49 protein-coding genes and 1 riboswitch (2 of these 50 only partly in view) are annotated in these 57671 nt (G+C 37.4%); of the genes, 19 read left to right on the top strand and 30 right to left on the bottom strand.

The window, feature by feature from the left end; translation table 11 throughout:
* On the top strand, positions 1-2626 hold the 3' portion of the coding sequence (gene uvrA / locus LUD75_RS08060) for an excinuclease ABC subunit UvrA (protein WP_232705172.1). Its footprint begins 203 nt before the window's first position; the window shows 2626 of its 2829 coding nt (coding positions 204-2829); its start codon lies beyond the left edge, outside the window; it ends in the stop codon at positions 2624-2626.
* Positions 2627-2721: 95 nt separating this feature from the next.
* Here the strand turns inward: uvrA and map are convergent, their stop codons facing one another.
* Positions 2722-3486, bottom strand: coding sequence for a type I methionyl aminopeptidase (gene map, locus LUD75_RS08055; protein ID WP_232705171.1), 765 nt, complete (start codon positions 3484-3486; stop codon positions 2722-2724).
* A 127-nt stretch (positions 3487-3613) separates the two neighbouring features.
* Between map and LUD75_RS08050 the strand changes: the two genes are divergently transcribed.
* From LUD75_RS08050 to LUD75_RS08040, 3 genes are all read left to right on the top strand, one after another.
* On the top strand, positions 3614-3799 hold the full coding sequence (locus tag LUD75_RS08050; protein WP_232705170.1) for a hypothetical protein: 186 nt from the start codon (positions 3614-3616) through the stop codon (positions 3797-3799).
* Between the two features lie 171 nt (positions 3800-3970).
* Entirely contained in the window at positions 3971-4372 is a 402-nt protein-coding gene (locus LUD75_RS08045; RefSeq protein ID WP_232705169.1) for a hypothetical protein, read from the top strand.
* A 338-nt stretch (positions 4373-4710) separates the two neighbouring features.
* Positions 4711-5412 carry a CoA transferase subunit A gene (locus LUD75_RS08040; RefSeq protein WP_232705168.1) on the top strand — a complete coding sequence of 234 codons (702 nt, stop codon included), beginning with the start codon at positions 4711-4713 and terminating at the stop codon, positions 5410-5412.
* Positions 5413-5448: 36 nt separating this feature from the next.
* Here the strand turns inward: LUD75_RS08040 and LUD75_RS08035 are convergent, their stop codons facing one another.
* Both LUD75_RS08035 and LUD75_RS08030 read right to left on the bottom strand, forming a co-directional pair.
* Positions 5449-5961 (bottom strand): hypothetical protein, encoded by a 513-nt coding sequence (locus tag LUD75_RS08035; protein ID WP_232705167.1) that lies wholly within the window; start codon positions 5959-5961, stop codon positions 5449-5451.
* Between the two features lie 84 nt (positions 5962-6045).
* The gene (locus tag LUD75_RS08030) at positions 6046-7833 is read right to left on the bottom strand and encodes an ABC transporter ATP-binding protein (RefSeq protein ID WP_232705166.1); all 1788 of its coding nucleotides are present in this window, start codon (positions 7831-7833) and stop codon (positions 6046-6048) included.
* A gap of 87 nt (positions 7834-7920) precedes the next feature.
* Here LUD75_RS08030 and LUD75_RS08025 point away from each other — a divergent pair, with 87 nt between their 5' ends.
* Positions 7921-8574, top strand: a complete 654-nt coding sequence (locus tag LUD75_RS08025; protein WP_232705165.1) for a CoA transferase subunit B — start codon at positions 7921-7923, stop codon at positions 8572-8574.
* Positions 8575-8712: 138 nt separating this feature from the next.
* Here the strand turns inward: LUD75_RS08025 and LUD75_RS08020 are convergent, their stop codons facing one another.
* The 4 genes from LUD75_RS08020 to LUD75_RS08005 form a co-directional block, all read right to left on the bottom strand.
* Positions 8713-9513, bottom strand: a complete 801-nt coding sequence (locus tag LUD75_RS08020) for a DUF4197 domain-containing protein (protein ID WP_232705164.1) — start codon at positions 9511-9513, stop codon at positions 8713-8715.
* Positions 9514-9691: 178 nt separating this feature from the next.
* Complete coding sequence (locus tag LUD75_RS08015) at positions 9692-11203, bottom strand: carbon-nitrogen hydrolase family protein (protein WP_232705163.1); 1512 nt, start codon at positions 11201-11203, stop codon at positions 9692-9694.
* Positions 11203-11898, bottom strand: coding sequence for an NAD-dependent deacylase (locus tag LUD75_RS08010; protein ID WP_232705162.1), 696 nt, complete (start codon positions 11896-11898; stop codon positions 11203-11205). Before LUD75_RS08010 ends, LUD75_RS08015 begins: the two co-directional genes overlap by 1 nt.
* Positions 11898-12632 carry a DUF72 domain-containing protein gene (locus LUD75_RS08005; RefSeq protein WP_232705161.1) on the bottom strand — a complete coding sequence of 245 codons (735 nt, stop codon included), beginning with the start codon at positions 12630-12632 and terminating at the stop codon, positions 11898-11900. Before LUD75_RS08005 ends, LUD75_RS08010 begins: the two co-directional genes overlap by 1 nt.
* 150 nt (positions 12633-12782) lie before the next feature.
* A riboswitch (SAM riboswitch) is annotated at positions 12783-12884 on the top strand.
* A gap of 100 nt (positions 12885-12984) precedes the next feature.
* On the opposite strand from LUD75_RS08005, the gene LUD75_RS08000 reads away from it, so the two are divergent.
* Positions 12985-15837: a TonB-dependent receptor gene (locus tag LUD75_RS08000; RefSeq protein ID WP_232705160.1), complete on the top strand. Its 2853-nt coding sequence runs from the start codon at positions 12985-12987 to the stop codon at positions 15835-15837.
* Positions 15838-16049: 212 nt separating this feature from the next.
* Here LUD75_RS08000 and LUD75_RS07995 read toward each other — a convergent pair whose 3' ends face one another.
* From LUD75_RS07995 to LUD75_RS07945, 11 genes are all read right to left on the bottom strand, one after another.
* On the bottom strand, positions 16050-18698 hold the full coding sequence (locus tag LUD75_RS07995; protein ID WP_232705159.1) for a copper-translocating P-type ATPase: 2649 nt from the start codon (positions 18696-18698) through the stop codon (positions 16050-16052).
* Between the two features lie 147 nt (positions 18699-18845).
* Positions 18846-19331: a hypothetical protein gene (locus tag LUD75_RS07990; protein WP_232705158.1), complete on the bottom strand. Its 486-nt coding sequence runs from the start codon at positions 19329-19331 to the stop codon at positions 18846-18848.
* A gap of 99 nt (positions 19332-19430) precedes the next feature.
* Positions 19431-20246, bottom strand: a complete 816-nt coding sequence (locus tag LUD75_RS07985; RefSeq protein ID WP_232705157.1) for a GLPGLI family protein — start codon at positions 20244-20246, stop codon at positions 19431-19433.
* A 139-nt stretch (positions 20247-20385) separates the two neighbouring features.
* The gene (locus LUD75_RS07980; RefSeq protein ID WP_232705156.1) at positions 20386-21270 is read right to left on the bottom strand and encodes an alpha/beta hydrolase; all 885 of its coding nucleotides are present in this window, start codon (positions 21268-21270) and stop codon (positions 20386-20388) included.
* 166 nt (positions 21271-21436) lie between these two features.
* Positions 21437-22573 carry an acyltransferase gene (locus tag LUD75_RS07975; protein WP_232705155.1) on the bottom strand — a complete coding sequence of 379 codons (1137 nt, stop codon included), beginning with the start codon at positions 22571-22573 and terminating at the stop codon, positions 21437-21439.
* An 81-nt stretch (positions 22574-22654) separates the two neighbouring features.
* Positions 22655-23545 carry an EamA family transporter gene (locus LUD75_RS07970; protein ID WP_232705154.1) on the bottom strand — a complete coding sequence of 297 codons (891 nt, stop codon included), beginning with the start codon at positions 23543-23545 and terminating at the stop codon, positions 22655-22657.
* A 74-nt stretch (positions 23546-23619) separates the two neighbouring features.
* Positions 23620-24714: a hypothetical protein gene (locus LUD75_RS07965; RefSeq protein WP_232705153.1), complete on the bottom strand. Its 1095-nt coding sequence runs from the start codon at positions 24712-24714 to the stop codon at positions 23620-23622.
* Between the two features lie 80 nt (positions 24715-24794).
* Positions 24795-25706, bottom strand: coding sequence for a hypothetical protein (locus LUD75_RS07960; protein ID WP_232705152.1), 912 nt, complete (start codon positions 25704-25706; stop codon positions 24795-24797).
* Between the two features lie 89 nt (positions 25707-25795).
* Positions 25796-26338 (bottom strand): helix-turn-helix domain-containing protein, encoded by a 543-nt coding sequence (locus LUD75_RS07955; RefSeq protein WP_232705151.1) that lies wholly within the window; start codon positions 26336-26338, stop codon positions 25796-25798.
* 51 nt (positions 26339-26389) lie between these two features.
* A complete protein-coding gene (locus LUD75_RS07950) occupies positions 26390-26920 on the bottom strand; it encodes an AraC family transcriptional regulator (protein ID WP_232705150.1) in 531 nt (176 codons plus the stop codon).
* Between the two features lie 78 nt (positions 26921-26998).
* Positions 26999-28450, bottom strand: a complete 1452-nt coding sequence (locus tag LUD75_RS07945; RefSeq protein ID WP_232705149.1) for a right-handed parallel beta-helix repeat-containing protein — start codon at positions 28448-28450, stop codon at positions 26999-27001.
* 78 nt (positions 28451-28528) lie between these two features.
* Here LUD75_RS07945 and LUD75_RS07940 point away from each other — a divergent pair, with 78 nt between their 5' ends.
* Together LUD75_RS07940 and LUD75_RS07935 are read left to right on the top strand one after the other, a co-directional pair.
* Complete coding sequence (locus tag LUD75_RS07940) at positions 28529-29389, top strand: aldo/keto reductase (RefSeq protein ID WP_232705148.1); 861 nt, start codon at positions 28529-28531, stop codon at positions 29387-29389.
* Between the two features lie 153 nt (positions 29390-29542).
* Complete coding sequence (locus LUD75_RS07935; protein WP_232705147.1) at positions 29543-29902, top strand: RNA-binding protein; 360 nt, start codon at positions 29543-29545, stop codon at positions 29900-29902.
* Between the two features lie 118 nt (positions 29903-30020).
* Here the strand turns inward: LUD75_RS07935 and LUD75_RS07930 are convergent, their stop codons facing one another.
* Genes LUD75_RS07930 through LUD75_RS07920 form a run of 3 tightly spaced genes read right to left on the bottom strand, consistent with a single transcriptional unit; the run spans position 30021 to position 32948 of the window.
* Positions 30021-31820: a DUF4153 domain-containing protein gene (locus LUD75_RS07930; RefSeq protein ID WP_232705146.1), complete on the bottom strand. Its 1800-nt coding sequence runs from the start codon at positions 31818-31820 to the stop codon at positions 30021-30023.
* A gap of 30 nt (positions 31821-31850) precedes the next feature.
* Positions 31851-32336, bottom strand: a complete 486-nt coding sequence (locus tag LUD75_RS07925) for a BlaI/MecI/CopY family transcriptional regulator (RefSeq protein ID WP_232705145.1) — start codon at positions 32334-32336, stop codon at positions 31851-31853.
* 12 nt (positions 32337-32348) lie between these two features.
* Entirely contained in the window at positions 32349-32948 is a 600-nt protein-coding gene (locus tag LUD75_RS07920) for a phosphatase PAP2 family protein (protein WP_232705144.1), read from the bottom strand.
* Between the two features lie 206 nt (positions 32949-33154).
* Between LUD75_RS07920 and pdhA the strand changes: the two genes are divergently transcribed.
* From pdhA to LUD75_RS07905, 3 genes are all read left to right on the top strand, one after another.
* Positions 33155-34159 carry a pyruvate dehydrogenase (acetyl-transferring) E1 component subunit alpha gene (gene pdhA / locus LUD75_RS07915; RefSeq protein WP_034978841.1) on the top strand — a complete coding sequence of 335 codons (1005 nt, stop codon included), beginning with the start codon at positions 33155-33157 and terminating at the stop codon, positions 34157-34159.
* A 16-nt stretch (positions 34160-34175) separates the two neighbouring features.
* Entirely contained in the window at positions 34176-35813 is a 1638-nt protein-coding gene (locus LUD75_RS07910) for a pyruvate dehydrogenase complex dihydrolipoamide acetyltransferase (protein WP_232705143.1), read from the top strand.
* A gap of 735 nt (positions 35814-36548) precedes the next feature.
* Positions 36549-37256 (top strand): DUF2490 domain-containing protein, encoded by a 708-nt coding sequence (locus tag LUD75_RS07905; RefSeq protein WP_232705142.1) that lies wholly within the window; start codon positions 36549-36551, stop codon positions 37254-37256.
* A gap of 117 nt (positions 37257-37373) precedes the next feature.
* On the opposite strand, the gene LUD75_RS07900 is transcribed toward LUD75_RS07905, so the two are convergent.
* From LUD75_RS07900 to LUD75_RS07890, 3 genes are all read right to left on the bottom strand, one after another.
* A complete protein-coding gene (locus LUD75_RS07900; protein ID WP_232705141.1) occupies positions 37374-37820 on the bottom strand; it encodes a phosphohydrolase in 447 nt (148 codons plus the stop codon).
* 72 nt (positions 37821-37892) lie between these two features.
* The gene (locus LUD75_RS07895; RefSeq protein ID WP_232705140.1) at positions 37893-38501 is read right to left on the bottom strand and encodes a hypothetical protein; all 609 of its coding nucleotides are present in this window, start codon (positions 38499-38501) and stop codon (positions 37893-37895) included.
* 103 nt (positions 38502-38604) lie between these two features.
* A complete protein-coding gene (locus LUD75_RS07890) occupies positions 38605-41085 on the bottom strand; it encodes a DNA translocase FtsK (protein ID WP_232705139.1) in 2481 nt (826 codons plus the stop codon).
* A 314-nt stretch (positions 41086-41399) separates the two neighbouring features.
* Here LUD75_RS07890 and ccsA point away from each other — a divergent pair, with 314 nt between their 5' ends.
* Complete coding sequence (gene ccsA, locus LUD75_RS07885; RefSeq protein WP_232705138.1) at positions 41400-44642, top strand: cytochrome c biogenesis protein CcsA; 3243 nt, start codon at positions 41400-41402, stop codon at positions 44640-44642.
* Positions 44643-44703: 61 nt separating this feature from the next.
* On the opposite strand, the gene LUD75_RS07880 is transcribed toward ccsA, so the two are convergent.
* Positions 44704-45588, bottom strand: a complete 885-nt coding sequence (locus LUD75_RS07880) for a tyrosine-protein phosphatase (protein WP_232705137.1) — start codon at positions 45586-45588, stop codon at positions 44704-44706.
* Positions 45589-45661: 73 nt separating this feature from the next.
* The gene (locus LUD75_RS07875) at positions 45662-47311 is read right to left on the bottom strand and encodes a peptide-N-glycosidase F-related protein (RefSeq protein ID WP_232705136.1); all 1650 of its coding nucleotides are present in this window, start codon (positions 47309-47311) and stop codon (positions 45662-45664) included.
* A gap of 162 nt (positions 47312-47473) precedes the next feature.
* On the opposite strand from LUD75_RS07875, the gene LUD75_RS07870 reads away from it, so the two are divergent.
* On the top strand, positions 47474-48367 hold the full coding sequence (locus LUD75_RS07870; RefSeq protein ID WP_232705135.1) for an SPFH domain-containing protein: 894 nt from the start codon (positions 47474-47476) through the stop codon (positions 48365-48367).
* A gap of 56 nt (positions 48368-48423) precedes the next feature.
* Here LUD75_RS07870 and LUD75_RS07865 read toward each other — a convergent pair whose 3' ends face one another.
* A complete protein-coding gene (locus LUD75_RS07865) occupies positions 48424-49770 on the bottom strand; it encodes an ATP-binding protein (RefSeq protein WP_232705134.1) in 1347 nt (448 codons plus the stop codon).
* Positions 49771-49860: 90 nt separating this feature from the next.
* On the opposite strand from LUD75_RS07865, the gene LUD75_RS07860 reads away from it, so the two are divergent.
* The 6 genes from LUD75_RS07860 to LUD75_RS07835 all read left to right on the top strand — a co-directional run bounded on the left by LUD75_RS07860 (position 49861) and on the right by LUD75_RS07835 (position 55193).
* Positions 49861-50760: an ATP-binding cassette domain-containing protein gene (locus LUD75_RS07860; RefSeq protein ID WP_232705133.1), complete on the top strand. Its 900-nt coding sequence runs from the start codon at positions 49861-49863 to the stop codon at positions 50758-50760.
* The gene (locus LUD75_RS07855) at positions 50757-51602 is read left to right on the top strand and encodes an ABC transporter permease subunit (RefSeq protein ID WP_232705132.1); all 846 of its coding nucleotides are present in this window, start codon (positions 50757-50759) and stop codon (positions 51600-51602) included. The genes LUD75_RS07860 and LUD75_RS07855 overlap by 4 nt, the downstream gene beginning before the upstream one ends.
* 297 nt (positions 51603-51899) lie before the next feature.
* The gene (locus LUD75_RS07850) at positions 51900-52595 is read left to right on the top strand and encodes a tetratricopeptide repeat protein (RefSeq protein ID WP_232705131.1); all 696 of its coding nucleotides are present in this window, start codon (positions 51900-51902) and stop codon (positions 52593-52595) included.
* Positions 52596-54332 carry a BatD family protein gene (locus tag LUD75_RS07845; protein ID WP_232705130.1) on the top strand — a complete coding sequence of 579 codons (1737 nt, stop codon included), beginning with the start codon at positions 52596-52598 and terminating at the stop codon, positions 54330-54332.
* Between the two features lie 51 nt (positions 54333-54383).
* A complete protein-coding gene (locus LUD75_RS07840) occupies positions 54384-54986 on the top strand; it encodes a MarC family protein (protein WP_232705129.1) in 603 nt (200 codons plus the stop codon).
* A gap of 12 nt (positions 54987-54998) precedes the next feature.
* On the top strand, positions 54999-55193 hold the full coding sequence (locus tag LUD75_RS07835) for a hypothetical protein (protein WP_232705128.1): 195 nt from the start codon (positions 54999-55001) through the stop codon (positions 55191-55193).
* A gap of 41 nt (positions 55194-55234) precedes the next feature.
* Here LUD75_RS07835 and LUD75_RS07830 read toward each other — a convergent pair whose 3' ends face one another.
* The 3 genes from LUD75_RS07830 to LUD75_RS07820 form a co-directional block, all read right to left on the bottom strand.
* Positions 55235-55402: a hypothetical protein gene (locus LUD75_RS07830; RefSeq protein WP_232705127.1), complete on the bottom strand. Its 168-nt coding sequence runs from the start codon at positions 55400-55402 to the stop codon at positions 55235-55237.
* A gap of 183 nt (positions 55403-55585) precedes the next feature.
* Positions 55586-57343 (bottom strand): long-chain fatty acid--CoA ligase, encoded by a 1758-nt coding sequence (locus tag LUD75_RS07825; protein WP_232705126.1) that lies wholly within the window; start codon positions 57341-57343, stop codon positions 55586-55588.
* 97 nt (positions 57344-57440) lie between these two features.
* Positions 57441-57671, bottom strand: the final stretch of a protein-coding gene (locus LUD75_RS07820) for a long-chain fatty acid--CoA ligase (RefSeq protein ID WP_232705125.1). Its footprint extends 1536 nt past the window's final position; 231 of the gene's 1767 nt are visible here — the last part of the coding sequence; the start codon falls outside the window, past its right edge; its stop codon occupies positions 57441-57443.

Genomic DNA, 57671 nt, shown 5'->3' with positions numbered 1-57671 from the left:
TCTTGGCGGATTAGAACGTCCGGATGTTGACAAGATTGAAGGACTTTCTCCAGTAATCGCCATCGAACAAAAAACGACCAACAAAAATCCACGTTCAACCGTTGGAACCATTACCGAACTTTACGATTATCTGAGACTGTTGTTCGCAAGGGTTTCCGATGCTTATTCAATGAGCTCTGGGAAACGTTTGGTGAGTTACACGGAAGACCAGATTCTTGAGACCATCAAGGAAAACTTCAAAGGGAAAAAAGTCTATCTGATGGCGCCGGTTGTGCGTTCCAGAAAAGGACATTACCACGAATTGTTCATTCATCTTTCCAAAAAAGGTTATTCTCAAGCCAGAATTGATGGCGTTCTTCAAGACATTGAATATGATTTGAAACTCGACCGTTACAAAACCCACGACGTGGAAGTTGTCGTTGACCGATGGATTATCGGAGAATCGGCGACTGAGCTTAGAATGCAGAAGTCTCTGAAAACCGCTTCCGATATGGGCGAAGGTTTGATTGCGATTCAGGAAATGGGAAGTGAAGAAATCCATTTTTTTAGTAAGAATTTGATGGACGATATCACGGGAGATTCAATGGCTTTGCCGGAACCGAATACGTTCTCATTCAACTCGCCGAAAGGAAGTTGCGAAACTTGTAAAGGTCTCGGAACGGTTAAAAAAGTGAACACCGACTATTTTGTCGAAAATGATAAATTGTCAATCAATCAAGGTGCATTATTGCCTTTAGAACAAATCAAATCCAACAAATGGATTCTTTCTCAGATTAAATTAATCCTGGAAGTTTTCGATTTGAGTTTGACAACACCGTTTAAAGATATTCCGAAAGAAGCTTTGGAATACATCTATCACGGTCATAATAAGGATATTACGAAAGAACTGAAACACGCCGGAATCTCGAAAAAAATTAAAATCAACTTCGAAGGTTTGGTTCATATTCTTGAAGAGATTGTGGACGAACGTGAAAATTATGATGCTGTTTTGGTGGAAAGAAATTTCACAACAGAAGAAGTTTGTCCGACTTGTAAAGGTGCGCGTCTTCGTCAGGAAAGTTTGAGTTTCAAGATTGATGGAAAAAATATTGCGGAAATCAACGGCCTTTCTTTATTAGATTTGAAAGAATGGCTGGCCGATGTAAAAGATACTTTCAGCGAAAAAAATAAAATCATCGCGTACGAAATCCTTAGAGAAATCGAAACAAGATTGCAATTTCTTCTGGATGTCGGTTTGGATTATCTGAGTCTCAGCAGAAGCTCGAAAACCCTTTCTGGAGGTGAATCTCAGCGAATCCGCTTGGCGACGCAAATTGGTTCTCAACTCGTGAATGTTCTTTATATTTTGGATGAACCGTCAATTGGTCTTCATCAAAGAGACAACGAAAGATTGATTAATTCCCTGAAACATCTTCGTGACATCGGGAATTCGGTTTTAGTGGTAGAGCACGATAAAGATATGATTCTCGAAGCTGACCACGTTTTGGATATTGGTCCGAGAGCGGGAAAATTCGGTGGTGAAATCCTTTGGCAAGGTCATCCGAAAGACATCAAAAAAGCCAAGACAATCACAGCAGATTATTTGACTGGAAAACGAAAAATCGAAATTCCTGCAGAACGAAGAGCCGGAAACGGAAAATCAATTGTTCTGAAAGGCGCAACTGGAAACAACCTTAAAAATGTAAACCTCGAAATTCCATTAGGAAAATTGGTTGTCGTTTCGGGGATTTCCGGAAGTGGAAAATCGTCTTTGATTAATGGAACGCTTTATCCAATCCTGAACCGTCATTTTTACAGAGCGATTCAGGAACCTTTGCCTTACAAAAGCATCGATGGGATTGATAATATCGACAAAATCGTAGATGTTGACCAAAGCCCGATTGGTAGAACACCACGTTCAAATCCAGCAACTTACACGGGAATGTTTACGGACATTCGTAACCTTTTTGCCGAATTACCAGAGAGTAAAATCCGTGGTTATAAAGCAGGAAGATTCTCTTTCAATGTGAAAGGCGGACGTTGCGAAACTTGCCAAGGTGGCGGTTTAAAAGTCATTGAAATGAATTTCCTGCCCGATGTTTACGTGCATTGCGAAACCTGCCACGGGAAACGTTTCAACCGCGAAACTTTAGAGGTTCGTTACAAAGGAAAATCGATTTCTGATGTTCTGGAAATGACCATCAATGAAGCGGTAGAATTCTTCCAGCCGATTCCGAAAATCTACATCAGAGTGAAAACTTTGCAGGATGTTGGTTTGGGTTACATCACAATCGGTCAGCAATCCACAACTTTGAGTGGAGGAGAAGCGCAACGTGTAAAATTGGCGACGGAACTTTCCAAAAGACAAACCGGAAACACGCTTTATATATTAGATGAGCCAACAACCGGACTTCATTTTGAAGATGTAAAAGTCTTGATGGAAGCCATCAATCAATTAGTTGAATTAGGAAATTCCTTCATCATTATCGAGCATAATATGGATGTTATCAAATTGGCTGACCACATCATCGATGTTGGTCCGGAAGGTGGAAAACACGGCGGACAAATCATTGCGGAAGGAACGCCTGAGCAGATTATCAAATCCAAGAAAAGTTTGACGGCGAAGTTTTTGAAAAAGGAAATGTAACTTGATTAGAAGTTAGAGCTTAGATTTTAGAAGTTAGACTTTATAATAAATAAAAAATGTCATTCCATTTGGAGTGACATTTTTGTTTGATTTTCTTAATTATAAATCCCATTCGCCTCGGTCAAAATCATTGGTTTTCCGTCTGTCACGACAATCGTATGTTCGTGTTGCGCCATAAAACCGCCTTTGTTTCCAACCATTGTCCAGCCATCTTTTTGAGTGTCCGCAATCGTGGAAGTTGTGGAAATGAAGGTCTCAATCGCTACCACAGAATTCTTCTTGAATCTTTGGGTATTGAATCGGTCGCGGTAATTGGCAATCTCGTGTGGTTCCTCGTGCAGGCTTCTGCCAACGCCGTGTCCAGTCAGGTTTTTGATGACTTTGTAACCGCGTTTTTTGGCTTCGGTTTCCATCAGATGACCAATGTCCGAGATTTTCACGCCACCTTTGATATTTGCAATTGCTTTTTGCAGGATTTCTTTGGAAACGTCAATCAGTTTTTGATGGTGGTTGATGTCTTCGCCAATCACAAAAGAACCGCCATTGTCTGACCAATAGCCGTCCAATTCCGCAGAAACATCAATGTTAATCAAATCGCCTTCTTTTAGAATCGTTTCCTCGGACGGAATCCCGTGGCAGAATTCATTATTCACGCTGATGCAAGTGTAACCAGGAAATCCGTATGTCAGATACGGAGCAGATTTGGCGCCCATTTCTTCAAGGATTTTTCCGCCAAAATCATCCAATTCCTTTGTCGAGATTCCTGCTTTGGCAAAGTTTCGCATTTCCTTCAAAGCATAAGCTACAGCCTCGCTGGCTTTCTGCATTCCGATTAATTCTGACTCGTTGGTGATGGACATAATGATTTTTTTTAATTCAGTAAAAATCAAATTTATTGATATAGATTTAGAAAAACAAATTTCAGCACAGACTTACGCCATTCTACAATTTGGTATCAATTTTGTCAATCATCAAAAAAAATGAATTATGAAATCAATTAAGATTTATCTGGCAACCGGTATATTTTTACTAAGTCTGTCATCTTGTGTGGCGCCACCAAGGCCACCAAGACCATCACATCCTAGAGGCGCAAAGCCAATGCCACCAGGACAAGCTAAAAAGGTTTTCGGAACCAAGTCGGCGAGACCTTTTGCACCAGGACAACGTAAATAAGTTTTCAAAAAATAAAAGTTGAAATTCCAGGAGATTCACTTCTCTTGGAATTTTTTTTTAAATCCCAATGTTAATTTTTCACTTTCAATGTTAATTTAATATGAACGGAATATTAAAATGTTGTAACTTTGTCATTAGATAAGATAAATATTAACTCAAAATCAATTGATTATGGAAATGAAAATGATTAGCAAAATGGTTGCATTATCAATATTTGTATTGGCAGGTTTGTTCAGTGTGGCTCAGGCTCAGGAATCTGAGAAAAATATACAGGAAGTAGTGCTTCGCTCCGGCGATGCTTTTGGGGAACTTAGGAATCTAGTGAGAGATAATTTCGACTTTACAAAATCGGAATATAAGGAAGGCGTTATCAATTCAGACGTCAGATTCAGTCTCGCTGAGAACGGAAAAATCACAAATATCCGCGCCAACGGCGACTGCAAAAATGTAAGCAAAGAATTGGAAAACGTTTTGGCCAATCTGCTTTACAAAGTAGACGTCAACAAGCTGAACCAAAATATGATGGCTACGACTTATGTGATGCCTGTGAGCGTCACGATAGATAATAGATAAATGTTTAAATTGTTATTAAAGAAAGTCATATGCAACCCTGTATATGGCTTTTTTTTGTGAATTATTTGGGCGCCTTTATCCGTCCTCCACTCCCTCCCGATTTTTCATCGGGATCCGTTCAAGCCGGGTCGCGCTTCGCCAAGTTGAAACATTTACGAAGTATTGAAAATTCTCCTCCATTGGAGGGGTGGTAAAAATTCAAAGAATTTTTGACGGGGTGGTTAATTGTAAGAAGATGAATTGCAACTCTTTAATCTTTTCTCTATTTTCTATCCTCTACTAAAGCGGATTTTTTTATATTTATGAACTAAGAAACTGAAAGACAAAAACTCAATTTTATGATTGATAAAAGAGTGAAAAACGCCCAAGAAGCGGTAAAAGATATAGAAAGCGGAATGACGATAATGCTCGGCGGATTCGGACTTTGCGGAATTCCTGAGAATTGCATTACAGAATTGGTCAACAAAAACGTGACGGATTTGACCTGCATTTCCAACAATGCCGGCGTTGATGACTTCGGATTGGGATTGCTTTTGCAGAAAAAACAAATCAAAAAAATGATTTCGTCCTACGTTGGCGAAAACGCAGAATTCGAGCGCCAAATGCTTTCCGGAGAATTGGAAGTTGAACTCACACCACAAGGAACGCTTGCCGAAAAATGCAGGTCAGCACAAGCTGGGATTCCCGCATTCTACACGCCTGCAGGTTTCGGGACAGAAGTGGCGGAAGGCAAAGAAGTCAAAGATTTTGATGGAAAACCGCACATTTTGGAACACGCCTACAAAGCAGAATTCTCCATCGTAAAAGCCTGGAAAGGCGACCACGCAGGAAACTTGATTTTCAAAGGTTCAGCCCGTAATTTTAATTTCCCAATGGCAGGCGCCGGAAAAATCACCATTGCAGAAGTGGAAGAGTTGGTAGAACCAGGACAACTGAACCCGAACGAAATCCACATTCCCGGAATTATGGTTCAAAGGATTTTCCAGGGCGAGAATTATGAGAAAAGGATAGAGCAGAGGACTGTGAGGAAGAGAGGTTAACCACGAAAATTGCAATTTAATAATTGCGATATTAAATTACTTTTTAATTTTGTTGGTTTTTGACTTTAAGATATTTATACTATCTCTCAGAACTTTATTTTTTTCATTAAACTCTTGTTTTTCAATATCAAATTTTGAGTTTCCATTGTCAAATCCCAATTTGTAAGCACCACTAATTAATATTACTAATGTTGTCCAAAAAAAAGGATTTCTAATAAGACTTAAAATTTGATTTTCATTTTTTGATTTGTTTGGTTTTAATGATTCGCAAGACTTTATAGCACCTTTGAATTTTAAAAGTTCTCTATCAAATTGAGTTAAATAGTATCCACTAAATTTTGATTTATCTGCGGATTGTATCATTTTATAAGGTCCACTATTTTCGTCAAAATTTGTGTAAATGTAATTTTCAACTTTTGAAATCCAAGCTAAAAATTCTGTTGTAGCATCACTGTAAAATTCTCCGTGTGCATATTTTTTATTATTTTCACTGGAATATTGATTTCCTTCGATTATTAAATCTGTAACCTCTAAGTTTTTTTTCTCCATCTGCAGTGTTATTTTGGATATAACAACTAATAAATATACTCAATTTCAAATTAAAATTATTCAAAAATTTCATAAAATTGAATTTCAACTTTTCCTCTCCCCAATCTGCTGTCTCCACATCGCATAGTACAAACCTTTTTCGGCAATCAGATTGTCGTGTGAACCCATTTCAATGACTTGTCCGCGTTCCAAAACGTAGATTCTGTCGGCGTGCATTATGGTGCTCAATCGGTGGGCGATGAGAACGGTGATTTGTTCCTTTTGTTCAGAAATATCTTTGATGGTGGTTGTGATTTCCTCTTCCGTGATGCTGTCCAATGCAGAAGTGGCTTCATCAAAAATCAAAAGATGTGGTTTTCTCAACAAGGCTCTTGCAATGGCAATTCTCTGTTTTTCACCACCACTTAATTTCAATCCACCTTCGCCGATGACGGTTTCGATTCCTTTTTCGGCGCGTTCCAATAAGCCTGTACAACTTGATTTTTTCAAAGCCATTTGGATATCAGATTCTGTGGCGTCGGGATTTACGAAGAGAAGATTTTCCCGAATGGTTCCAGCGAAAAGTTGCGTGTCTTGGGTCACAAAACCGATTTGATTTCTCAATTCATCAAAATCGAACTCTTTTCCGTTGATTTCATTATAAAAAATATTCCCTTCCTGAGCGCGGTAAAGTCCCACCAGAAGTTTCACCAACGTACTTTTCCCAGAACCACTTGGTCCGACAAACGCAATCGTTTCGCCATTTTTCACATCAAATGAAATATTGTTCAAAGCCTTGTATTGCGCCGATTGATGCTTGAAAGAGACGTGCTTGAATTCCAGTTCCTCAATCGCACCAATTTGTTTTGGTGTCAAAGGTTTTTCTTCGACAGGTTTTTTCATCAGGTTATCGAAGTTTTTCAGGGAGGCTTCGGCTTCACGATAAGAAATGATGATGTTTCCAATTTCCTGCATCGGCCCGAAAATAAAGAATCCGTAGAACATTAATGACAGATATTGTCCGGGCGTCACAATGTTTCTGAAAATCAAATATAAAAGTGTCAAGGTAATCAATTGCTGAAGAAAATTCACCATTGTTCCCTGAATGAAACTTAATGAACGGATGCTTTTTACTTTCTTTAATTCAAGTCCGAGGATTTTATAAGTGTTGTTATTCAGACGTTTAACTTCTTGTTTTGTTAAGCCTAAACTTTTTACAATTTCGATATTTCTCAAACTTTCCGTTGTGCTTCCAGCCAAACTCGTGGTTTCAGTGACAATTGTTTTTTGAATATTTTTAATTCTTTTGCTTAAAAGATTTGTGATAAAAGCAATGAGAAATATTCCAACGACATAAACCGGCATTATCGACCAATGCAAACGAATCGCATAAACGGAAACGAAAATAATACTGACTAAAATTCCAAAGAAAATATTGATGAAATTGGTAATAAACTTCACTGAATCTTCTCTTACCTTAGTCAAAATCGATAAAGTCTCGCCGCTTCTTTGGTCTTCAAATTCCTGATAAGGCAACGCCATCGAGTGTTGCAGACCGTCCGTGAAAATATTCGCCCCAAATTTCTGCGTAATCACACTCACGACGTAATCCTGAAAAGCCTTGGCAATACGGCTTATCATCGCTGTTCCAATCAATAATCCAAGGAAATAAAATGCACCGTGGAAAATATCATTTCCATATAGAAATTGATTGAGGTTTCTGGGCATTAATTTTTCTTTATCGAAAAAGTTGGGATGTGTGACCAGTTGGTCAAGAATATTTCCTGTGATAGCGGGCGCAAACAAAGAAAAAACCTGATTGATAGTTGCTAAAATTAGGGAAGTGATCAACAACCATTTGTGAGGTTTGAGATAATGTAATAATGTCTTCATAATAATTGGTGCAAAATTACTGATATAAATCTGAAGCATTTCTCTGTAAACCTAATTTTATATATATTGCAGTAATAAGTTTTTACTATGTTGACCAAAGAACAAATCGCACAGCGCATCTCCAAAGAAGTGAAAGACGGCTACTACGTAAACCTCGGAATCGGGATTCCGACATTGGTAGCAAACTACGTCCCAGACAATCTTTCCGTAGAATTTCAAAGTGAAAATGGCGTTCTAGGAATGGGACCTTTTCCGTTCGAAGGCGAAGAAGATGCAGACCTTATCAATGCGGGAAAACAAACCATCACGATTCTGCCAGGCGGTTCTTTTTTTGATTCGGCTTTCAGTTTTGGGATGATTAGAAGTCAAAAAGTTGACCTTACAATTCTGGGCGCGATGGAAGTTTCCGAAAACGGCGATATTGCCAACTGGAAAATCCCAGGCAAAATGGTGAAAGGAATGGGTGGCGCAATGGATCTGGTGGCCTCGGCAGAAAATATCATCGTCGCAATGATGCACGTGAACAAAGCTGGAGAATCCAAGATTTTAAAGCATTGCACGTTGCCATTGACAGGTGTGAATTGTGTCAAAAAGGTAGTCACAGAATTAGCTGTTTTGGAAGTGACCGACAAAGGTTTCAAACTTCTGGAAAGAGCGCCAGGAATTTCTGTGGAAGATATTATCAAAGCAACAGAAGCTAATTTGATTATCGAAGGCGAGATTCCGGAAATGCAGTTCTGAAAATTAAAGGATAAAAAATTAAAATATTAAAAAAGTCGCAGAGTTTCCACTTTGCGACTTTAATTTTGTCTAAAGTCTAAAGTCTAAAGTCTAAAGTCTAAAGTCTAAAGTCTAAAGTCTAAATTCTAAATTCTAATTTTATTTTTTAACCGCTCCAAAAACTTTTTCCAAAAGCGATGTTGTTCTCAACGCTGCATTGTTTCTGATTCCGGTTTCTTTCTCAGCTACCATTTTGAAAACGCCGTTGATGGCTTCATTCGTGACATAAGCGTTAAGATCTGTGGTTACAGATTGTCCTGTGAAGGTGTTGTATTTTGAGATCATATTTTTCCAGACGGTGTCAGCGCCCACTTTGCTAAGTGATGCCTGTACTTTTGGCTGAAAAGCTGTAAATAATTGTGTCTGAGTTTTGTTCTGAAGATAAGTTGTCGCTGCATTATTGCTTCCCAAAAGAATGTTTTTCGCATCTGTAATTGTCATTGATGTTATCGCATTTGCAAAGATCGGAGTGGCTTGTGTCACGGCATCTTCTGCCGCTCTGTTCAAGAGTTTAACACCTTGATCAGCCAAACTTCCCAAACCGAAAGTTCTCAACGTAGTATCAATTTTTCTAAGTTGTTCCGGCATTAATATTTTTACGGTTTCATTTTTAAAGAAACCATCGGTTACGCCAAGTTTTTGAACGCCTTCTTTTACGCCCAGATTCAAAGCTTCTTTCAGTCCTGAAGAGATTTGAGAGGAAGTCAAATTGCCTAGATTGATATTTGAATTTGGAGTCGTCGTGGTTGTTGTCGTTGTAGAATTAGTGGAAGTTTTTGTCTTCACAGTACTAAGATCTACGCCGGTTTTATCTTTTACCACTTTGAATATATCGTTGATTTGTGCCTGAGCAGAGATTGAAAATAATAAGCCGGCAGCTAAGAAAATCGTTTTTTTCATTATTTATAATTTTATACAAATTTAGATGATTAATTTGATGCATTGTTAAATGTGGCTCTCAAACTAATTTTTACAAATGTTGTTTTTTTGTAGAATCCCGCAGCCCGACTTGAGTGGATCCCGATGTAAAATCGGGAGGGAACGGAAGGCGGAAATAGCTGCCCAAATTATTAAAATATCAATTCTGATTTCTCAATATGACATCGTACAAATCCTGTCTTCTGTCGGTCAAAGTTTTCACGGCACCGTTGTAATGAAGCTCTTTTAATAAGTTCAAATCAACATCTACAATGATGGTCATTTCCGTATTAGGCGTCGCTTCACCTTTGATGGCATTGGACGGAAACGCAAAATCCGAAGGCGTGAAAACCGTCGCTTGACCGTATTGAATGTCCATATTGTTCACGCCTGGCAAATTCCCAACGCAGCCTGCAATCGCAACATAACACTCATTTTCGATGGCTCTTGCCGCCGCGCAATGGCGAACGCGAGTGTAAGCATTCTGTGTATCTGTTAGGTAAGGCACAAAAAGAATTTTCATTCCCTGATCTGCCAGTAATCTTGGTAGTTCCGGAAACTCCACATCATAGCAGATGATGACACCAATTTTTCCGCAGTCTGTGTCAAAAACTTTGATCTCGTTGCCGCCAGTCATTCCGTAATATTTCTTTTCGTTCGGTGTGATGTGGATTTTTCTGTACTCGTCAATTTTTCCGTCTCTGTGAAGCAGATAACTCACGTTGTAAAGTTTTCCGTCTTCGAAAATCGGCATACTTCCGGAGATGATATTCACGTTGTAACTGATCGCCATTTCGGATATTTTTTCTTTGATTTCTTCCGTAAGTTCAGATAGTTTTTCCATTGATTCTCTTTCATTCAGATGATTGAAAGGGGCGAGTAGAGGTGTGTTGAAGAGTTCCGGAAACAGACAGAAATCTGATTGATAACCTGCAACAGCATCTACGAAAAACTCAACTTGCTTGTAAAACTCTTCAATATCTTTCAAAGGTCGCATCTGCCATTGGATCAGCCCAAGACGAATCACGCTGTCCTGCATTGTATTTTTCTTCGCTGTGTAGTAGATGTTGTTCCATTGCAGAAGTACCGCATACTCTTCGGATTCTGTGTCGCCTTTCAAATAACCTTTCAGGATTTTAACCGGAGAGAAATTATTGCCGATCTGGAAACTTAAAACCGGATCAAAAATTTCTTTGTTTCTGACTTTTGTGATGTATTCTCGCGGTGTCAATTCCGAGCTGTACAGATGATAATTGGGAATTCTTCCACCAACGATGATTGATTTTAAATTCAGGATTTCACAGAGTTCTTTTCTGGCATCATACAATCTTCGGCCAAGTCTCAATGCTCTGAAATCAGGATCTACAAACACTTCGATGCCATAGAGTACATTGCCGATGTTACTGTGCGTATTGAAAGATTCATTGCCGGTAATCTCGTTGTAAGTATGCTGATCGCTGTAGAGTTCGTAATTCACAACGATGGATAATGCAGCGGCGGCCAGTTTTCCATCCACGATAATGCAGATTTGTCCCTCTGCAAAAATGGAAGTCAGCTTTTGAATGTTCCTTTTGCTCCACACGTTGTCATCAATTTCCGGATAGGCTTTTTGCATGGCTTCTGCCAGTTCATCATAATCATCAACGGTTAATTTTCTAATTTCTACCTGCATTACTGATACTTTTCTATTAATATTTGTTTTAGTTTTTTCATTCCTTCCGTTGCCGAGGCTTTGAAATAATTCTCATTTCGGGTGAATGAATTTGGATTTTCGAGGTTTGGATCGATCACAAAAACTTCGCAATGACCTGGAACATATCTTACGACAGAAGCCGCAGGATAAACCTGCATTGACGTTCCAATGACCAAAAATAAATCGGCTTGTGAAGCAATCTCAATCGCATTGTCCATCTCTGGAACCATTTCGCCAAACCAGACAATGTGAGGGCGAAGTTGCGAGCCATCCGTATGAAGATCGCCTAAATGAATATCTTCTTCCCAATCCAAAATGTCATTTTCATTATCGACCGCTCTAGCTTTCTTGAGTTCGCCGTGAAGATGAATGATGTTGGTGGATCCGCCTCGCTCGTGAAGGTCGTCCACATTCTGCGTGATGATGTGGACATCAAAGAAATCCTCCAGTTCTGCAAGCAATTTGTGAGCCGCATTGGGTTCTACATCCTTCAGTTGTTTCCTTCTGGCATTATAAAAATCTAAAACTAACTTCGGATTTTTTGCAAAACCTTCGGGCGAAGCTACATCCTCAACACGGTGGTTTTCCCAAAGTCCGTTGGAATCACGAAATGTTTTGATGCCGCTTTCCGCTGAAATGCCTGCGCCTGAGAGCACCACTAATTTCTTTTTCATCATTTTAAAATTTTCTTTAAATATAATGAATTTTCCACCGCAGCTGTTCCCCAAGTATTGTTGAACATAATGTAGTATTCCTTTTTTGTTTTCTTAATCTTTCCAGCAAGATCATTTAAAAATTCTTCTGAGTAAGGCGATTTGTAAAGAGTCGGTTTCCCGTGGAGGCGATAATATCCTACGTTTGGATTTGTGACAATGATGTCCTCAGGAAGATTGCTCGGAAAACTAGTTCCGCTGAATATCCATTTTTTATTTTTGAATATTTTTAAAACATCGTCACTCCACCAGGAATTATGACGAAATTCTACAACAATTAAAAAATCATCAGGAAGATTTTCATTAAGCCAAATCAAATTCTCTGACGTTTTGTGAAACGACGGCGGGAACTGAAATAAAAAGCCAGCCAACTTCTTTCCAAGATTTGTTTTGATGTAATTACAGAATGCTAATATCTCTTCTTTTTTATTTTCAAAAGGTTTTTGATGAGAAATAGTTTTTGGAATTTTAATAAAAAATTTAAAATCATCCGGCGTTTCATCTACCCATTTCTGAAGTGTTTTCACAGTGGGTTTTCTGTAAAATGTGCTGTTAATTTCCACAATATCAAAAGTCTGAGAATAGAGTTTCAGGAAATCTTTGTTCTGTGAATAAGCCGGATAAAGTGAGCCTTTCCAGTATGCATTGTAAAATCCGGAACAGCCGATATGGAAATTTGTCTCTGTAGTTTTCATATTTACTATTGATTAATTTTTATGCCAATCCGCATTATATCAGTGGATTAAAATCAATATGATATTTATCATACCAAATTAGTATGAAATAAATTTGGATGGATTAAACCGAAGACCCTACTTTTGCGCTGTGATTACGAATTGCTGTCATACTTATTAAGAAAGACCGAGGGAACTGACCTATTGACGTCTTAACAACCTGCCGAAAGGAAAGGTGTTGCATTCAGCCTTTGAAAAAAGGAAAGATAAGTTTAAAAGTTTTTATTATTGGACCAAACGTATCCTTATATAACTTCTTCCGGACTTGTCTGGGAGAAGTTTTTTTATTTATAAAACGTAAAATTTAGAATATATGAACAAAGTAACTATTATTAATTCAGGGAAAGGGATTGCGCTCACAGCAGCGGTGATTTTCTTTTCCGGGATTACATTTGCACAGGCTCAGGAAATAAAACCTGTGAAGGATTCTGCATCAGACAAACAAATTGAAGAAGTGGTCCTTGTGGGATCCAGAAGTGGCGGAAGATCAAAAGCAGACAGTCCGGTGCCGGTAGATGTTTTCAATCTGAAGGACATTCAGCAGACTTTGCCGCAAACCAACATCAATCAAATCCTTAATACCATTGCACCTTCTTTTACATCTACGATTCAGACCAATGCAGATGGGTCGGATCATTCAGATCCTGCTCAGCTGAGAGGTTTGGGGCCAGATCAGACTTTGGTTTTGGTTAATGGAAAACGAAGACACACTTCTGCATTAGTTAATGTGAATGGTGCGCCGGGAAGAGGAACTGTTGGAACTGACCTTAATGCAATTCCGGCATTTGCACTTTCCAGAATCGAGGTTTTGAGAGACGGTGCATCAGCTCAATATGGTTCTGACGCTATCGCAGGTGTGATGAATCTTCAATTGAAAAGAGATACAGGAAGATTAACAGGACAATTGAACTACGGAGGCTATTTGACTAATGCAGCTAAGGATCACACAGGAAACTACGACGGTCAGCAGTATCAGTTGGATTTAAATTACGGAAATAAGATTGGAAGCAAAGGTGGTTTTTACAACCTAACCTGGTCTTCCCAATTCCGTGATCCTACCAGAAGAGCGGGAACGGAAAGTGGAAGTATCTACAACGCCTACAATGCGATTGAGAAAAGAGCTGCGGAAAATGGCGTGAATCTTTCTTCTTATTTTAATAATATCGGGAATTTGAAAGGAACACCAGGCGAACAGGAATTTGTAAACCTTATCCATCAATATTCTCAGGGTGTAAGTTATTTTAATTCAATTGCTCAGGCTAATAATACGACATTACAATCTAATATTCAGGGTGCGTCAACGATTACCGCTTTGCAAGCTTTGCTGGGCGCAAATGTGACCGATAATGAACTTGCTTACAGAGGACAGACCAGAAATGACTTCAACATGCAGGTCGGACAGTCCAAACTGAATAACCACCAGCTCTTCCTGAACGCAGAAGTACCATTGGATGATGACTGGAAAGTTTATACTTTCGGCGGCTATTCCATCAGAGATGGCGCTTCCGGCGGTTTTTACAGACGACCAAATCAGGCAAGGACATTTACAGGACTCAACATTGACGGTTATCTTCCGGAGATTCATACCAAAATTCAGGATGTTTCTTTATCTGCGGGGATCAAAGGAAAATGGGATGGCTGGAATGTAGATTTCAGTAATACTTTCGGACAAAACAGTTTTGATTACACGATTGAAAATACAGGCAATACAAGTTTGAGATTTAATTCTCCAAATACGTTCAAAGCAGGTGGATTGCAGTTTTTGCAGAACACAGTTAACCTGGATTTCAGCAAATCGTTTGACCTTTTGGAAGGGGTTAACGTGGCTTTCGGAGCAGAGCAGCGTCACGAGAATTTCAAAATCAATCCGGGAGAAGAAGCGTCTTACACGGCTTATGATATCAATGGAAACCCGCAGACGCCTACAACGCCAAGCTCTTTGAAGCCAACCGATTTCTTTGGAGCTCAATTAGCAGGAAGTTCTCAGGTATTTTCAGGTTTCAGAGCAGAGAATGCAACCAACAGAAACAGAAATGCGTATGCCGGATATGCTGATGTAGAATTCAACTTTACCAACTGGCTTTTGGTAGATGCAGCAGTACGTTATGAGGATTATTCTGATTTTGGATCAACGTTCAATTACAAATTGGCATCCAGAATTAAACTTTCAAGCGATCTTAATTTCCGTTTCGCAGGCTCCACAGGTTTCCGAGCACCATCGATTCATCAGATTTACTATAACACAACTTCAACATTATTCACAACCCTTCCTGCAACTCCGGAAAATCCCAATCCTCAGCCGACTTTGGTAGAGGTAGGAACTTTTAGCAACGATTCTGCGGTTGCGAGAGGTTTGGGAATTAATAAGCTGAAACAGGAAACTTCAAAATCTGTTAGCACTGGTTTTACCTATAAAATCCCATCATTGAATTTGAATATTACAGCAGATGCTTATTTCATCAGAATCGATGACAGAATTGTGTTGACGGATCAATTTGCAAGACCTACAGATGCACAGATAACAACAAACCCGAACTTGCAGGCGGTGAGAGATGAATTGGACAGAAATAATGTGAACGCTGCTCAGTTTTTTGCAAACTCTATTGACACAGAAACAAAAGGTTTGGATGTCGTGATCAGCCATTCTTACAAAAAGGAAAGCTTCAGATTCAACAATGATTTTGCGATCAACTTCAACAAGACTCAGAAAGTTGGCGATATCCACGCTTCTGATTTGTTGAAAAATGCAGGATTGGAAAATACCTATTTCTCGGAGAAATCCAGAATTTATTTAGAAGATTCAGTTCCGAAAGTAAAAGCGAGTTTGTCTCACAGTTTAACGTGGAATGATTTCGTTTTCTATCTGAGAAACACTTATTACGGCAGAGTTCACGGTGCTGACAGCGTTGACCTGAATGGTGATGGTGTAGCTTTGCTAAACGAGCACCAATTGATTTCTGATAAAATCGTGACAGATTTGTCTGTAGGTTACAACATCAGCAAAAATTTCAACTTGACGGTTGGAACCAATAACTTATTTGATATTTATCCGACCAAAAACGTTACGGCTTCTACCAATAATGACCAGTTTATCTATTCCCGTTCGACTTCTCAGTTTGGACAGAATGGAAGATATGTGTTCAGCAGACTGACGGTATCATTTTAATCAGACGATTTTTTTAAGGTTTTATATTTGTTTTGAAACGGCATCGGGATTTTTCCGGTGCCGTTTTTTATTTTTGAAACCACAAAAGTCACAAAAGTTTATAATTAAATTTTATGCAGATGAAAGTTCAAAAAAATTTTCATTAGATTTACTTTTTTGCTCTTTTCAATCATCAGTTTAACAATTTCCTTTTGTGACTTTTGTGGTTCAAATCAAATATCCAGCTTCGCATTATTCAGTCTCAAAGAATTCAGGATTACGGAGACCGAACTGAAACTCATTGCTGCGGCCGCAATCATCGGACTCAATAAAATGCCGAAGAAAGGGTAGAGCAATCCTGCGGCGAGCGGAATTCCCAAAACGTTATAAATAAAGGCGAAGAACAAATTTTCTTTGATGTTTCTCAATAATTTTTCACTGAGGATTTTCGCTTTTGCAACGCCGAGAATATCGCCTTTTACCAGAGTGATTTCTGCACTTTCAATCGCCACATCAGTTCCTGTTCCCATCGCAATTCCGATGTTGGCTTGTGCCAAAGCTGGCGCATCATTGATTCCGTCGCCTGTCATTGCCACGATTTTTCCTCCACTTTGAAGTTTTTTGATCTCGTTCATTTTATCTTCAGGAAGACAATTGGCTTTGAAGTTCTTGATGCCGAGTTCTTCAGCTACAGCTTTTGCGGTGTTTTCATTATCGCCGGTCATCATGATCACTTCGATATTCTGACTTTGAAGAAATTGAATGGCTTGGTTTGATGTTGGTTTGATTTGGTCGGAAAAACTTAAAAATCCCAGCACTTTTCCGCCTTTTGCCAAGTAAGAAATGGTTTTCGCTTCGTTTTGTTTTGCAATGACTTTTTGTTTTAAATCTTCCGGGACATTAATATTAAAATGTTTTAATAAAGATTCATTTCCCAGCAGAATTTCTTCTTGATTAATGATTCCTCTCACGCCTTTCCCTGAGATATTTTCAAAGTTTTCTACTTTATCAAACTTGTCATCCTGAGCGGAGTCGAAGGATTTTTTAAATTGATTCAAAACGGCATTGGACAATGGATGTTCGGAATTTTGATTGAGTGAAGCGGCTAGTTTCAGGATTTCATTTTGATCTGCGTTTTCAAAAGTCTCTATGTTTTCTAAGCTTGGTTTACCTTCAGTCAACGTTCCGGTTTTATCGGTTATGAGCACATTGATTTTGTGCATTTCTTCCAAGGCTTCAGCATTCTTGATTAGGATTCCATTCTGCGCACCCTTCCCAATTCCGACCATCAGACTCATAGGTGTTGCCAATCCGAGAGCGCAAGGGCAAGCGACAATCAAGACAGCAACGGCGTTTACAAAAGCATAAGTTAATTTATTTTCACCTCCGAAAATATACCATAAAACAAATGTTAAAACAGAAATCGCAATCACAGTCGGAACAAATATCCTGGAAACTTTATCGGCAAGTTTCTGAATTGGTGCTTTGGTTCTGCTGGCATCATTCACCATTTTGATGATCTTGGAAAGCAGGGTTTCGTCGCCTATTTTTTCAGTTTTCATCAGGAAAGATCCGTTGCCATTGATGGTTCCGGAAGTAACTTTATCGCCGGATTTTTTCTCTACAGGAATCGGTTCGCCCGTAATCATCGATTCATCGATATTGGAATTTCCTTCCGAAATCGTTCCGTCCACAGGGATTTTTTCGCCGGGTTTTACTCTTAAAATATCATTGACTTTAATTTCGGATAAAGCAACTTTCTTCTCATTTCCATTCTCAACCAGATTGGCGGTATCAGGCGATAGGTTCATCAATGCTTCAATGGCTTTCCCGGTTCTTTGGTGCGCACTGGCTTCCAGCATTTGTCCCATTATCACCAAAGTCAGGATCACACAAACAGACTCAAAATAGAGTGGAACAGAATCGCCGTGAGCTAATTCGTGAGGCAAAATATTTGGATTTATTAATGCAACCAAACTGAAAATTAATGCCGCTGCAACACCCAAAGCGATTAATGAAAACATATTCAGATTCCAGGTTTTGAAAGAAACCCAGCCACGCTTCAGGATAAACCAGCCTGCGTAGAAAATGACAGGAATCGATAATATTAATTCCAAAATCGCCTGAACCTGATGCGAAAATGGCCATTCAATCCACATTCCGCCCATTGATAAAATAAAAACCGGAACCGAGAATGCGACGGAAATCCAAAATTTTCTTTTCAGGATTTTGTACGTTTCGTCTTCGTGATCATTGTTTTTGGAAGGTTTTGGGACGAGATCCATACCGCAGATCGGACAATTGCCGGGTTCGTTTTGGGTAATTTCCGGATGCATCGGGCAAGTATATTCTGTGGCCTTCTTTTCGGGAATCTTTACGAGATCCATTCCGCAGACCGGACAGCCAATGTTGGAATCGTAAACCTTGTCGCCTTCGCAAAACATTGGGCAATAGTATTTTCCTTCTTGATGGGTGTTTGGTGTATGGTTTTTGGTGTTTTGCTGTGTGTGTGAACTTCCAGCTTCCAGCTTCTGACTTATGACCAAATCTTCTGTGATTTCCTCCAAATGCATATGACAAACCGGGCAACCGGAATCTGATTCGTAGGTTTTGTCACTTTCGCAGAACATGGGGCAAAAGTATTCACCGATTTTATCTTTGAAACTTTCCGGAAGATTGGTTTTGGAATAGGTCTTCGGTTTGTTTCGTTGGTCTTCTCTTTCTTCAATCGGAACGAGAAACATATTGCAGACCGTACATCGGCCTTGCTTGAAGTAGAGTTTCTCGCCTTCGCATTCCATCGGGCAATAATAGACGGAACTTGGAGAAATTCTTTGGTTTGGGTGAAGGTTGTCGTGATTATGGTGAGTGTGGTTTTCCATTATTTGAAATTTACAATTACAAATTTCTGAAAAATAGAATGGAATGTGTTGTAAATAAATGGAAAGATGTTATATCCAATTAAAACAAAAACCTCCAGAAATGTCTGAAGGTTCATTCTATACTAATAAGATTGAAAAATCTGTCGTTTATTTTCTCGGTTTCAAAGAAAGATTGTCCAAATAAACGGCTTGATGCACGCCATTCAGCATTACTTTTAGACCCAAATTGCTGTCTTTTTTCAATGAGATGTTGAATACTTTTTTGTCTTTTCCAATTTTCACAGGTTTTGCGATGGTGGCAAAAGTTTTAGGGTTTAAAGCGTTTTGGATGGACAGGATTTCCAAAGTTGTTTCTCCTCCATTATCCGTCACATCAAGGCTTAGCGTGTAGTTTCCCGCTTTGATCTTTGGTGTGATGAGGTACATATTTTCTTTTGGATCATTCATAGAATAGAAGATGATCTTCTTCTCACTGGCGTACAGCATTGCTTTTCCTTTCTGAACAGACCAACAGGAATTGATGTCTTTCCAGGTGTCAAAATTTTCTGTCAGCGTGGAAACTGTTTTGCACTGAGCGTTGGCGATCATCAATCCTCCTAAAGTGAGTATGCCTCCGAATATTAGTTTTCTCATTTTTCGATTAAATTTAATGAGGTAAAAATAGTTAAAAAAGACGGTGTCGCAAAGTTATTTTTAATGAATCTAAATAACTTTATGGTCTTAACTAGATATTTATTTCAAAAGATTTAATTCGATCAGATTATTGTCTTTTGCAAGTCTTTCCATCCACTGCTGATTCAGTTCCTTTATAATTTCGGCTGAAGTTCTGAATTTGCCTTCTGAGTCTCGTTGGTCAGGAATAATGCTTGCTAAACCTGCAGTAGGGTTTTGACGGAAATCTTTAAATTTTTTAAGGAATTGAGTGTTATTAAGTTCAAATTCTTTGTAGCTACCCAAATTCGGATAGACGAATTGTTCCTGACCAGACTTGATTCCTTTCATCTCAAAAACGTGATTTTTATTACTGTCTTCCAGTTTTAGAATTAAGCCCGGTAAACCTTTGAATTTGTAAGGGCCGTCGGGAATTGGGATTTCTTTCGTAAACCAGGCTGTCCATTTTCTGCCTCCAAATTCTGTCGTCGCTTTTTGGACATCGTAATTCAGGATTTTGGCAAACTCATTGGTCAGCTTCCAATCGAACTGGACATCTTGTTTCACTTTGTATTTGTCCCACACCACGAATGTGTTATAAACGATCTGATTAGAATTAGGGTATTTTATAATTCTGTCATTCACCGTTTCCTTGTCCGGAGCCGGTGCAAATAAACCTTTATTCACAGCAACCAGCATTGTAGAATCTATGGAATATCTTTCAAAACTATAAAATTCGGATCTGTCTTTCTGGATATTCAGAACCATCATTTCGGTGCGGATATCCGCTTTGTTAGTGGAGTCGGGAATGAACTTGTATTCGTAGAGAAATTGTTTGTTTTGCCCGAAAGTAAAATTGAATAAAAAAAGTAAAATTAAAATGTAAATGTTTTTCATTGTCAAAAGTTTTTGTTGAAGTAAATATAGCTAGATCCGCAGCCATTTTTCCTCACAAAAATTCACAAACTTTGTTAAATAAAACTTATAAATAATCTATTTACTCTTGTTGATTTTATTCTTTGACTTCTCATCAATTTCATTCTTCCAAAACTTTTTTCAACTCTTCCACAACAAATTTCATCGTCGGAAAAGCTCTCTCACTTCCCGCACACCAATCGGCCCCAAGATGACCCACATTTGGCTGAACATATAAAACTGAACTCACGCCAGCATCCAAAAGTTTCTTATGATAACGTTCGCCTTCATCACTGATTCTGTCGTGCTCTGCGACTGCTATGATGGTTTTAGGAACTTTCGTAAAGTCTTTTGCCAGAAGAGGCGATATGCGGAGATCATTGGTGTTGTCTGTTTTATGCAGATACCAATCAATGAAAAAACCGTAAGCAGAATAAGAATCTGAGCCATTCGAAAGATCCAAAGCAGGATCTACAAGTACCTGCGCCGTTACAGGGATTGGTTTTTCCACCGAGGCATTCATCAAACAAAGCGAAGCAACCAATTGTCCGCCTGCGCTGTCGCCGATCAATATGAGTTTCCCATCGCTGTTGAGTTTTTCGCTGTTGGACGAAATCCATTTCATAACTGAGTAGCTGTCATCAAAAGCAGCAGGAAATTTGTATTCCGGCGCTCTTCTGTAATGGACTGCCACAACAATTGCTTCGGTATGATTGGCGAGATAACGGCAGATGTTGTCGTGGGTTTCCAGATCGCCGGCTACCCAAACTGCGCCGTGAACGAGATAAATGATGGGCAACTTCTTTCTAGGATTGGGATTATAAATCCTGATGGGAATAGAATCTACAAACTTATTTTCGACGAATGTTACAGATTCCGGTTTCACATTCAAATCTGTGATGCTTTTTGCTATTGAGACACGAACTTCATCCGGCGTCGGCATTTGGTTTTGTGCTATCAACAATGCGGATATGGAGAATAGGAGAGAAGTCAGTATTTGTTTCATCTTTAGGAATTATGTGATTCAAATTTAACTTTAATTCCGCAAGATTATTAAACTAATTTCTCTTCCTGAATTTTAAAAATCGTTTTGTTAGTAAAATCATTTAAAGCCAGCAATATCACAGTTTTGTGAAGTGTCGAGAAATCTTGATGCGACAGATGTTTTTAAATTATCTCTGGCGGAACTTTTCTCTCATTTTGGTCATCGGGATCTCAAAATATTTGTAAATAAGAATTGACATTAAAATGACAAGCGCCCAGTAAAATCCATATCTAACAACCATGATAATTTTATAATTGTCTGACAGATATTCCCACGGAATTGCATTAATCATAAATTTTTGGATCAGTGTGTAGTTAATCAGATACATTGAATAAGATATCAAACTGATGTAAGTTATTACTCTAAACAATAATCCACCTTTAACAGCTTTAAACTCGTTGAGAAACGGCAACAACATTGCTGTGGCGGCAGAAACAAGGGTAAAACTGAGAACGCAGGCGTAGAAACTGCTAATTGGTATATATTGTGAAAGGTAGAATCTTTCGAATAAAATAAGAGCAACGCCAATCACCAGGAGCAATTTCTTATGCCTGATCCAACTTTTGTAATGGTAAAAGTGACAATACGCAGCTAAAACGCCAAACATAAGACTGTCCAATCTTGTGATGACCTGTTTTCGGAAAAATATATCCCAGCCCGAAATATTCAAATCTGATAGCGAGAAATATCTGTAACTTCTGAAAAGAGTTACGGACACAATTATCAGAAGACAACTTACTAATATTGCTGTTCTTTGGGATCCTTTAAATGTGAAAGACAGCGTCATTATCAATAAAGGCAGTATGAGATAAAACCATTCCTCTACACTCAAACTCCAGGCTTCGGGAAAGAAATGAGCAGGATGTGGTGTATAAATATTTTGCGAGAAATAGAAATATTTCAAGGAATCTCTAAAACTGAAATTTGGATCGTAAAGAGTGTGTAATAGTACAAGGACTGTAAGTATCAGGAAATAATTTGGTATGGTTCTGAACCATCTTCTGATCCAGAAATTTTTGATGACTTTGCTATTGATGCCTTTATTATTGATCAGCTTAATAAGAATTCCTCCAATTAAAAAACCACTCAGTACAAAAAAGATAGACACTCCATCAAACGCAAAATATTCCGTTATTTTTTTAATTTTATCAGAGAGAAGCGTTGCGGCGTGCGAAATTACGACTGACATAATAGCGAAAAATCTCATAATGTCCAGACCGTAGATTCTGTTAACATCAATCTCGATTCTGAATAGTTTTTTCATCGTTTGATAGTTTTTTAATGTGGCAAATTTAAAAATATTAAAATTTGTTTGTTAAAAAAATATCCTGTAACCAAAGTTTTTTCAAGTTTTCCTGAACGAAATAATCTCTTTGCCATTAAAAACAATCACAGCTAAAAATATCAAAGCGTAAGCGAAAATCTGCAATGCGCCCAAAGGTTCGTGGTAAACTATGCCGGACAAAGCAAACGCAATAATAGGATTGATGTTCAGAATCATCCCAACCTTTGAGGAACTGATGCCAGAAAGTGCAAAAAGATTCAGTAATAATGGGACTATCGTGTACATCACGGCAATAATCTCAATGTAAACGTAAAACTTAAAATCGGTAATGAAACTTCCGGAATAGGCCGGGAAAAATGGCAGCAAAATCAAAGCTGACAGAAGAATGTGAAAATTAAGAATCAAAAACTTATCAAACTGCTTGTTCTTATTCTGACTCACAAGATAAGCGGCGTACGTAAACCCAATGAGACTGCTGTAAAACATATCAATCATATTGGCATACGACAGCAAAATACATCCTGCAAGACTTAGGAAAACCGACAGCCACTGGAGTTTCGAAAGTTTATCTTTCAGCAAGAAATAAGCGAGGATTGTCGTGATAATCGGACAGACCAAATATGCTACCGAAGTCGCCCGCACGCTCACGTGGTTCATTACATAAATAAATGAAAACCAGTTTGCCGTAAGTAAAATGCTGCTGCCAATATTCAAAACTATCAGATCTCTTTTGCTTTTTTTGGATATGGATTTGAAATAGCTGAGGTTTTCCGTCAGTGTTTTTCTTTTAAAAAGAAGAGAAACCACCGTCATTATTATTGCACAACTGAACACGCGATAAAAAAGAATATCCGACGATGCAAAAGAATGAAGTGGTTTTAAAACGAGACTGAAGGTGCCCCAAAGTGTGAATGCAGTGATGGCAGCGAGATAATATTTAAGATTGTTCAAATGGTTGTTTCTTTTGGAATCATTTGCAAAAGTAGAGAACTTTTGTTGAATCTTGCCTGCTTAAAAAGTGCTTTTTAACTTATTTTACTTAATTCATTTGCATCTTGTATTGCTCCAATTGCTTCAAAAATTTCGTCTTGATTTTGTTTGTTTTTCCATCCTTTCGCAGACAATAGATTTCTTATTTCTTCCTCTGTTTTATTCTTGACAGCATTATAAAAAGCAAAATCTATTACTTCTGCTGGAATTCTTTCAATTTTATATCTTGTAACAATGGATGCTAATCTCACATAAGAGATAAGATAAGTCAGACCAATCTGAATTATCCAACTTATAATTAAACCAATCCAAGCAGTGTCTAAGTCTTTAATTTTTAGTCCGGCTTGAAGTCTCATAATAATGAAATTAAAAAAGCCAATTCTTTCATAATTATTTTCTCGTAAAATCAGTTCATATTGAAGATACTGATTTAAGATATATGTTGATAAAATTGTCCCAGCTAGAACATAGAGCAATTTATTAAAATCAACAAAATTTGAAAGTTTGATTAGATATTTATAGGAAAAAGTTATTGCTATTGCAATTAAAACTTCGAAAAGTCCAATAATATATTTTCCGTTTACCGAAACTGTTGCGAGTAAATAGCCTAATATTATTGCAATTACAGCGGAGCCAATTATTACAATTGAAAATTTAGGGATTTTTGACTTCTTTTCTTTGGGTAAATTTTTTGGAATTTCATAATTATCCCAATTTTGTTGTTTTTCTATTTCTTTCTCGAGTTCTTTAAGTGCGTTTCTATCGTAACTTTTTTCAATTTCTTTAAAAACAAAAATAAATAATTTTACTCTTTTAGAATTTCTCCCGTTATCCCACATTTCATTCCCTAAAGATTCACTTTTAACAGTGATTTTCCCATACTCAAAGTTAACACTGATGCCTTCCGTAAATTGAGAAAATCCTAATGAACTTTCCTTTCTTTTAGCTTGAATTGTATTTGCATTTATGTAACCAATTTCCCAGTCAAGTTTTTCAAAAACGTCGTTAGCTATTGAGATAAAAGCTTTTTCGCTAACTTGCGTTCTAAAGTCCTCTTTATATTTTGGTGTAAAGCTGAAGCTGTGTTTCTTTTTTATTGATTTTTCAAATGATCTGAATTCTTTTTCCATTTAATTTTTGAATGATTATTTGTTTTATAATATCCAAAATTAAGCATTGACTAAGAATTCTAAACAATTTCAAATCATTTTTAATCAATTCCGATTTTAAAATCTTTACAATCGATGAAAATACTGTTCTTCAAAAAGATCTTGTTTCCAAGCATTCCCGTCATTCCCGAGAATTTCATCAGTGAAAACTGTGCATTGGAAAAACCTTCTACATAGGTGATTTCCTCCACAGGAATTTCCTGGTTTTTGAATCTGATATTTTGATGGCAGTTCGCGGTGTAAGTGGTCAAAATATTGTTCCAGCTTCTGGATTTTTCGATTTTCACTTTGGAACTTTTTGATTTCAGATTTTGCCATTCTTCTTTGTAAGTCAGAAATTCGTAAGCGCTGGTTCCGGAATCGTACAGGAATTTCCGTTCTTCACCTTTCAAAACTCCGGGAATAATGATTTTTCTCTTTTTGAATTTAAAATCGACGAGGTTGTTTTTGAAATTTTTAGGAACGTTTTTTAGATTTAGAGTAACATAACTTTCCTTAAAATTAATCACGGTTTTTCTGTCTTCCAGAATATCTGCGCCAATTGTTCCAATGATTTTTAGAGAATCTGACTGGCCGTCTTTTTCAATATTAAATATTTTAAAATTCGAAGAAGAGATTTGAGTTTTTCCAACGAAGAATGAAGTTTTTGCACGGTCATTATTCGTCTTGATTTCGTTAATATTTTTGATGGAATTTGAATAAAAAACGGTGTAAGGCGAACCTGTATCAAATTGCAGATAATAAGTTTCCGGATTTCCCGAAAAATGAATTGGGAGAAGCAAAACATTTTTCTCTTTGCCAAGCCAGTTAATGGGAATATTGCCGCTTTCGTTTTTAACTGTTAAATAATTCTTTTCAGGCGTAAACTTCCGGTCAAAATAAATGTAGCCGCCAGCCAACATCAGGATCAAAACGGTGAGAATTCCGAAGGCGATTTTTTTAAAAAGTTTCATTGTCAAATTTTTTCTGCAAGATTCGGATTTTGACATCTTATTCTTATCAAATTTGATATGACAATTTTACGTCAGTTTTATGACTTGTATTATAAGAAGTTGGTTTTCAGTTTGATGCTGAGTTCGTTGTTTTGGTTCAGGCTGATGCCATTTTTGATAATAATAAATAGTTTTAATGAAAGAAAGAGGATCAACGGCACTATGAAAAGCGGAAATTTGATTGAAACAGCTTTTTGAAGAAATGGCGAAATGATCATTAAAACGGAAAGAATCACGGTTAAAATAATATGAACACTGACGATGCTTTTCCCCAATTCTTTGTTCGTAGAATCTTTGGTTTTATAAGTTAAAATTAACGGAAAAATGATGCTGCCAAAGGGAATAATCAATCCGGACAGTGCGGAAAGGTTGATCAGTTTTGCTCTGTCAATGGTAGGGTTTTGTTCGTCAGCTGCAAGCAGTTTTTCAGGTTCAATTTCCAGCGCATTCGTAATGGCTTTCAGCGTAAAACCTTTCGGAATATTTCCAGCCTCAATTCTTTGGATCGTGCGCAGAGAAAGCCCGGACTTTTCCGCCAGTTCGGATTGTGTCAGGTTTTTCTGTTCGCGAAGTATTTTGAGGTTCGGTTGCATCTTAATTCTAAATTTTACCAGTAATTACACCTTATCCAAAGCAATCCGCTTTTACTTAGAATTCAAAAACTGAGTAGGAGAGAAGCCTGTGATTTTCTTAAACTGATTTGATAAATGCTGCACGCTTTTGTAACCAAGTTTAAGTGAAATTTCGGTGAGATTAAACTCTTTGTAAAGCAGCAATTCTTTTACTTTCTCAATTTTCTGAAGGATGAAATACTGTTCCAAAGTTACATTCTCGTTCAGTGAAAATAGTTTGGAAATTGCGCTGTAATCTTTATGTAATCCCGAAATTATAAACTCAGACAGAATAAAATTTTCTGCAATGTCTTCCTCAGAAATCTTTTGGATGATGAGGTTTTTGATTTTCTCAATTTGCTTTTTGGAGGAATCTTCAAGAATTTCAAATCCTGTCGATTTTAATTTGGAATTGAGTGATGCCAAATTATTTCCGGAAACCTGTCCTTTAGTTTCAACTTCACCAAGATCGATGTTTGAAATTTCAATTTTGAGTTCATCAAAAATAGCCTGAACGGCAGAAATGCAGCGGTTGCAAACCATATTTTTGACAGAGATTTTCATATTCAAATTTAGTCAAAATCTGCATACGAAAAAAGCACCACAGATTTGTGATGCTTTTAGAAAATTTAATCTAATTAATTATTTGATAATCAATTTGGTATTTAATTTCTTACCTTCTGATTGTTGGGTGATGATGTAAACGCCAGATTGAAGATTGGTAGTGATTTCATTCTTTCCTTTAATAACGATTGCAGAATGAACCACTTTCCCGCTAAGATCCTGAATCACAATATTTCCTGCATTTTCAGTTTCAAGATAGAAATGGTTTTTGCTCGGGTTTGGATAAATGCTGATTTTGGATTTCGAAAAATCAGAAACAGCCAGGCTTTGGGCACATTTATAAGGCTTGTAGGTCACCGTATTTGCAGTCTGACTTCCGATCACAGCGGCTACCATTGCGTCATCGGAAAGTTCGCCTTCTCTCCAGCAGTTTCCGATTGCACTTACAGCATTTGGTGTGTTGTTGAAAAACGCGACTGTGTTTCCTGCGTTTACGTTGTTTTTGAAAATATTATTCCCTTCATCCGTTGCAGTTCCCAAATCAAGCACAGCATTGCTCAAAATTGTAATTCCCCAAAGATTTCCGCGGATTTGATTGTTTCTTACTGTTACTTTAGAAGTTGCTGTAAGAGAAATTCCGCTTCCGCCAAGGTTGGGCAGATTTTCGCTGTTGTTATTTTCGATGATATTATTTCGGATAATTCCTGTACTTCCTGCACCCTGATGTGTGATTCCATAACGGTTGTCTCTGATTGTGTTGCCCTCTATACGGAATCTGTTAGTACCGCCAAGCAAACCGGAAACCGAAACGCCTCCAGCTTTGATATTCAGCCTGTTGCCGATAATGGTATTGTTTATGACTCTCGTAGAATCTACACCGCCTGGTCCCATATTGATTTGTGGGTAATTGCCGTTCGCATCTGTCGTATTGCCGTAGAAATAATTATTAATGATATCAATGGAAACAGAACCGGATGCGCCGGAATTGATTCCCGCTCTGGAATTCTCAAGAAACTGAGAGTTTTTCACCACGTGTCCTTTTCCCTGAAACAATGCTAATGCCGCACTGCTCGCAACATTCGTGGTTCCTGAATTGTTATTTTTATAAAGAATACAGTTGTCCATCAAAAACGGATTTGCAGTTAGTACGCGCACTCCTCCGCCATATTCGATTCGGGTGTTTTTCATTTCCGCTACAGACCCTTCTTCAAAACGGATGCCTCGGTACGGACTTCCGATGGTGCTTGCAGTGATTGTAAAGTTGGATGCAGTCGTTTTATATTCGCCGTAAACAAAAATCGCAACACCGGAATTCACTTTCAAAGTGGTGTTTTCGTCGATCAGAAGTTTGTCTGTAGCAGCAAGCGTGAGGTCTGCAGTCAGTGTGTAATCTGTTCCGCTCTTGACCAAAACCGTTGGTGCAGCGGCAGATAAACTGGTTAAGGTGTAACTGGTGCCATTGTTAGGTGTTGTAAACTGAGCCTGCAAAAATGCGCAGCTCATTACAAACAAAAGAGTGATTTTTTTCATAAGTCGATTATTTTTCGAATATCAAATTTATTAATGAATTTTCTGTTTAACATAATATATTTGTAAAAAATTGCTAATATGTATTCAGAATTAATAGCGGGAACAATGCGTTGGGGCATTTGGGGTGCCAATCATTCCGAAAGAAAAGTTCAGGAATTGATAGAAGTTTGTCTGGAAGAAGAAATTACGACTTTTGACCACGCAGATATTTACGGCGGCCATACCACAGAAGAACTGTTTGGAAATGCATGGAAAGAAATGAATTTGGACAGGGAAAAAATCCAATTGATTTCCAAATGCGGCATCGTGATGAATTCTGAGAAAAAACCATCAGCGCTCAAATATTACAACTACAGCTCAGATTATATTTTTAATTGTGTTAATGAAAGTCTTAGTAATTTAAAAACGGATTATCTGGATCTTCTACTTTTGCATCGTCCTTCACCATTATTGAATCCGGAAGAAATTGCCAAAGTTTTTGAAACTTTAAAATCCCAAGGAAAAGTAAAGGAATTCGGGGTCAGTAATTTTTCAGTTTCGCAGTTTGAATTACTGAATCAACATTTTCCATTAGCCACAAATCAAATTGAAGTTTCTGTCAATCAAACCTGTTCATTTTATGACGGGACTTTGGATCAACTGATGATGAAAAATATGAGACCAATGGCGTGGTCTGTAATGGGAAATTATTTCTCGGAAAAAACGGATCAAAATATTGTGATCTCTAATGTTTTAAAAGAACTCTGCGGAAAATATAATGCAGATGAAAATCAAATCTTATTAGCCTTTATCCTGAAACATCCATCAAGAATAATTCCCGTTATCGGAACTTCAAAAATTGAAACGTTGAGACGATTAAAATCAGCTTTAATGATTGATTTAGAAGCAATAGACTGGTTCAAAATCCTAGAAGCAAGCTGCGGAAAAGAGGTAGATTAATTAATTTTAAATTCTTTTCAAAAAAAATCTGAAAGTTTCTAATTATTCGAAAATAATTGTAAATTGCACCAAATTATATTTGAAATCAATAATGCATTTTTGTTGTTTTTCCTGATATAATATAAAACAACAGTTAACTTAATTTTTTTTAAAATGAACATTTTTGTTTCAAACATCAATTACGCAACTAAGGATTTTCAGTTGCAAGAATTATTCGAAGAATTTGGAGAAGTAACTTCTGCAAAGATCATTACTGACCGTGACACTGGGAGATCAAAAGGATTTGGTTTCGTAGAAATGGGAGACGAAGAAGGAAAACAAGCATTAGATGCTTTAAATCAGAAAGAATTTAACGGTAAAATACTAAATGTTACCGAGGCTAGACCAAGAGAAGAGAAACCAAGAAGATCTTTCGATAACAACCGTGGTGGTGGTTACGGAGGTGGTAACAACCGTGGAGGTGGTTACGGTGGTGGAGAAAACCGTGGAGGCGGTGGAGGCGGCCGTTGGTAATATCCCTTAACAAAACAAGAAAGCGATCTATTTTTAGATCGCTTTTTTTATGCTCTATAATTTAAAATAGTGCGGAATATTATTTCAATTTATATTTAAAAATGATATTTTCAGGATTCTATTTTTTCCTGATTAACAGATAAGCATTTTCAAAATCTATGGTTGGCGAAGGATTTTTTTTGTGCTTTTCAATGATCAGATTTCCCAATGTCATTTTGAGATGATATTTTTCCAGATCGGCTTCCATTGCCATTTCAGGTAAATTTACTTTTCCGGTTTTCCCTTTGTATTTGGTTTTTAAATCTTTGATCAATGCTGAAAAATCAGCTTCTTCATCAGAATTTAAAATCACTTTGAATTGCGGTTCTTCATCTGTGATCCTGTCGAAGATTTCAAAGGTGTCGTTGCCAATGGTTTTGTCGCTGTGATTGTATCTGTTGAAGTAGAAAACATAATCGTAATCGGTGACATTGATGATTTGTTGATTGGAAATCAGTTCTAATCTTTCGTAGTCGGAAGTGGATCTGTCGGTTTTTTTAATATTCGAAAATTGATCTTTAACAGTAAGATAAAGCGAATATGGATTTTTTGAATGACTAATTTCCCAGGCTAGATTTTCATGCTTTTTAACGTCAATTAATTTTAATAAAGATTCAGTTTCTTTTCGTTTGCCCAAAAATTCAAATTTGTTCGCAATTTCCGTAGCAGTGCTGTCAACAATCCGTCTTTTGAAATCGATTTTTTGATTGTTGTCAAGTAATTTATTTTTAGTTAAAAGTTCCATCAATTGATTTTCCTGACTTCTCTTCGCTACAGAAAATGTATTCAGAAAAGGAATAATCAGCGCAAACAATCCAAATGCAAATAAACTCGTCGGAATGAATTTGATGCTCGCATTTTTATTAATGATAAAATAGAAAACAACCGTCGCCAACCAAATTGAAAGTAAGACTACAAAGTATCTCGGTTCGGTGTAACCATATTCCAAAATCCTCGTGAAAATAGCGGTGAAAAGTAATATTAATAGTGGAATTAATGTAAAATAAAAAATCTTCGAGAACATTTTCACCCAAGATTTCGCCGAGTTTTCTTTCAAAGGATGAACAAGCAAAATTGCTAAAATCCCAACAATCGAGTAGGCGAGGACGAGATAGGAAACCCAACCTCTTGGCAACTCCCAATTAATCAATATTTTCGCTGAGTAAAAATACAGAATAACAACGTATATAATAAGGAGTGGAATCAGAATGTATTGCGTGAAAAATTTTAGAATAACAGGATAAGTGCCTTCTTTTTCCAGATATTCCAAACCTTTTTCATTGAAAAGAGAGAAGATAAAACTGCTCCCGACGATTGAAAAGAAATAGAAAGTCTTTGCAAATACGCGATCACTGAAATTAAAATCAAAAAGTTTGTCAACCGCGACAATTGCCAATTCGACTCCGCCAGTCAGGACGCCTGTGAAAATCGCAGTCAGGACGATATTGATGAAAAGATTCTTGTTGTACTGCCAAAAATCCATCTCGGTTTTCTTTTTGACAAATGCTGCAAATGAAACAAAAAGATGCGAGAGCACAAAAGTCGGAACAATCAGAAAAGCGTAAACTTCCGTGAAATCTTTTTCGAGTTGAGGCAAGAGAAAATAAAATCCGATGAGGAAGAGAATTCCGCCAATTTCCAGCAAAATCTGTTTCCCGATTCTTTGCGAAAGCACCTTCAAACCAAACATCAACGAAATTCCCAATGCGAAAATCAAAGCTAATTTAGTCAGCGTGAAAACTTTTTCGCTGGTACGGAAATTTTCATCAGCTATGAACATCAAGCAAACCGAAGCACCTAAAGCCATCAATAAAACCAAAGGAAACTGCCGAATGGCAAAAGCCGCTTTCCCGAATATTTCGTTTAACTTTTGATTCATAATGTTTTGTGTTTTGGTTAATGGATAAAGTTACTTATTCTTCTTTTTCGATTTTTTATTTTCCTTTTTATCTTTTTTCTTAGATTTTTTCTCTCCGGTAATTTCTTTAATGAACTCCTGAATGTGATTCTCTTCGACATTTTCTTTTGCTGAAATCTTCTTCGGCTTGCCGTCAGAAAACTGTTCAAAATCATGTGGTTTTACATATTTTTCATCAACCAAAACTTTCAGCAATTCGCTTCCGGAATTATCAAAATAGTTTTCCAAGAATCTTTTTAACACAAATTTTTTATATTCATCTAAAACAATCGATGGAGAGTAAAGGTAAATTCGGCCTTGCTTTTCCGTTGTCAGATAATGTTTTTCTACTAAGATTTTCAAGAATGTGGAAACTGTATTCTGATGAGGTTTCGGTTCTGGATAGATATCCATCAGTTCACGGAAATAAATTTGACCTTTGTTCCAGATCAGCTGCATTATTTCTTCTTCAGAAGGCGTTAATGGTTGTAAAATCATAAAATAAATATTTTAGAAAATAATGGCGTTTACCATTACGAGATAAATTAAAGATACAAAAATGGCGATTGCTCCGCCGGACAAAACTTCTTTTGGCGTATGTCTTTTAAGAATCACTCTGGTAACACCGATTAATATGGATAAGAAAAACCAGAAAATTCCAATTGCAGGTTCTATCGTAAAAAACAAAGCCGCAACATAAATATTGAGACTCGTGTGCATAGAACTTTTGATGAAGAAATTACTGACCTGCATCAATATTAATAAGATACAAAGCATAAAAATTGCCCAATCCATTTCTTTATGAAGATAAAAATCTACGGCTAAGAAAATCACGGTTGCAATAATAATGAAGATGTAGAGCGAATGCCGCTGCTTTCGGTTGGAAACATCCATATTGGTGTAATTTCCATTCTTTACATTTCTGTAAATCCAAAGTGCGACAGGAATTATTAATAGAAGCAGAATCGGCAAAAACTTTTTCGACGCTTCTTCCCAAGTGTAATTTTTGTAGCTGTAATAAAAAAAGTAAATCACCAGAGAAACCAACGGGTTGAAGAAGTTCGAAATCACTTTCGACAGGCTGAGAATAAGAGGGTTTTTGATTTCCATTCAGAATAATTTCGAGTTCAATATACAACATTTATCATTTTCTGCAAACCTGCCGATTTGAATTAAATTCAGTGATAATGCAATCGATTGCGCAATTTTGAATATTAATTTGGAGTAAAGGATTCTATTCCTCAAAAAAATATGATAATATGCATACAATAAAGAAATATTTTTTTCTTATTTTTGCTACATATTTCGAAATTACAATGAAAGAATTTTCAAAAGAAGTCTACCTTAAATGGTATGAAGAAATGACGATGTGGAGAAGGTTTGAAGACAAATGCCGTTCTCTTTATCTTAAACAGAAAATCAGAGGTTTCTTACACCTTTATAACGGTCAGGAAGCCATCCCGGCAGGTTTTACCCACGCAATGGACCTTTCCAAAGACAGTATGATCACAGCATACAGATGTCACATCCACCCAATGGCGATGGGCGTTGACCCAAAAAGAATCATGGCAGAACTTTGTGGAAAAGCTACAGGAACATCTCAGGGAATGGGAGGTTCTATGCACATTTTCAGCAAAGAGCACCGTTTCTATGGTGGTCACGGTATCGTTGGAGGTCAGATTCCTTTGGGAGCAGGTATTGCTTTCGGTGACAAATATTTTGACAGAAAAGCGGTAAACATCTGTTTTATGGGTGATGGTGCTGTACGTCAGGGTGCGCTTCACGAGACTTTCAATATGGCAATGAACTGGAAACTTCCTGTAGTATTCGTTTGTGAGAACAACGGTTATGCAATGGGAACTTCTGTGAAAAGAACTGCCAACCACGAAGATATTTATAAATTAGGATTAGGATATGAAATGCCTTGTCTTCCTGTAGATGCGATGGATCCTGAGAAAGTGGCGGAAGCTGCTTACGAAGCGATCGAAAGAGCAAGAAGAGGAGACGGGCCAACTTTCATCGAGGCTAGAACGTACCGTTACAGAGGTCACTCAATGTCGGATGCTGAACCTTACAGATCAAAAGATGAAGTGGCACAATACAAATTGGAAGATCCGATCGAGATTGTGAAACAAAGAATCTTTGATAACAATTGGGCGACCCAAGAAGAATTGGACGCTTTGGAAGAAAAATCAAGAGAGTTTGTAGAAGAATGTGTAGAGTTTATGGAGAATTCTCCATATCCAGATGCAAATCTTCTTTATGACTATGTATATTCCACTCCGGATTATCCATTCATCAACAAATTAGAAAATAATTAATTTTATAAAAAAAATTATGGCAGAAGTAATTACGATGCCCCGATTGTCGGATACGATGACGGAAGGCAAAGTTTCAAAATGGCACAAAAAAGTTGGTGACACTGTAAAAGAAGGTGATATTCTTGCAGAGATCGAAACAGATAAAGCAGTTCAGGATTTCGAATCCGAGATCAACGGAACACTTCTATTCGTAGGAGTAGAGGAAGGAAATGCTGCACCAGTAGATTCTATTTTGGCAATCATCGGTAAAGAAGGAGAAGATATTTCTTCTTTGACCAATGGCGGAGGTGCAAAACCAGACGCTGCTGCTGAAAGCAAATCTGAAGAAGAATCAAAAACGCAAGGCGAATCTACAGATGTAGAAACTGAAAGCACCGACTCAACGAGCGGAGCCGAAGTGCCTGAAGGTGTTGAGGTGATCACAATGCCACGTCTTTCTGATACAATGACCGAAGGGAAAGTTGCAAAATGGCAAAAGAATGTTGGTGACACTGTAAAAGAAGGTGACATCCTTGCTGAGATCGAAACTGACAAAGCTGTTCAGGATTTCGAATCTGAAGTGAACGGAACTTTATTATACCAAGGTGTTGCTGAAGGTGACGCTGCGGAAGTAGATAAGATTTTGGCAATCATTGGCCCTGCAGGAACGGACGTTTCTGGTGTGGTTTCCGGTGGTGGTAAAAAAGCAGCTGCTCCAAAAGCAGAAGCAAAAACCGAAACTAAAACTGAAGATAAAAAAGAAGAAGCTCCAGTAGCTGCATCTTCTACAGGAGAAAGAATCGCGATCTCTCCTTTGGCCAAGAAAATTGCACAAGATAAAGGTGTTGATTTCTCAGCTATCAAAGGTTCTGGTGAGAACGGAAGAATCGTGAAAAAGGATGTTGAAAACTATCAGCCGTCTGCTCAGCCAGCCGCTGCAGCTTCAACGCCGAAAGCGGTTTCTGCTCAGCCAAGCGTAGCATTCACGCCAGGAGAAGATTCTGAAACTGTGAATTCTCAAATGAGAAACATCATCGCGAAGAGATTGGGTGAAAGTAAATTCACTGCACCTCATTATTATCTGACTGTTGAGATCAACATGGATAAAGCGATCGAAGCGAGAAAAGAAATGAACGCTGTGCCGGATACCAAAGTATCTTTTAACGATATGGTGATCAAAGCGGTTGCAGTAGCACTTAGAAAACATCCGCAAGTGAATTCTTCTTGGGCAGGTGACAAGATCATCCACCACGGGAATATCAACGTTGGGGTAGCAGTAGCTGTTCCGGACGGATTGGTAGTTCCGGTATTGAAGAATACAGACTTTATGTCTTACAATGACATCTCTGCATCTGTAAAAGATATGGCTGGAAGAGCGAAAACAAAAGCGCTTAAAGCTAACGAAATGGAAGGTTCTACTTTCTCCGTTTCCAATCTTGGAATGTTCGGAATCGAGACGTTTACATCGATCATCAATCAACCGAATTCTGCAATCTTATCTGTAGGAGCTATCGTTGAGAAACCGATCGTGAAAAACGGACAGATCGTTGTTGGAAACACAATGAAATTGTCATTGGCTTGTGACCACCGAGTAATTGATGGAGCAACAGGTGCTCAGTTCTTACAAACGTTGAGAACTTACCTCGAAAGTCCATTGACGCTTTTATTAGGATAAAAACTTGTTCGAAATATTTTATAAAACCTTTCAATTCTGTTGAAAGGTTTTTTTTGTTTATCAATATGTTTGAAGGATGAGATTTTAAGGTTAGATTTTGATAAAAGTTAAACTCCTATGGAGTTTGTTTACTTTTCGGGTGCATTTATTTCTACAAGCATTTCACTCCTACGGAGCTTTGATTTTTATATATATTATAAGAGCTTATTTAAAAATGATTCAAAAATAAAATTTTCAAAACGTTTTTCTTTCGCGCATAACTAAATGGTGGAAAAATACCTTGAAAATTTCATCAAAATTATTTCCCCAACCCACAGAGAGTAATTGACGAAATTTAAACAAGCTCAATCTTTCTACTTTAAATTGCAATATTAAAACGCTCCGTAGGAGCAATATGTTTGTAGAAAATTTTGATCGAGCAATTTCCGCTCCGTAGGAGTGGTACATTTTTGTTATACTAATGGTAGAATTTCTAATAAAAAGAAATTTGATAGCCTATGTGTTTTTGAAACGCAAACCTGCGTAAGGGATGGAAGTGGTTATCCTTTTTGTCTTTGGATATATTTCAATTTGGATGGAAATCTTTGGGACAAAAAGATATGAACGGACAGCCCGACCCGCTTGTTTTTTGCTGATTGGAAACTTTCGATAAAAATGGAGAAACCTCTGAGCAAAAACAAAGGGTTACGCCCAAATAATTAGCATTTCAATTTGGGATTTGATTATATTTGTGCCGTGAAAAAGCTCAGTTTTTTATTTCTTTTCGTAGGAAGTTTGGTGTTTGGACAAGATCATTTGTCGGGGTTCAATATGATGTCTTTTACGTTCAAAGCGAGTCCGAAATGGATGGCGTATGTAGAGCTGCAGACGAGAGCCAGACGGGATTATACGATCATCGACTACTATGAGACGAAGGGTGGAATTGGCTACAATATCACAAAAAACAATCAGGTTTTTATTGGTGCCGGACGTTACGGAACTTATGAAAAAATGAAAATCTCTCAGGAGGAATTCCGGATGTGGCTACAATATACTTTTACGCAGAGGCTTGGAAAGTTGAAGCTGGATCACAGGGGTAGGGCAGAGCAGCGCTATTTCTATGCCAGCCAAACGGGCGAACATACCAAGGCGAACCGTTTCCGGTACCGATTGAGCGCGACTTTGCCGATCAATAAGGATAAGGTGCAGGAGGAAACCTTCTTCGTGAATGCTTTTGAGGAGATTTTCCTTGGGCCTGTGGATCCGAATTTCAAACGTAACAGGACTTTTGCCGGCTTTGGATATCAGTTTAATAATAGTCTGTCTGTGACTTCGGGTTATATGTTTCAGCGGGAATTTGCTTTGAAAGGTAACGATAATTTTCACTTTCTCTATTTTGCACTCAATTTTACGATTGATGCTACGGATGATGAGAAGGATTTTGTGATCCCGATGGTGGATTAGAAATTCTAAAAACTTTTACCACAAAGGCACATAGCAAAAAAAGGTCAAATAGAAACTTATCTATTTGACCTTTTTATTATGACGTTTAAGAGAATCTATGCGCCTATGTGGTTTATTTTAATATTTCTCAATCAGATAAAGATAGGCTTTCAGATATTTGTTGAAGCGCTTCAAGTCTTTTTCTTCTAGTAATGCAGTGCATCTTGTGAGGTCCATATTGTCGCGCAGGTCATTCAGTTTAACAGCAATCGCCAATGGACTTTTCTCGATTCTTGCGACGAAAGCATCATAATCCAAATGTTCTTCTTCACGTTTTGTCAGACATTCCACGGCTTCCAGAATATGTTCTGGAAAACCTTTTTCTCGGAGAAATTCTAATGGAAATTCTGGGTTGTCCTCCACAACATCGTGCAGTACGCCAACAATCTTTTCATCGATGGTCTTTCCCGCATTCATCACGCGGAAAACGTGTCCTAAGTAAGGCGCATCGTATTTGTCGGTTTGTTTTTTGTGTGCTTTGGTAGCTATTTTTATGGCTTTGTAGAGGAGTTCGTGTGTGGACATTGGTTAATTTGTAGTTTTAAACGGAATTATTAAAGAAATGAAATTTAAAGAAATGCAGAATTTGTGTTTTGTTTATAAAAATGTATTTTTTGCTTCATTTAAAAGATTTTTCAAGTATTCTATATAATATATTCCTGCTTCAGGAATATCTTTAGTAGGTAAATCAAGTTTATTATTGTAAAGTTCAATTTTATAATTTAACTCCACATCTAAATGTTCATTAATGTTAATATAAAATTTTTCGATTGTGCCATCTTCATTTTCAATATTCCATCCGCTGCCGCCTAATTCATCTCCAATAAAAAAGGACTTTGCGTTTGGAGGACGAATGCTTTCAATTTTTTTTTCAAATTCCATTGAATTAAAATTATTAAATTGTACACTACTTGCAAACTTTATATCTCCTTCTTTTAGAACTTCAGAACGCATTTGATAAAAATGTTTTAAAATTGCATCTTTCCCCATTTCTTCAACTTTTGGATTATACCAACCTTCAAAGTTTACAACTAAATTTTTTAGATTTTGTAAAACGTTTGTTACTGCTCTACCAAATACAATTAAATTTCTAAGTCCTGCCATTTTATCCTTTGATGAACTCGAATCTTGATACATTTTTAAACCTAGTTCAGCTGTATATAAAGTGTTTTCTGCATTTTCTAAGACTGATTTTACTGTTTTCATTTTTTAAATTGGTTTAAATTTTTATTCTCAATATCTCAAAAAAAAAATTGTAAATAAAAAAACGCTAATTATTTTTAGCGTTAATATATTAAGTTAAATTCATTTACCTCCCTTTCAACTCATCAAACAACCTTTCCAAAGAACCAAGGTCGGAGATCAAAACCTCTCTCGCCTTCGCACCATTAAAACCGCCAACTACACCAGCCGCTTCCAGCTGATCCATAATTCTTCCGGCTCTGTTGTACCCTAATTTCAATTGTCTTTGAAGCATTGATGTTGAACCCTGTTGTGTCGAAATGACGATTCTTGCCGCATCTTCAAAAAGCTGATCTTTCTCGTTCGGGTCGAAGGCGCCAACTGTTGAACTTCCTTCGTCGCTGGAATATTCTGGAAGAAGATAAGCGTCGGGATAACCTTTTTGTTCGCCTACAAATTCAGCAATTCTCTCCACTTCAGGCGTATCTACAAAGGCACATTGCAAACGGGTCAGATCATTTCCGTTGAAGTAAAGCATATCACCGCGTCCAACCAATTGCTCTGCTCCAGGCGAATCCAAAATAGTCTTGGAATCAACGCCCGAAATTACACGGAAGGCAATCCTCGCAGGGAAATTCGCCTTGATCATACCTGTGATGACGTTTACGGAAGGTCTTTGTGTCGCAACGATCAAGTGGATTCCAATCGCTCTTGCCAACTGTGCCAAACGTGCAATCGGATGTTCAACTTCTTTTCCTGCAGTCATAATCAAATCTGCGAACTCATCGACTACCAAAACGATGTAAGGCAAATATCGGTGTCCGTTTTCTGGATTCAGTTTTCTCTGAGCGAATTTGGCGTTGTATTCTTTGATGTTTTTACAAAATGCATTTTTCAAAAGGTCATAACGCTGATCCATTTCGATACAAAGTGAGTTCAAAGTATTGATCACTTTTGCATTGTCTGTAATGATCGCATCTTCTGTGTCAGGCAGTTTTGCTAAATAATGTCTTTCGATTTTTGAATATAGAGAAAGCTCAACTTTCTTCGGATCCACCATTACGAATTTCAGTTCGCTCGGATGTTTTTTATAAATTAAAGAAGTCAGGATTGCATTAATCCCAACAGACTTTCCTTGTCCGGTTGCTCCAGCCATCAAAAGGTGGGGCATTTTTGCAAGATCGGCCACGAAAACCTCGTTGGAAATGGTCTTTCCAAAAACGATTGGAAGATCCATATCCGCAGTCTGGAATTTCGGAGAAGCGATCACGGATTTCATAGAAACCATCGTAGGGTTTTTTCTTGGAACTTCGATTCCTATCGTTCCTTTTCCTGGCATTGGCGCAATGATTCTGATTCCTAATGCGGAAAGATTCAAGGCAATGTCGTCCTGTAATTTTTTAATTGCTGAAACTCTGATTCCGGCTTCCGGTACGATTTCGTAAAGTGTAACTGTTGGACCGATGGTCGCTTTTATTTCAGAAATCCCAACGTTGAAGGTTTTTAGCAATCCAACAATTCTGTTTTTATTTTCCTCAAGTTCGTCGTGGTTGATGGTAATTTCTTCGTTTCCGTAATCTTTCAAAAGATCGACTGACGGCATTTGGAACTTAGCCAAATCCAATTTATGATCGTACAAACCATGTTTGCTTACAAGATCGTCTGATTTTTGCTGCTCGGCATTTGGAACGTAAACTTCTTCTTTTTTAACTTCAATATTTAAGGTGATATCGTCAGCAGGTTTTACGGCAGGAATATCAAAAATCGGCTTTTCAACAATCGGTTTTTGAATTGGAGCTTCCGTGGAAAGAACAATTTGTTCCGGCTGAGTTTCCTTAATATCTTCAACAAAAGTTGTTTTGTTAGGCGTTTTTATTGGCTCGAAATCCTGTGTTACTTTAATATTGCCAAAATCATTCTCTGTTTTCAAAATGGGCTCGTTGACTGCTAATTTTTCAGTCTTGATTTGATTTTCCAATTCTTCATCAGCCTCAAATTCCTCATCAGAATCCGGCATCAAACCTTTTAATTTGCCGAACGTATTATCATTAATGTCATTCAGTTTATTCTTAATCGAACTTGGTCTCAGGTTAAATTCCAAAACAAAATACAAAGCAAAACTTACCAAAAGTACCATCCAAAGTCCAACGGAACCGATGTAAGATTTAAGATAATCCATAATCTGGTAACCGTAAACACCACCCAAAACACCTTCACCATTCGTCACTGCCCCGAAGAAAATCGGCAGCCAGCAAATGAAAAACAAACTGTGCGAAATGGTTTTCCAAGGTTTGAAATAAGTTTTCTTGAAAATTAAAGTTCCAAAGACCAAAAACAAAAATGCAACGATGAAAGCCGCAACACCAATACTTTCAAAGATGAAAAGATTCCCCAGCCAATCACCGATTTTTCCAAAAAGGTTGGAGGAAACGACGCTTTTGTCCGCCATAGTTCCGGCCTGGCTTTGGTCGGCTTTCCAGTTCATCAGATAAGACACGAAAGAAAGTGCCAGCACGACTGACAATACTACTAAAATAATACCTGAAATGATTCTTGGTTTGGAGATGATTTTGCTTCCTGCAGTTGTGTTTATTTCTTCTTTACTCATTTTAAAAATCGACAATAGATGCAAATTTAATGTTTTTTATCAGTCATATAAATTGTTAATGGATATTTTTAAATTATTTAAAATGATAAAAATTTTACCCATCTAATTTCCAGTCAAAAACCGCTTATTAAGAATGTTTCAAAATAAGCTTGGCGTCTTTTAAAATGACAAAAAACAGTTTTTTTTGATGCCGTTGTGGTTTATCATCCTTATTTTTGTAAACTATAAATTTCAGAATGAAATCGCCAGAACTTTGATTCTTATAAATAACAATTGGCGATGACATTTGATATAAAAACAGTAGATATCTACCTATGAAAAAGATTCAGGATATTCTTATTTCTACGCGAACAATGGCGCTTCTGTTGCTGGTTTTCGCAATTTCTATGGCGGTTGCCACTTTTATCGAAAACGATTACGGAACTCCAACTGCAAAAGCCCTTATTTACGAAGCAAAATGGTTTGAAGCCGTGATGTTTTTATTAATATTAAACTTCATTGGAAACATTGGCCGTTACAGGCTTTTCCGAAGAGAAAAATGGCCGATTCTGGTTTTCCATTTGGCTTTTATCCTAATTTTTATTGGCGGTGCAATCACACGATACATCAGTTTTGAAGGGACGATGCACATCCGTGAAGGCGAAACGAATAACGAAATTGTGACCGATAAACATTTCTTCAAAATCAAAATCGAAGAAAAAGGTGAGCAGCAGAATTACCACGATGTGCCTTACCTGATGTCGCCTCTTCACTACGATTTTCAGGCCACTTATGATTTCTTGGGCAAAGAAAAAATTGTTGTGAAAGCTGTGGATTATATTCAGAGGAAGAAAGATAGTTTGGTGGTCGGAGCTGGCAAAGAATATCTTCACCTGGTTTCTACGAGTGATATGGGCGGCCGTCAGAATATTTATTTGGGTGAAGGCGATGTTCAGAATATCAACGGAACTTTGGTAAGTTACAACAGAACTGCAATCGACGGCGCCGTTGAATTCCAGAAGAAAGACGGACAGCTTTTCATCAAAACACCTTTGGATGCCGCTTTTATGACAATGGCAACAAAAGCGACGGGAACAACTATTAAAGATGAATTTCAACCTTTGGTTCTTAGAAGTCTTTACACCATTGATCAATTAAAACTGGTAATTCCCGAAGGAACGAAGATTGGAAAATTAGTCTCTTACGAAGGTGATAAACAAAAAGACAAAGACGTTCCGGATCTTCTTCGAGTAGAAGTTGCAGGACCGAAAACCAAACAATTGGTTGATCTTGTAGTAGAAAAAGGAAATCCAAATAATTACAAACAGATCAAAGTGGATGGTTTAGATATTATGCTGGGATTTGGACCAAAGATTTATTTCACGCAGCCTTTTGCGCTTAAACTGGAAAAATTCGTGATGGAAACCTATCCGGGAAGTTCGTCTCCGTCAGCGTATGAATCCCACGTAAAAATAGTGGACGAAGGCAAAGAAACGCCTTACAATATTTATATGAATCACGTTCTTAATTATAAAGGTTACCGATTCTTCCAGGCCAGTTTTGATCCTGACAGAAAAGGAACTGTGCTCTCTGTCAACCACGATTTCTGGGGAACTTTGATCAGTTATATCGGTTATGCATTCTTATTTATCGGGATGTTTGTGACGATGTTCTGGAAAGGTTCCAGATTCTGGAGTCTGAACCAGATGCTGAAAACTATCAGCAGGAAAAAAGCCGCAGCCGTTCTTTTACTGTTGTTAAGTTTCGGACTTAATGCTCAGGAAATCGATATGCACGGAAAAGACGGAAGCCACGAAGGCCATTCTCACGCCGAAGCTCAACCCACATCGCCAAACAAAAATCCGGCAGTGATTGATGCGGATGCAATGGTAAAGAATATCGAAATCAGTAAAGAGCACGCCGATAAATTTGCTTATTTATTGGTTCAGAATTACGAAGGCCGTATTGTGCCGTCTAACACTCAGGCAATTGACATTCTTCATAAACTGACAAGCAGAGACAAATTTCAGAATCTGGATGCCAATCAGTGGTTTCTTGCAGCGACAATTGATCCGATGTTTTGGGCGCAAGTCAATATCATCAAAATTGAAACAGCAGGTAAAGTAGGAAAAGATCTTCGTGCCAAAACAAGAGCGACCGATGAAGGTTTTACAAGTTTAATCAAATTATTCCCAGCTGATAAAAATGGCAATCTTCGTTTTGTTTTGGAAGATGATTACAACGATGCCTTCCGTAAAAAAGCGTCTGAAAGAACAAGATACGACGAGGCTGTTATCAAACTGAACGACAAAGTTCAGGTTCTTAATGGAATTATGTCTTACCAATATTTCAGAACAGTTCCGGTTAAAAACGATTCCAATCACACCTGGAGTTCTGTAATGACACCGAATTTTGAGCCGGATGAAAATGCACAGGCAGTTTTAGGACCATATTTGTCAAGCGTTCTTTTGGCGACTCAAGGCGGAAGCTGGGCAAAAGCAGATGCAGAACTAAAAAAAGTAGAAGAATATCAGCAGAAATGGGGCAAAAATGTGGTGCCTTCTGAAGATAAAGTGCAATTGGAGGTTTTGATAAACAAGCTGGATATCAACTTCAAATTGTTGATTTTTTATACGCTGATAGGAGGATTGCTTTTGGTTTTAGGTTTTATAGCATTGTTCAAACCTACAAAGATTCTTAATCACATAATAAAAGCATTGATTTACGTTGGTGCCGTTGGTTATGTTTTTCATTTCTTAGGATTGGTAGCAAGATGGTATATTTCCGGACACGCACCTTGGAGTAATGGTTATGAAGCGATCATCTTTATTTCTTGGGTTGGGATTACGGCAGGATTTGCATTATATAGAAACTCAAATACTTTGATTCCTGCTGCAGGATTTTTGGTAGCAGTGATTATGATGGGATTTGCACACGGCGGTTCTGCATTGGATCCGCAGATTACACCGCTAGTTCCTGTTCTGAAATCTTACTGGCTGGTGGTTCACGTGGCGATCATTACATCCAGTTATGGATTCTTCTCACTTTCAATGCTGATCGCCATGATTTCATTGATTTTCTATATCATTGCCAACAAAACTACTTTCAAAAGACACAACGATACCACGCTGAAAGAATTAGCCATCGTGAGCGAAATGTCCCTTAATATCGGACTTTTAGCGTTAACAATCGGAAACTTCTTAGGCGGAATTTGGGCAAACGAATCCTGGGGACGTTACTGGAGCTGGGATCCGAAAGAAACTTGGGCGTTCATCTCAATTATGATTTACGCATTTGTAATCCACATGAGATTGGTTCCTGGATTGAGAGGACGATATACTTTCCACGTCGTGACAATGTTTGCATTTTGCTCAATGGTAATGACGTATTTCGGAGTGAATTATTATTTATCAGGATTGCATTCCTACGCGAAGGGAGATCCTATTCCGCTACCGCTTTGGGTTTATGTGAGTATTGGCTACATGGTTGCGCTTTCGATTGCAGCTTGGTTCAAATATAAAAAACTGCACAACGATCTTCATATCAAAGGTGACGAAAGAACGCAGGTTGAGCCTTAATCAAATAAAGAAATTTAAATATTTAAAAAGAGCAATTCATATTTTGAATTGCTCTTTTAATTTACTTCAAAAATCTAGTGATATAAATTTTCCGTTCTTCCTCCGAAATTCCTAAAACCTGATTGATATAATGATCTATTGATCCGTACTTTTTATCAATCTCATCAAACGCAGCCTGAAGATAATTACGCTCAATCCAGCTGGTTTTTTCCACAACGCCAATATCCAGTTTTGGATAAACAAAATGAAAAGTATTCGCCAGTTTCAATCGATTGTTGATGACGTTTTTCTGAAGATCATTAGAAACCAGATATTCATCAAAAATAACAGCATCATCAAATTTCAAAATCTTCAGAATCAAAGCTGTGATCATTCCGGTTCTGTCTTTTCCTGCGGTGCAATGGTAGAGTATAGGTTGGTCAGATTCTAGAATTTCTGTAATGATTGTTTTGATGACTTCCGGATTTTCGGAGACATAATCTGTATAGAATTTCAGCATTCTTATGTCCGCGTCAGCTTTCGTGATTTTTCCTTTCAAAGCTAATTTCTTAGCTTTCTTCATTTCATCATTTTTATCTTCAAAGGCGGGATAGTTTTTGTAAATGATATGATTCGGCAAATGATCACTTTCTTTGGAGATTTCCTGTTTTGTCCGAAGGTCAATGACTTTATTGATCTTAAGCTTTTCGAAGTCTTCAAAAGAGTTAGACTTTAACTGATGAAGATTCCCACTTCTGTAAATCAAACTGTCTCTCAAGATTTTTCCTTCCGAATTCTTAAGTCCTCCCAAAAATCTGAAGTTATTGACTTTCCTAATCTCAATCTGATTTGTATTAGTCAGATCAGAAAATTCCGGTTGAGAAGCCACGTGAGTTTTACACGAAACGACGATCAAGCCAATCGTCAAAAATCCAAAATGCTTCATTACATCAAAACGCTTATTCATAAAGGCATATTTTTCGGAAACAAAAATTCCCGCTTATTTCTAAGCAGGAATTTAGTTATTATTAATGAGAAATTTATTGTTTTACAATTTTCTGTGTCGATGATTTTCCGTCTGCAAAGTCTACTTTCATTAAGTAAACACCGGCCGGTAATTTTGAAACATTGATTTTCGTAGTAGAATCTTCCAACAATTGTTTTCCATCTACTGCAAAAATAGTCACTTTTGAAATTTTCGAAGCCGTGTCGATATTCACAAAATCCTTGGTTGGATTCGGATAGATAGATATTTTCTTAGTTTCGATATCATCGGTTCCCAATTTTATCTGAGTAGAGTAAAGTGGTCCGTACCAAACACTGCTTTGGTCGTTTGAACATTTTGATTTGACATACATTTCGTAGATCCAGTTGACATTAAGATCACTTCGAGAATCTTTTGGTTCGTTAGAAATATCACGATAAACTTCTCCGCCAGCCGCCGTGAAAACATTTCTTCTTCCCCAAAGTGTCTGCCATTGTGTAGCACTCTCTTTTTCTTTCCAGGAAATGTCTACGGTTGTGTTCAGCTGATTTGTAATTTTAAAATCATAAGGAGCAGCACAAATAACTTCGCCACTTTTTTGATTCTGAATGTACATAGATATTGGAAAATAACCTTGCTGCGCTGCGAAAACAGCGGTAGGAACATCTAATTTGATCGTGTGTGTTCCAGCAGAAAGATTGCCTAAGTTCACTTCACGATTTGGGATCACATCGCCTGGACACCAGTTGTTCCATGAGATCCAGCCTCTTAAAGTTTTCGCCGTCGTTCCATAGATTCCGTTGCCCTGCGTATTATATTGTCTGAAATCTTCACAGTTTTTTCCGCCCGGAATATATTGATGTACCAATTGATCATCCAGATAGACATTGTGAACTCTCTTCACATATTCTTCGCCGTTTGTATTGGATCCGTGATTTGAAGTTGTCAAATGCAGAACAGCATTCGGAACAGCCTGGTCTAAGGTGAACGTTACCAACCTGGTAGTCTGTCCCGGAACATCGGTTGCATTGTAGTTGTTAAGATTGTCCCGGTAAGAAATAGGCAAAAAGAAATTCTGTGCCGGAGTAGCAGTTCCAGTGGAAACAAATTCCAAATTTCCTCGGAATACGTCTGTTCTGTCTGCGCAACCGGCGACCTGAGTGTTTGCAGCAGCTGAATATCCATCTGCACGAAACTCAATCCAGAAATCATAAATAGCCGATAGAGCAGAATCGTGAAGAATATTAGAAATATTATCAACTTTATAGCTGTAAGGCACTTCTTTTATCGTCGCATTTTTATTCATAAAAGGCGTGATGAAACGCCCGATTTCAATCCGTTTGATGTCAGCCTGATTGAAAGTGTAAGCCGTACTTCCCTTCGGAACAAGAACCAAATTAACTCCGGCAATTCTGTCGTAATTATCACAAGCTGCGATCAATTTGATGTTCATCGTGACGCTGCTTCCGATGGATGCGATTTCTGCCTCAGTCAGTTTTCTGGAAATGATGTCCTGCTCGTAAGCGTGAAGTCTGATCGCCCCGGCTGGAATTTGAGAAAATGCTTCTGGCGGCATTGTTTGACCTTCGCCAAGATAATGATACATACTGTAAAACGGCACATCATTAAAAACGGAAACGTTTTGAGCCAGGAAAAATGAATTCGTAAGTAGTCCTGCAGCTGCAAAAAATAGTTTTTTCTTCATGTTAGATTTATTATTAAGACAAATTTAACAAATTGTTTATTAATAATGGGATTTGAATATGAAATTTATAAGTTTTAGTTTTAATATTTAAAGAATGATTAATGTTGGGTTTAGTTTGTAGTTTTCTGAGAAAAAAGCTATCTTTAAGAAAAATAACAAATTATGTATTTAGTTGGAATCCTTATCTTTTTTGGACTCATTGTCCTTTTCGCATCATTTTTCACAGTAAAACAGGAGACTGCAGCACTTGTGGAACGTTTGGGTAAGTTTCATTCGGCGAGGCACGCTGGTTTGCATTTGAAAATTCCATTTATTGATCAGATTTCCAAAAGAATGAATCTGCGTATTCAACAGCTGGATGTGATGATTGATACCAAAACGCTAGACAATGTTTTCGTAAAAATGAAAATCTCTGTTCAGTTTCAGGTGATTAGAAATCAGGTGGCGGATGCTTTTTACAGACTCGAAAGTCCGCACGATCAGATTACGTCTTATGTGTTTGACGTAGTGAGAGCGGAAGTTCCTAAATTAAAACTAGATGATGTTTTCTTAAAAAAAGATGATATTGCGGTTGCGGTGAAAGCCGAATTGCAGGAAGCAATGCAGAGTTATGGTTATGATATCATTAAAGCTTTGGTAACAGATATTGATCCTGACGACCAGGTAAAACATGCGATGAACAGAATCAACGCTGCAGAACGTGAAAAAACAGCTGCAGAGTACGAATCCGAAGCACAAAGAATCAGAATAGTAGCTGTTGCAAAAGCAGAAGCTGAATCTAAAAAACTTCAAGGACAAGGGATTGCGGATCAAAGGAGAGAAATCGCCAAAGGTCTGGAAGAATCTGTAAAAATGCTGAATGCAGCCGGAATCAGTGCGCACGAAGCCTCAGCTTTGATTGTTGTGACTCAGCATTACGATACTTTGCATTCGATTGGAGCCAATAACAGGTCAAATCTTGTTTTGTTGCCTAATTCCCCGACGGCAGCAAGTTCTTTGCTAAATGATCTAGTAACATCGATGGCTGTTTCGAAAAAGATTGAGGAAACAAATTAATTTGAAATTCGGAAAGTCAATTTATAAAATCAAAGCCCGATATTTTCGGGCTTTTCTTATGCTTGGTCGGTTTTGAATCCAATAGTTTTCGCTGGTGATTCTTTGGCTTTGTAAGTTTCAAGTTCTTTTTTTAAAGCTTCGATTCTTACTCCAAACCGGTCATACGAGTTAGCCGAAGCTTCCATTACAAATTGCTGCACATTGTTGAGATAGTCATTTGTCAGCTTGGATGCCGATTCTTTGAATGAAGCTTCCAAAATTGGTTGGCTAATTTTAATTTTCTCAGTTCTGTTTTTCAGATATGAACTACGAATTCTCTTTTTAAGACTTTGGGTAAAATCTACAATCATCGTGTTGGAAAAAACCTTCATTTTCTCAGCAATATCTAGCCAAAAGGGAATTTGATCTGCTTTGTTTTCTTTAAGAATTTTTAATAAAGTCGCCTCTCCGCTGAGATTTTTTATCATATTAAAAAGCAGCATTTCGGCACGTTCCTGTAAATTCGGTGGGAAAATCGGAATCAAAACATCAAACCTTCCCGGTGCAATCATTTCGGTTTCGATTCCTGCTAATCCTTTTGCAGAGCCAATCATCAAAAGATTTTCCTTTTCAAATTTTTCGATATTCTGAAAAATGCAATCTTTAACTTCCTCATTATCATAACTGATGATTTGATTTTCCTTTCTCTGCGCCATTATTTCATCAAAATTTTCAAGGAAAAGAATGACTTTGTTTTTCTTCAGCATTTCGGAAAGATAACTGTCAAAATCTGTTTTGTTATCATTTTCGGAAGTCGATTTTAATCTGGATTTCAGGATTTCTAAAAATTCGAAATCAATCATTTCTGCAATTCTTTTTGCCCAGAATATTTTGCCGCTTCCCGGAGGGCCGTAAACGATAATTCCTGCTGCCTTCTGGATGCCCCAGTTTTTCGATTGTTCAGGATTGATGAATGGTTCCAGCATATCATAGATGTAAAAAAACAAATCTCGGTAGCCGATAAAATCCCGCTGTTTCAGTTCCGTCTTGTTGCCGAAATAGTTGTAAATAAACTGATAATCTCCACCCAACTGGTGATCTACTCCGAAAGTAGAGACAGAAGATTTGTAAAGACCATTGTCATAAATATTTGATATTTTATTCTGGATAATTTCTTCGACCTTTTCTTTTGGCTGATGTATTTTTTCAGCAATCTGATCTGAATTTTTCTCTTCATTCAGGTCTTTGTCATATTTTCTCAGGAATTCCTGATTTTCTGTCGCAAAAGTTTCGAAATTTTGTGTAATATTAAGATTCGGAGAAAGACAGTCTGATATTTCGAGATCAAAATCCTGAATAAACTGCTTGATACTTTCTTCAGAAATGTCTAATTTTTTGGAAAACTCTGTGATGTTTTGAATCATTTTTTTCAATCTTTTCGGATATTTAACAAAAACTATACAAATCGGAGTAACAATTGACCCAATGTTAAGACTTTTATATCAAATATTTATATGGAAAAAATTCTGGAAGTTAAAAACTTAACCAAAAAATTCAAACAGATTGCGGTTAACAACATTTCCTTCGATGTGGAGAAAGGAAATGTCTACGGTCTTTTGGGACCCAACGGAAGCGGAAAATCCACGACATTCGGGATGCTGCTTTCTACTATCAATCCAACTTCCGGAAACTGGAAATGGTTTGGAAAAGAGGGCACTGATACCGAAACTTTGAAAAGAATCGGCGCAATCATAGAACAACCGAACTTTTATCCTTACTTGAGTGCCGAGAAAAATCTGCAAATCGTTGCGACAATCAAAGGTGTTCCAGAGCAGAGAATCGATCAGGTTTTGGAAACCGTCAATCTTTTGGGAAGAAAAAAAGACGCTTTCTCATCGTATTCTTTGGGAATGAAACAACGTTTGGCAATTGCTTCGGCATTGCTCGCAAATCCGGAAGTTCTGATTCTGGACGAGCCTACAAATGGTCTTGATCCGGAAGGAATTATTCAAATTCGAGATATTATTAATTCGATTGCAAAGTCCGGAACCACAATTATTGTTGCGAGTCATCTCCTGGATGAAATCGAAAAAATCTGCAGCCACGTGATTGTCCTCAAACACGGAAGCGCCATTTATTCAGGATCAGTCGATGCGATGAGCAATACGAAAGGTTTCTTTGAATTGAAGTCTGATGATGCAAATGCTTTGATTACAGCTTTGAATGGTTTGAATATTTTCTCAAGCATAAAAGAAAAAGATAATTTGGTCATAGCTCAGATTTCAGAAGATATTTCAGCGTCAGAACTCAATAAAAAATTATTCGAAAAAGGTGTTTTCCTGTCTCATTTGATGAAGAAAAAAGAAAGCCTTGAAACCCAATTCCTAGAACTTGTAAAACAATCCAACTCATGATCAGATTATTAAAATTAGAATATCTCAAAAATTTGAACTACAGGCCTTTTAAGGTTTTTGCAGGTTTGTACTTTATTGTTTTGATCGCATTGCTGTTTGTAGGATTGGTAGATTTTGACCTTTTCGGAAATAAAATCAACTTAAAAGAACAGGGAATGTACAATTTTCCAGGCGTCTGGAATTTCACAACTTACATTGTCGGGTTGCTGAAAATTTTTCTGGGTTGTATTATCGTATTTTCTATCTGTCAGGAGTTTAGCAACAGAATGTTCAAGCAAAATCTCATTGACGGATTAAGTAGGGAAGAATTCATCTTTTCCAAATTATTGACGATTTTGATTTTCACCGGTTTTTCAACCTTAGTTGTTTTTGTAATGGCTTTTGCTTTGGGTAAGAGTTATTCTGATACCCAGGAAAGTGAATTGATTTTTAGAGAAATCTATTTTATTTTCAACTACTTTTTGAAGTTATTTAGTTTCTTTTCCTTCCTGATGTTTTTATCCATTCTTTTCAGAAAATCGATTTTTGTGTTTCTTGGATTTTTTATGTTTTGGTTTGTCGAGAAAATTTTGATCTTTATCGAGTCATTCAGTATTCAGCATCACGTTACAGAATTAGAGCGAGCCAAAGTTCTCAATACAAAAACTTTTTACACGGATTATCTGCCTTTGGAAAGTATATCGAACCTGATTCCAAATCCATTAGTAAGAACAAATATGGCAAAGCTTTTGGGAATGCAGTTCAAATTCGAATATCCTGTTGGAAGTGTGATAGCATGTTTTATCTGGTCCGCAATATTTATAGCTGGAAGTTATTATATTCTAAAGAAAAAAGACTGGTAAATATTGCTTTAATTAATTTTATTTAATGTTTTGATAATGAATAATTTATACAAGAATAATTAAAGTTAATTATAATACTAAAATAGCACTCTAATTATGAAGTTCAAAACCACTGAAGTTGATTTCGGTGGTTTTTATTATGTTAAATTGGATCGTAAAGTGTTAAAAAATGCTTTGTTTAAAGGAGTTTTAGCAACTTTTTTTTAACCCAACTTTAACTTTTAAACTGTTGATTTTAACATTAAAACGGATAATTTTGTATCAATGAATTTTAGAATTACTCTATCCCTAATTTGTATGATAATTTCCTCGCAATTTCTCGTTGCGCAGAAGAGTTATAATGCTTTGGTTTACGAAGGTAATAAGAAATTTGATGCCAAAGAATATGATGCTTCATCCAGCAAATATCTGGAAGCAATTGCCGAGAAAAATAGCAATTATACAGCACATTACAACCTGGGAAATGCGCTTTACAAAAGCAAAAAGTACGAGGAGGCTAATGCGGAATACGAAAAAGCTGCAAAATATACCAAAAGCAAATACGAAAAAGCGGCCGCATTGTACAATATGGGGAATGTTTCAATCCAGTCCAGTAATCCTGAAAAAGCAGCAGATTACTACAAGCAGGCTTTGAAGCAAGATCCTTACAATGAAGCCATCCGAAAGAATTACGAGATTGCAATGCTGAAAGACAAAGAGAAAAAGGATCAGCAAAAACAGAACAAAGGAAAAGGCGGCGATCAGGATCAGAAAAACAAAGATGATTCCGGCAAAGGCGATCAGAAAAAGAATCAGCAAGACGGCAAAGGCGACAACCAAAAGGGAAAAGACCAAGGCAAGCCAAACCAGCCGAAGAAAGACGAAAATAAAATACCAGAAGAAGCAGAAAGACAAATCCTGAAAGACATAGAAAACAGGGAGAAAGAAACTGCACGAAGAATTTTAAACAAAAAATCTAACTCTATGCCGCAAAGCAAGGAGAAAGATTGGTAAATGATTAGAAAAAATTTATACATACTATTCCTTTTAGCATCGGGCTTTTCCCTTGCTCAGGTTAATCTTTATTCGGAGGTTAATACGCAGGATTCCCGTGTCAATACGCCAATCACATTTACGGTTGTTCTGGAAATTTTTGGTGAAGATCTTGTGCAGGAAACACCCGTGAAACTTCCGGATCTTACAAAATTCGAATATGCTATTTCTTCCGAGCAGAACACACTGATTGATCCGGTTAAAAAAATCAGGATTAACCAGATGGTTTATCAGTTCTTGCTGAATCCAAAACAAACCGGAAATATAAAAATCGGATCTGCACTTGTGAAAATCAATGGCAAAATGTACAAAACAGAACCGATTGATATTTTTGTAAAAGAGGCAGAGAAAAGACCTTTGGCAACCAACAATCCGGCAAAAAATATGTACCTCAATATGCAGTTGGAGGAGCGCGAAGTTTACAAAGATGAGCCTGCTGTTGTGGTTTTAAAAGCATTTTCGAGGAATATTTCTAATTTCCGTCATTTGGAACCTGCTAAATTTGAGCCGGCAAGGAATCTTTCAATCCGTTCTATTGCCAACTTTGATGAGTCAATCGAAGATTCTGAAAATAACTATTCTGCGCAGATTGTCGGAATGTTTGTTATCGTTCCAAAAGTAGCTGGAATCATGGATGTGCCGCCGATGGAAGTGCCGTTTACCAATCACAAAAATGTTTTGGTTTCCAACAAAGCAAGACTCAGCGTAAAAAGACTTCCGGAAGGCGCACCCGAAAATTTCAAAAATGCAGTTGGTAAGTATGATGTGAAGATCGAAATGATCGATAAGGGCAAAGAGAATTTCGAAATTAACAAAGCCTTTAATATCTCTGTAAAAGTCTCCGGAAACGGAAATCTTTCACCTGCGATTTTTCCAAAAATATTGCCTTCGCCGGATTATGAAATCTTTGAACCGAAAATCATCAACAATTCTGTTGCAACAGTCAATGGAATTGAGGGCGACGTGGAAGCTCAATACGTGATCATTCCAAAGAGAAGAGGCGATCTAAAAATCACAACCGAAGATTTTTCATACTTCGATCCGAAAGAAGAGAAATATGTGGAAGTTGGATCTAAGTTTTTAGTGTTAAATGCCGTAAATGCCCAGGACATTGCCAATGCAAAAACAACGTTGCAAAAAGTAAACGAGTACACCAACAATGTCTTAGAAAAGGTAGATTCGCCGGTGATAAGTACACAAAAACTGAAAATTAAAGAACATAAAAAAATAGATTGGTTTGTGATCCTTGGCAATCTTTTCATTGTAGGAATTGGTGCCCTATTATTTCTTTATTTTAATAAAAAAATCAAGGATAAGAAAAAACTGGATTTAGAAAAGAAAAAGATTTCATCTCAACCCATTGTTACGATTGCTGAGACTGAAGCAATGTTGAAAAATAATGTTTCCTTTGATGTAGATGTTCATTTCAATTATCTTCGAAAGACAATAGATCAGGGTGAAACAGCTCAGTTTTTCAAAGGCTTTGAAGATTTGAAATCTGATGCAGACCAATATTGCAAAACCAAATTTTCGTCCAGTTTCAAAGATTATTTGAAAGCTAATTTCGGACAAGGTGAGTCTGAAAAGTACAACCAATTGATTACCAAAGTCAATATCGAAAAGTATTCTCCATACTCAACAAAAGAGAATCAAACAGAAATTTTGAAAGAAATAGAAGAAGTCTATAGCAAGCTTTAAGAAATTGTCAAAAATAATTCATATTTTTGCGAAATCTTTAAAATCAAAGTTATGGAATTTTTAGAAGAATTTTCGATTCGGGAAACAATGACGGCCTTTATGGTTTTGTTCGCTGTGATAGACATTGTAGGATCTGTCCCAATCATCGTTTCGCTACGTCAGAAGTTTGGAAAAATCGAATCTGAGAAAGCTGCGATTGTCGCAGGCTTACTGATGATCTCATTTCTTTTCATAGGGAACAACATTCTGAAATTCATTGGAGTAGATGTCAATTCATTTGCAATTGCGGGAGCATTTGTCATTTTCATCATTGCCATCGAAATGATTTTAGGAATCGAAATCCATAAGACAAATCAACCACAGGCAGCTTCCATTGTTCCCATCGCATTTCCATTAATTGCCGGAGCGGGAACTTTGACTACAACGCTTTCATTAAGAGCAGAATACCACGACATAAATATCATTTGCGGAATTGTGCTCAATACGATTTTAGTTTACATTGTTTTGAGATTGGCACCTTGGATCGAGAGAAAAATGGGTGAAGGATCGCTACAGGTTCTGCAAAAAGTTTTCGGAATTATCCTTTTGGCCATCTCTATTAAATTATTTACTGCTAACTTTGCACAGTTATTTCAGAACTATATTCATTTTTAAAATTTCATCAGAATGAAAACATTTTATAAAGTATTCCTAGCTATTTTCATCTTTTCGATTGCAGTAAGTTTTTATGCGCTGGATTGGCAGGCTGGATTTATGGATGATGAGAATACGAAATTCATATTTTCCATTGCATCCGGAATCTTAGGAATCATTGTCGTTTACATTCTCCATTTGTGGAGCAAATTGGCAGAGAAAAAATAAATCAAAAACGTCCCGAAATTTTTATCGGGACGTTTTTTTTATCAGTTAATCTTCAAAAGATGATCTCTTAAAATTTCAATACTTCTTTTATTGATTTTATGCTGTGTATGCACATTGTCCCATTGCGACAGGATTTCCTCTACTATTTCATCCTCACATTCATATTTGTCCTCATCATCGAACATCACAGATGTTGCAAAATGTATCATCTCCTCTTTACTGATCTTATCTTCAAGAAAGCGATCGCATATTTTTATTAACTCTTGTCGCGTAATATTCATTTATTAATTATTTGGGCAGCTATTTCCGCCTTCCGTTCACTCCCGATTTCACATCGAGATCCCACTCTAGTTGGGCTGCAAGTCCGTTTTACAATTCCAGCGTTGATTAATTTATCGATCGTATAACTTCTCATACAACTCATTAAAACGTTCTTTCACAGCTTTCCGTTTCAGTTTAAGAGTAGGAGTCAGCAAACCGTTGTTTTCTGTCCAGACTTCAGGCGTTAATTCTATTTTTTTGACTTGTTCCCATTTGCCGAGATGTGCGTTTATTTTTTCAAGTTCCTTTTGGATTTCATCTTTCAGCTCCTTGGAATTGGCAATTTCTTCAGGAGAAGTTCCAATGTTAATTTTATTTTTTGAAGCCCAATTTTTTGCATATTCAAAATCAGGCTGAACGAGTGCAGTAGGCATTTTTTCGCCATCTCCAACCACCATTATTTGTTCAATGAACTGCGACGCTTTTGCCAGATTTTCAATCACTTGGGGCGCAACATATTTTCCGCCTGAAGTTTTGAACATCTCCTTTTTTCTATCAGTGATGAATAGGAAATTATCCTCATCCAGCATTCCAATATCACCCGTTTTGAAATAGCCGTCATCGGTAAAAGCTTCCTTAGTTTTTTCTTCGTCTTTGTAATAGCCTTGCGTCACAGTTGGACCTTTCACAGTGATTTCTCCATCTTCCTGGATCTTCACATCAATGTTTTCAATAGGTCTTCCAACAGAACCGATTTTCGTGTGACCAAAACTGTTAACAGCAATCACAGGCGAAGTTTCCGTCAAACCATAACCTTCCAGAATCGGAATTCCGGCGGCATGAAACATCGTGTTTAATCTTTTGGATAAAGCCGCAGAACCGGAAACCAAAGTGATCAGATTTCCTCCCAAACCTTCTCTCCACTTGCTGAAAACCAATTTGTCTGCTATGATATGTGACAACGATTTTGAACTTCCTAATTTGTATTTCTCAGCTACTTTTAACGACCAAAGGAATATCTTGGCTTTGATTCCACCGGATTCTGTCCCTTTTTTGTTGATTGCATCAAAGACTTTTTCAATCATTCTGGGAACGACTGTCAGGTATTGCGGTTTTACTTCCTTGAGATTTTCACTCAGTTTCTCATTGCTTTCAGCGAAATAGATTGAAATTCCGTTGGTTGTAAAAAGGTAAAGAATCATTCTTTCGTAAACGTGGCAAAGCGGAAGAAAACTCAAAGCTCTGTTTTTTGAATCTTTGTGCGGCACTCTGTCTTCGCAGCCAAGAACATCGGAAACTATATTTTTGTGCGTCAGCATTACGCCTTTTGGTCTGCCGGTCGTTCCGGAAGTGTAAATAATGGAAGCTAGTTCATCTTCAAAAATTGAATTTTTAAGGGCATCAACTTCATTCTGATTGTCATTTTCTTTCCCCAGATCAAAGAGTTCTTTCCAGTTTTTAGCATTCGAAACTTCATCAAAAGTGAAAATTTCCTTTAAATCCGATAATTGACTTTTGATTGAATTGATTTTCTCAAACAATTTCTCATCCGAAACAATGCAAACTTTGGAATCCGAATTTTCAAGATTATAAACACAATCTTCGCTGGAAATTGATGGATAAATTGGAACTGTGACCAAGCCAATCTGTAAAGCCGCCTGATCAAAGAAACACCATTCCACGCGGTTTGTAGAAGTGATAAGCGCAATTTTATCGCCTTTTTTCAAGCCATATTTCAAAAGCGCCCGGGAAAGCTGATTGGTAATATCGATATACTGATCTGTCGAAACTTTTTCCCATTTTCCACTTCTCTTATCGCACAGATAATCGTCTTTTGTGTATTTTGTTTTCGAATAATAAGGAATGTCGAAAATCCTTTTTACTTCCATAGTGTTTTAGCTTACGTTCAAAGCAAATATAATTAAATCATAAGCTACGAACTGTTAATAATTACATAAAAAAAGCTATCCAGAGGATAGCTTTCAATTATTTGTACATTCTGTCATAAAGATCTTGGAATTCTGCCTTGATGGCTTTCCTTTTCAGTTTGAGCGTCGGCGTCAGAAGTCCGTCGTCGATTGTCCAGACTTTCGGTGTGAGTTCGATTTTCTTGATTTGTTCCCACTTGCCAAGATGCTGATTCATATTTTCAATTTCTTTTTCTATCCTTGATTTTACGGCTGGATTTGCCGCAATCTCTTTATGAGAGTCAGATAT

Origin of the sequence: Epilithonimonas sp. JDS, from assembly GCF_021261315.1 — a bacterium.
Taxonomy (GTDB): Bacteria; Bacteroidota; Bacteroidia; order Flavobacteriales; family Weeksellaceae; genus Epilithonimonas.
The sequence above is the reverse complement of the archived record's forward strand: the minus strand, read 5'-3'. Positions and strand labels throughout refer to the sequence as shown.

Bases quoted from the DNA above. Each gene is read 5' to 3' on its own strand.
- map (WP_232705171.1), bottom strand. From the start codon at position 3,486: ATGTCCATCACCAACGAGTCAGAATTAATCGGAATGCAGAAAGCCAGC.
- LUD75_RS08050 (WP_232705170.1), top strand. From the start codon at position 3,614: ATGAAATCAATTAAGATTTATCTGGCAACCGGTATATTTTTACTAAGT.
- LUD75_RS08045 (WP_232705169.1), top strand. From the start codon at position 3,971: ATGGAAATGAAAATGATTAGCAAAATGGTTGCATTATCAATATTTGTA.
- LUD75_RS08040 (WP_232705168.1), top strand. From the start codon at position 4,711: ATGATTGATAAAAGAGTGAAAAACGCCCAAGAAGCGGTAAAAGATATA.
- LUD75_RS08035 (WP_232705167.1), bottom strand. From the start codon at position 5,961: ATGGAGAAAAAAAACTTAGAGGTTACAGATTTAATAATCGAAGGAAAT.
- LUD75_RS08030 (WP_232705166.1), bottom strand. From the start codon at position 7,833: ATGAAGACATTATTACATTATCTCAAACCTCACAAATGGTTGTTGATC.
- LUD75_RS08025 (WP_232705165.1), top strand. From the start codon at position 7,921: ATGTTGACCAAAGAACAAATCGCACAGCGCATCTCCAAAGAAGTGAAA.
- LUD75_RS08020 (WP_232705164.1), bottom strand. From the start codon at position 9,513: ATGAAAAAAACGATTTTCTTAGCTGCCGGCTTATTATTTTCAATCTCT.
- LUD75_RS08015 (WP_232705163.1), bottom strand. From the start codon at position 11,203: ATGCAGGTAGAAATTAGAAAATTAACCGTTGATGATTATGATGAACTG.
- LUD75_RS08010 (WP_232705162.1), bottom strand. From the start codon at position 11,898: ATGAAAAAGAAATTAGTGGTGCTCTCAGGCGCAGGCATTTCAGCGGAA.
- LUD75_RS08005 (WP_232705161.1), bottom strand. From the start codon at position 12,632: ATGAAAACTACAGAGACAAATTTCCATATCGGCTGTTCCGGATTTTAC.
- LUD75_RS08000 (WP_232705160.1), top strand. From the start codon at position 12,985: ATGAACAAAGTAACTATTATTAATTCAGGGAAAGGGATTGCGCTCACA.
- LUD75_RS07995 (WP_232705159.1), bottom strand. From the start codon at position 18,698: ATGGAAAACCACACTCACCATAATCACGACAACCTTCACCCAAACCAA.
- LUD75_RS07990 (WP_232705158.1), bottom strand. From the start codon at position 19,331: ATGAGAAAACTAATATTCGGAGGCATACTCACTTTAGGAGGATTGATG.
- LUD75_RS07985 (WP_232705157.1), bottom strand. From the start codon at position 20,246: ATGAAAAACATTTACATTTTAATTTTACTTTTTTTATTCAATTTTACT.
- LUD75_RS07980 (WP_232705156.1), bottom strand. From the start codon at position 21,270: ATGAAACAAATACTGACTTCTCTCCTATTCTCCATATCCGCATTGTTG.
- LUD75_RS07975 (WP_232705155.1), bottom strand. From the start codon at position 22,573: ATGAAAAAACTATTCAGAATCGAGATTGATGTTAACAGAATCTACGGT.
- LUD75_RS07965 (WP_232705153.1), bottom strand. From the start codon at position 24,714: ATGGAAAAAGAATTCAGATCATTTGAAAAATCAATAAAAAAGAAACAC.
- LUD75_RS07960 (WP_232705152.1), bottom strand. From the start codon at position 25,706: ATGAAACTTTTTAAAAAAATCGCCTTCGGAATTCTCACCGTTTTGATC.
- LUD75_RS07955 (WP_232705151.1), bottom strand. From the start codon at position 26,338: ATGCAACCGAACCTCAAAATACTTCGCGAACAGAAAAACCTGACACAA.
- LUD75_RS07950 (WP_232705150.1), bottom strand. From the start codon at position 26,920: ATGAAAATCTCTGTCAAAAATATGGTTTGCAACCGCTGCATTTCTGCC.
- LUD75_RS07945 (WP_232705149.1), bottom strand. From the start codon at position 28,450: ATGAAAAAAATCACTCTTTTGTTTGTAATGAGCTGCGCATTTTTGCAG.
- LUD75_RS07940 (WP_232705148.1), top strand. From the start codon at position 28,529: ATGTATTCAGAATTAATAGCGGGAACAATGCGTTGGGGCATTTGGGGT.
- LUD75_RS07935 (WP_232705147.1), top strand. From the start codon at position 29,543: ATGAACATTTTTGTTTCAAACATCAATTACGCAACTAAGGATTTTCAG.
- LUD75_RS07930 (WP_232705146.1), bottom strand. From the start codon at position 31,820: ATGAATCAAAAGTTAAACGAAATATTCGGGAAAGCGGCTTTTGCCATT.
- LUD75_RS07925 (WP_232705145.1), bottom strand. From the start codon at position 32,336: ATGATTTTACAACCATTAACGCCTTCTGAAGAAGAAATAATGCAGCTG.
- LUD75_RS07920 (WP_232705144.1), bottom strand. From the start codon at position 32,948: ATGGAAATCAAAAACCCTCTTATTCTCAGCCTGTCGAAAGTGATTTCG.
- pdhA (WP_034978841.1), top strand. From the start codon at position 33,155: ATGAAAGAATTTTCAAAAGAAGTCTACCTTAAATGGTATGAAGAAATG.
- LUD75_RS07910 (WP_232705143.1), top strand. From the start codon at position 34,176: ATGGCAGAAGTAATTACGATGCCCCGATTGTCGGATACGATGACGGAA.
- LUD75_RS07900 (WP_232705141.1), bottom strand. From the start codon at position 37,820: ATGTCCACACACGAACTCCTCTACAAAGCCATAAAAATAGCTACCAAA.
- LUD75_RS07895 (WP_232705140.1), bottom strand. From the start codon at position 38,501: ATGAAAACAGTAAAATCAGTCTTAGAAAATGCAGAAAACACTTTATAT.
- LUD75_RS07890 (WP_232705139.1), bottom strand. From the start codon at position 41,085: ATGAGTAAAGAAGAAATAAACACAACTGCAGGAAGCAAAATCATCTCC.
- ccsA (WP_232705138.1), top strand. From the start codon at position 41,400: ATGAAAAAGATTCAGGATATTCTTATTTCTACGCGAACAATGGCGCTT.
- LUD75_RS07880 (WP_232705137.1), bottom strand. From the start codon at position 45,588: ATGAATAAGCGTTTTGATGTAATGAAGCATTTTGGATTTTTGACGATT.
- LUD75_RS07875 (WP_232705136.1), bottom strand. From the start codon at position 47,311: ATGAAGAAAAAACTATTTTTTGCAGCTGCAGGACTACTTACGAATTCA.
- LUD75_RS07870 (WP_232705135.1), top strand. From the start codon at position 47,474: ATGTATTTAGTTGGAATCCTTATCTTTTTTGGACTCATTGTCCTTTTC.
- LUD75_RS07865 (WP_232705134.1), bottom strand. From the start codon at position 49,770: ATGATTCAAAACATCACAGAGTTTTCCAAAAAATTAGACATTTCTGAA.
- LUD75_RS07860 (WP_232705133.1), top strand. From the start codon at position 49,861: ATGGAAAAAATTCTGGAAGTTAAAAACTTAACCAAAAAATTCAAACAG.
- LUD75_RS07855 (WP_232705132.1), top strand. From the start codon at position 50,757: ATGATCAGATTATTAAAATTAGAATATCTCAAAAATTTGAACTACAGG.
- LUD75_RS07850 (WP_232705131.1), top strand. From the start codon at position 51,900: ATGATAATTTCCTCGCAATTTCTCGTTGCGCAGAAGAGTTATAATGCT.
- LUD75_RS07845 (WP_232705130.1), top strand. From the start codon at position 52,596: ATGATTAGAAAAAATTTATACATACTATTCCTTTTAGCATCGGGCTTT.
- LUD75_RS07840 (WP_232705129.1), top strand. From the start codon at position 54,384: ATGGAATTTTTAGAAGAATTTTCGATTCGGGAAACAATGACGGCCTTT.
- LUD75_RS07835 (WP_232705128.1), top strand. From the start codon at position 54,999: ATGAAAACATTTTATAAAGTATTCCTAGCTATTTTCATCTTTTCGATT.
- LUD75_RS07830 (WP_232705127.1), bottom strand. From the start codon at position 55,402: ATGATACATTTTGCAACATCTGTGATGTTCGATGATGAGGACAAATAT.
- LUD75_RS07825 (WP_232705126.1), bottom strand. From the start codon at position 57,343: ATGGAAGTAAAAAGGATTTTCGACATTCCTTATTATTCGAAAACAAAA.